This window comes from Nocardioides luteus (assembly GCF_014648595.1).
Lineage (GTDB): Bacteria > Actinomycetota > Actinomycetes > Propionibacteriales > Nocardioidaceae > Nocardioides > Nocardioides luteus.
Genome location: NZ_BMRK01000014.1, coordinates 27,196 through 83,654, shown reverse-complemented (window position 1 = coordinate 83,654; position 56,459 = coordinate 27,196). Strand labels below are relative to the sequence as shown.

The 56,459-nt window shown below is 68.7% G+C and carries 51 protein-coding genes and 1 pseudogene (1 of these 52 running past the window's edge); 29 read left to right on the top strand and 23 right to left on the bottom strand.

The genetic code is table 11. The features are described 5' to 3' along the window. Both IEY81_RS17110 and IEY81_RS17105 read right to left on the bottom strand, forming a co-directional pair. Window positions 1–1,710: the 5' portion of a DUF429 domain-containing protein gene (locus IEY81_RS17110; RefSeq protein ID WP_189119699.1), read on the bottom strand. Its footprint begins 48 nt before the window's first position; only the first 1,710 of its 1,758 coding nucleotides appear in the window; its start codon is at window positions 1,708–1,710; its stop codon lies beyond the left edge, outside the window. A 47-nt stretch (window positions 1,711–1,757) separates the two neighbouring features. Then, window positions 1,758–2,471, bottom strand: a complete 714-nt coding sequence (locus tag IEY81_RS17105; protein ID WP_189119698.1) for a class I SAM-dependent methyltransferase — start codon at window positions 2,469–2,471, stop codon at window positions 1,758–1,760. A gap of 86 nt (window positions 2,472–2,557) precedes the next feature. Between IEY81_RS17105 and IEY81_RS17100 the strand changes: the two genes are divergently transcribed. Continuing rightward, entirely contained in the window at window positions 2,558–3,445 is an 888-nt protein-coding gene (locus IEY81_RS17100; RefSeq protein ID WP_229787943.1) for an AraC family transcriptional regulator, read from the top strand. A 9-nt stretch (window positions 3,446–3,454) separates the two neighbouring features. Here the strand turns inward: IEY81_RS17100 and IEY81_RS17095 are convergent, their stop codons facing one another. From IEY81_RS17095 to IEY81_RS17055, 10 genes are all read right to left on the bottom strand, one after another. Continuing rightward, a complete protein-coding gene (locus tag IEY81_RS17095) occupies window positions 3,455–4,432 on the bottom strand; it encodes a hypothetical protein (RefSeq protein WP_189119696.1) in 978 nt (325 codons plus the stop codon). After that, window positions 4,429–5,493, bottom strand: a complete 1,065-nt coding sequence (locus tag IEY81_RS17090) for a hypothetical protein (protein ID WP_189119695.1) — start codon at window positions 5,491–5,493, stop codon at window positions 4,429–4,431. The genes IEY81_RS17095 and IEY81_RS17090 overlap by 4 nt, the downstream gene beginning before the upstream one ends. Further along, on the bottom strand, window positions 5,490–5,876 hold the full coding sequence (locus IEY81_RS17085) for a hypothetical protein (RefSeq protein ID WP_189119694.1): 387 nt from the start codon (window positions 5,874–5,876) through the stop codon (window positions 5,490–5,492). Before IEY81_RS17085 ends, IEY81_RS17090 begins: the two co-directional genes overlap by 4 nt. 44 nt (window positions 5,877–5,920) lie before the next feature. Beyond that, window positions 5,921–6,718 (bottom strand): FAD-binding oxidoreductase, encoded by a 798-nt coding sequence (locus tag IEY81_RS17080; protein WP_189119693.1) that lies wholly within the window; start codon window positions 6,716–6,718, stop codon window positions 5,921–5,923. A gap of 703 nt (window positions 6,719–7,421) precedes the next feature. After that, entirely contained in the window at window positions 7,422–7,838 is a 417-nt protein-coding gene (locus IEY81_RS17075; RefSeq protein WP_229787942.1) for an agglutinin cell wall attachment protein, read from the bottom strand. A 314-nt stretch (window positions 7,839–8,152) separates the two neighbouring features. Next, window positions 8,153–8,575, bottom strand: a complete 423-nt coding sequence (locus IEY81_RS17070) for a hypothetical protein (protein ID WP_189119691.1) — start codon at window positions 8,573–8,575, stop codon at window positions 8,153–8,155. After that, window positions 8,556–10,625 (bottom strand): hypothetical protein, encoded by a 2,070-nt coding sequence (locus tag IEY81_RS17065; protein WP_189119690.1) that lies wholly within the window; start codon window positions 10,623–10,625, stop codon window positions 8,556–8,558. Before IEY81_RS17065 ends, IEY81_RS17070 begins: the two co-directional genes overlap by 20 nt. 147 nt (window positions 10,626–10,772) lie before the next feature. Continuing rightward, on the bottom strand, window positions 10,773–10,952 hold the full coding sequence (locus tag IEY81_RS24270; RefSeq protein WP_229787947.1) for an inositol monophosphatase family protein: 180 nt from the start codon (window positions 10,950–10,952) through the stop codon (window positions 10,773–10,775). Beyond that, window positions 10,952–11,587, bottom strand: coding sequence for a hypothetical protein (locus IEY81_RS24265; RefSeq protein WP_229787941.1), 636 nt, complete (start codon window positions 11,585–11,587; stop codon window positions 10,952–10,954). The genes IEY81_RS24270 and IEY81_RS24265 overlap by 1 nt, the downstream gene beginning before the upstream one ends. Window positions 11,588–11,731: 144 nt before the next feature. Continuing rightward, window positions 11,732–14,836 (bottom strand): DEAD/DEAH box helicase, encoded by a 3,105-nt coding sequence (locus IEY81_RS17055; RefSeq protein ID WP_268244506.1) that lies wholly within the window; start codon window positions 14,834–14,836, stop codon window positions 11,732–11,734. Between the two features lie 106 nt (window positions 14,837–14,942). Here IEY81_RS17055 and IEY81_RS17050 point away from each other — a divergent pair, with 106 nt between their 5' ends. Next, on the top strand, window positions 14,943–15,584 hold the full coding sequence (locus IEY81_RS17050) for a nucleoside/nucleotide kinase family protein (RefSeq protein WP_189119687.1): 642 nt from the start codon (window positions 14,943–14,945) through the stop codon (window positions 15,582–15,584). A gap of 3 nt (window positions 15,585–15,587) precedes the next feature. Here IEY81_RS17050 and IEY81_RS24260 read toward each other — a convergent pair. After that, window positions 15,588–16,430: pseudogene (locus tag IEY81_RS24260) on the bottom strand (helix-turn-helix domain-containing protein). 153 nt (window positions 16,431–16,583) lie between these two features. Here IEY81_RS24260 and IEY81_RS17035 point away from each other — a divergent pair. After that, window positions 16,584–17,093: a cupin domain-containing protein gene (locus IEY81_RS17035; protein ID WP_189119685.1), complete on the top strand. Its 510-nt coding sequence runs from the start codon at window positions 16,584–16,586 to the stop codon at window positions 17,091–17,093. Between the two features lie 16 nt (window positions 17,094–17,109). Here IEY81_RS17035 and IEY81_RS17030 read toward each other — a convergent pair whose 3' ends face one another. Together IEY81_RS17030 and IEY81_RS17025 are read right to left on the bottom strand one after the other, a co-directional pair. Next, entirely contained in the window at window positions 17,110–17,886 is a 777-nt protein-coding gene (locus tag IEY81_RS17030) for a hypothetical protein (RefSeq protein WP_189119684.1), read from the bottom strand. Then, window positions 17,880–18,629, bottom strand: coding sequence for a helix-turn-helix domain-containing protein (locus tag IEY81_RS17025; RefSeq protein ID WP_189119683.1), 750 nt, complete (start codon window positions 18,627–18,629; stop codon window positions 17,880–17,882). Before IEY81_RS17025 ends, IEY81_RS17030 begins: the two co-directional genes overlap by 7 nt. 76 nt (window positions 18,630–18,705) lie before the next feature. On the opposite strand from IEY81_RS17025, the gene IEY81_RS17020 reads away from it, so the two are divergent. Next, window positions 18,706–19,245 carry a TOPRIM nucleotidyl transferase/hydrolase domain-containing protein gene (locus IEY81_RS17020; protein ID WP_189119682.1) on the top strand — a complete coding sequence of 180 codons (540 nt, stop codon included), beginning with the start codon at window positions 18,706–18,708 and terminating at the stop codon, window positions 19,243–19,245. Between the two features lie 116 nt (window positions 19,246–19,361). Here IEY81_RS17020 and IEY81_RS17015 read toward each other — a convergent pair whose 3' ends face one another. After that, complete coding sequence (locus IEY81_RS17015; protein ID WP_189119681.1) at window positions 19,362–21,164, bottom strand: hypothetical protein; 1,803 nt, start codon at window positions 21,162–21,164, stop codon at window positions 19,362–19,364. 409 nt (window positions 21,165–21,573) lie between these two features. On the opposite strand from IEY81_RS17015, the gene IEY81_RS17010 reads away from it, so the two are divergent. Both IEY81_RS17010 and IEY81_RS17005 read left to right on the top strand, forming a co-directional pair. Continuing rightward, a complete protein-coding gene (locus IEY81_RS17010; RefSeq protein WP_189119680.1) occupies window positions 21,574–25,557 on the top strand; it encodes a carboxypeptidase regulatory-like domain-containing protein in 3,984 nt (1,327 codons plus the stop codon). Window positions 25,558–25,695: 138 nt separating this feature from the next. Continuing rightward, window positions 25,696–26,886: a hypothetical protein gene (locus tag IEY81_RS17005; RefSeq protein ID WP_189119679.1), complete on the top strand. Its 1,191-nt coding sequence runs from the start codon at window positions 25,696–25,698 to the stop codon at window positions 26,884–26,886. 317 nt (window positions 26,887–27,203) lie between these two features. On the opposite strand, the gene IEY81_RS17000 is transcribed toward IEY81_RS17005, so the two are convergent. Further along, entirely contained in the window at window positions 27,204–27,779 is a 576-nt protein-coding gene (locus IEY81_RS17000) for a mismatch-specific DNA-glycosylase (protein WP_189119678.1), read from the bottom strand. A gap of 303 nt (window positions 27,780–28,082) precedes the next feature. Here IEY81_RS17000 and IEY81_RS16995 point away from each other — a divergent pair, with 303 nt between their 5' ends. From IEY81_RS16995 to IEY81_RS16980, 4 genes are read left to right on the top strand one after another with little or no spacing between them, the layout of a single operon-like run. Then, window positions 28,083–28,436, top strand: a complete 354-nt coding sequence (locus IEY81_RS16995) for a hypothetical protein (RefSeq protein WP_189119677.1) — start codon at window positions 28,083–28,085, stop codon at window positions 28,434–28,436. Window positions 28,437–28,446: 10 nt separating this feature from the next. Further along, the gene (locus IEY81_RS16990; protein ID WP_189119676.1) at window positions 28,447–29,694 is read left to right on the top strand and encodes a site-specific DNA-methyltransferase; all 1,248 of its coding nucleotides are present in this window, start codon (window positions 28,447–28,449) and stop codon (window positions 29,692–29,694) included. 50 nt (window positions 29,695–29,744) lie between these two features. Continuing rightward, on the top strand, window positions 29,745–30,395 hold the full coding sequence (locus IEY81_RS16985) for an HNH endonuclease family protein (protein WP_189119675.1): 651 nt from the start codon (window positions 29,745–29,747) through the stop codon (window positions 30,393–30,395). 33 nt (window positions 30,396–30,428) lie between these two features. Beyond that, a complete protein-coding gene (locus IEY81_RS16980) occupies window positions 30,429–31,568 on the top strand; it encodes an FUSC family protein (protein ID WP_189119674.1) in 1,140 nt (379 codons plus the stop codon). Here IEY81_RS16980 and IEY81_RS16975 read toward each other — a convergent pair. Beyond that, window positions 31,565–32,692, bottom strand: coding sequence for a glutamate--cysteine ligase (locus IEY81_RS16975; RefSeq protein ID WP_189119673.1), 1,128 nt, complete (start codon window positions 32,690–32,692; stop codon window positions 31,565–31,567). The genes IEY81_RS16980 and IEY81_RS16975 overlap by 4 nt on opposite strands. A gap of 82 nt (window positions 32,693–32,774) precedes the next feature. On the opposite strand from IEY81_RS16975, the gene IEY81_RS16970 reads away from it, so the two are divergent. Beyond that, on the top strand, window positions 32,775–34,097 hold the full coding sequence (locus IEY81_RS16970) for a threonine/serine exporter family protein (RefSeq protein WP_229787940.1): 1,323 nt from the start codon (window positions 32,775–32,777) through the stop codon (window positions 34,095–34,097). A gap of 7 nt (window positions 34,098–34,104) precedes the next feature. Here IEY81_RS16970 and IEY81_RS16965 read toward each other — a convergent pair whose 3' ends face one another. From IEY81_RS16965 to IEY81_RS16955, 3 genes are all read right to left on the bottom strand, one after another. Further along, complete coding sequence (locus IEY81_RS16965) at window positions 34,105–34,635, bottom strand: DUF402 domain-containing protein (protein ID WP_189119671.1); 531 nt, start codon at window positions 34,633–34,635, stop codon at window positions 34,105–34,107. Between the two features lie 265 nt (window positions 34,636–34,900). Continuing rightward, on the bottom strand, window positions 34,901–35,737 hold the full coding sequence (locus IEY81_RS16960) for an SDR family NAD(P)-dependent oxidoreductase (protein WP_189119670.1): 837 nt from the start codon (window positions 35,735–35,737) through the stop codon (window positions 34,901–34,903). Then, window positions 35,734–37,260: a flavin-containing monooxygenase gene (locus IEY81_RS16955; RefSeq protein WP_189119669.1), complete on the bottom strand. Its 1,527-nt coding sequence runs from the start codon at window positions 37,258–37,260 to the stop codon at window positions 35,734–35,736. Before IEY81_RS16955 ends, IEY81_RS16960 begins: the two co-directional genes overlap by 4 nt. 48 nt (window positions 37,261–37,308) lie before the next feature. Here IEY81_RS16955 and IEY81_RS16950 point away from each other — a divergent pair, with 48 nt between their 5' ends. The 3 genes from IEY81_RS16950 (at window position 37,309) to IEY81_RS16940 (ending at window position 39,533) form a co-directional block, all read left to right on the top strand. Beyond that, a complete protein-coding gene (locus tag IEY81_RS16950) occupies window positions 37,309–37,890 on the top strand; it encodes a TetR/AcrR family transcriptional regulator (RefSeq protein ID WP_229787939.1) in 582 nt (193 codons plus the stop codon). Window positions 37,891–37,965: 75 nt separating this feature from the next. Then, entirely contained in the window at window positions 37,966–38,466 is a 501-nt protein-coding gene (locus tag IEY81_RS16945) for a SigE family RNA polymerase sigma factor (RefSeq protein WP_189119668.1), read from the top strand. After that, window positions 38,463–39,533 carry a nitrate- and nitrite sensing domain-containing protein gene (locus IEY81_RS16940; RefSeq protein ID WP_189119667.1) on the top strand — a complete coding sequence of 357 codons (1,071 nt, stop codon included), beginning with the start codon at window positions 38,463–38,465 and terminating at the stop codon, window positions 39,531–39,533. Before IEY81_RS16945 ends, IEY81_RS16940 begins: the two co-directional genes overlap by 4 nt. 114 nt (window positions 39,534–39,647) lie before the next feature. On the opposite strand, the gene rocD is transcribed toward IEY81_RS16940, so the two are convergent. After that, entirely contained in the window at window positions 39,648–40,886 is a 1,239-nt protein-coding gene (rocD, locus tag IEY81_RS16935) for an ornithine--oxo-acid transaminase (RefSeq protein ID WP_229787938.1), read from the bottom strand. Window positions 40,887–41,149: 263 nt separating this feature from the next. Here rocD and IEY81_RS16930 point away from each other — a divergent pair, with 263 nt between their 5' ends. The 5 genes from IEY81_RS16930 (at window position 41,150) to glmM (ending at window position 45,566) form a co-directional block, all read left to right on the top strand. Continuing rightward, window positions 41,150–42,631 carry a hypothetical protein gene (locus tag IEY81_RS16930; protein ID WP_189119666.1) on the top strand — a complete coding sequence of 494 codons (1,482 nt, stop codon included), beginning with the start codon at window positions 41,150–41,152 and terminating at the stop codon, window positions 42,629–42,631. Continuing rightward, a complete protein-coding gene (locus tag IEY81_RS16925; protein WP_189119665.1) occupies window positions 42,628–42,855 on the top strand; it encodes a hypothetical protein in 228 nt (75 codons plus the stop codon). Before IEY81_RS16930 ends, IEY81_RS16925 begins: the two co-directional genes overlap by 4 nt. A 293-nt stretch (window positions 42,856–43,148) precedes the next feature. Then, window positions 43,149–43,592, top strand: a complete 444-nt coding sequence (gene rplM, locus IEY81_RS16920; protein WP_008362447.1) for a 50S ribosomal protein L13 — start codon at window positions 43,149–43,151, stop codon at window positions 43,590–43,592. Window positions 43,593–43,606: 14 nt separating this feature from the next. Further along, entirely contained in the window at window positions 43,607–44,107 is a 501-nt protein-coding gene (gene rpsI, locus IEY81_RS16915; RefSeq protein WP_189119664.1) for a 30S ribosomal protein S9, read from the top strand. A 103-nt stretch (window positions 44,108–44,210) separates the two neighbouring features. Next, window positions 44,211–45,566, top strand: a complete 1,356-nt coding sequence (glmM, locus tag IEY81_RS16910; protein WP_189119663.1) for a phosphoglucosamine mutase — start codon at window positions 44,211–44,213, stop codon at window positions 45,564–45,566. A 62-nt stretch (window positions 45,567–45,628) separates the two neighbouring features. Here the strand turns inward: glmM and coaA are convergent, their stop codons facing one another. Further along, on the bottom strand, window positions 45,629–46,594 hold the full coding sequence (gene coaA, locus IEY81_RS16905) for a type I pantothenate kinase (RefSeq protein WP_189119662.1): 966 nt from the start codon (window positions 46,592–46,594) through the stop codon (window positions 45,629–45,631). A gap of 70 nt (window positions 46,595–46,664) precedes the next feature. Here coaA and glmS point away from each other — a divergent pair, with 70 nt between their 5' ends. The 10 genes from glmS to tsaD all read left to right on the top strand — a co-directional run bounded on the left by glmS (window position 46,665) and on the right by tsaD (window position 56,351). Beyond that, window positions 46,665–48,509 (top strand): glutamine--fructose-6-phosphate transaminase (isomerizing), encoded by a 1,845-nt coding sequence (gene glmS, locus IEY81_RS16900; RefSeq protein ID WP_189119661.1) that lies wholly within the window; start codon window positions 46,665–46,667, stop codon window positions 48,507–48,509. After that, window positions 48,509–48,862 (top strand): holo-ACP synthase, encoded by a 354-nt coding sequence (locus IEY81_RS16895; RefSeq protein ID WP_189119660.1) that lies wholly within the window; start codon window positions 48,509–48,511, stop codon window positions 48,860–48,862. The genes glmS and IEY81_RS16895 overlap by 1 nt, the downstream gene beginning before the upstream one ends. A 21-nt stretch (window positions 48,863–48,883) precedes the next feature. Next, window positions 48,884–50,311 carry a bifunctional ADP-dependent NAD(P)H-hydrate dehydratase/NAD(P)H-hydrate epimerase gene (locus IEY81_RS16890; RefSeq protein WP_189119659.1) on the top strand — a complete coding sequence of 476 codons (1,428 nt, stop codon included), beginning with the start codon at window positions 48,884–48,886 and terminating at the stop codon, window positions 50,309–50,311. Between the two features lie 29 nt (window positions 50,312–50,340). Then, window positions 50,341–51,519: an alanine racemase gene (gene alr / locus IEY81_RS16885; protein WP_189119658.1), complete on the top strand. Its 1,179-nt coding sequence runs from the start codon at window positions 50,341–50,343 to the stop codon at window positions 51,517–51,519. Further along, entirely contained in the window at window positions 51,516–52,610 is a 1,095-nt protein-coding gene (locus tag IEY81_RS16880; protein WP_189119657.1) for an alpha/beta fold hydrolase, read from the top strand. The genes alr and IEY81_RS16880 overlap by 4 nt, the downstream gene beginning before the upstream one ends. Beyond that, a complete protein-coding gene (gene tsaE, locus IEY81_RS16875; protein WP_189119656.1) occupies window positions 52,607–53,551 on the top strand; it encodes a tRNA (adenosine(37)-N6)-threonylcarbamoyltransferase complex ATPase subunit type 1 TsaE in 945 nt (314 codons plus the stop codon). Before IEY81_RS16880 ends, tsaE begins: the two co-directional genes overlap by 4 nt. A gap of 22 nt (window positions 53,552–53,573) precedes the next feature. Beyond that, a complete protein-coding gene (tsaB, locus tag IEY81_RS16870) occupies window positions 53,574–54,260 on the top strand; it encodes a tRNA (adenosine(37)-N6)-threonylcarbamoyltransferase complex dimerization subunit type 1 TsaB (protein WP_189119655.1) in 687 nt (228 codons plus the stop codon). After that, the gene (gene rimI, locus IEY81_RS16865; protein ID WP_189119654.1) at window positions 54,257–54,709 is read left to right on the top strand and encodes a ribosomal protein S18-alanine N-acetyltransferase; all 453 of its coding nucleotides are present in this window, start codon (window positions 54,257–54,259) and stop codon (window positions 54,707–54,709) included. The genes tsaB and rimI overlap by 4 nt, the downstream gene beginning before the upstream one ends. Window positions 54,710–54,730: 21 nt before the next feature. Continuing rightward, window positions 54,731–55,123, top strand: coding sequence for a hypothetical protein (locus IEY81_RS16860; protein ID WP_189119653.1), 393 nt, complete (start codon window positions 54,731–54,733; stop codon window positions 55,121–55,123). Between the two features lie 166 nt (window positions 55,124–55,289). Continuing rightward, the gene (gene tsaD, locus IEY81_RS16855) at window positions 55,290–56,351 is read left to right on the top strand and encodes a tRNA (adenosine(37)-N6)-threonylcarbamoyltransferase complex transferase subunit TsaD (protein ID WP_189119652.1); all 1,062 of its coding nucleotides are present in this window, start codon (window positions 55,290–55,292) and stop codon (window positions 56,349–56,351) included. Window positions 56,352–56,459: the final 108 nt, after the last annotated feature.

The window sequence follows — 56,459 nt, the reverse complement described above, 5'->3', positions numbered from 1 at the left end:
CCGGTGCGCGTTGGCACGCAGCTCGACGTACGCCTCGCCGTAGACCCAGAGCAGCGCGTCATCGAGCCGCCGCACCGCACCCGGCGGATAGCGGTAGTCCATCCGCGCCATGAGGGTCTCCTCGTCGACCGATCGCAGCGCCTCGCCGAGCTCGGTCAGGGAGGCGATGCCGAGCTCGAGGATGACCCCGGAGATCCACCCGTAGTGGTCGGTTCGCGACCAGCCGGCGTCGGCGTACTGCCCGGCCAGGAACGCCGCCAGCTCACGGGGGCTGATCCGTGGGTCGTCGTCGAGGGCCTCGGTCCTGGCAGCGGTCATGCCTTGCCGGAGCCGGTCCCTGATCGTGGAGAACTCCCGGTCGGCGAGCTCGAGCAGGCCGGCGGCGAGCGTGAACCGGCGGTCGAAGTCGGGGACGTGCTCGCTCGGGATGGTGCCCTTGTAACGGATGTCGTGCTCGAACTCGGCCCACGCGTGCTGCAGCACCGTGCGGATCTGGATCTGCGCCTGGCGACCGCGCAGGAGCTCGTACGCCGCCTGCCCCTCGCGCGCGGGATCGAGGCTGACCAGCAGGTGGCGGCTGGCGTACCCGAACCGGCCTTCGCTGGCGGTCTCCTCACCCATGTCGCGGTCGTCGTGGACCACCACCTGGTCGTCGAGGAGATCGGCGACGGCCTGGACGTCGCTGTGGACATAGGTGATCACCCGCAGCCCGATCTGGTCGGTGATGTCGCGGAGCGGATCGGGATAGACCGGCCGGCCGTCGACGGTGCGAGCCGCCTTGGCCGCGAACGACGCGACCGACTTCGCCCGCGAGCCCACGGTGAGGTAGTTGATGCCGGCCTCGTCGAGGATTGAGGTCACCAGCCGTACGTACTGCTCGGCCGCCTCCTGCAGCGTCGGCTGGAGCGCGGCGTACTCCCGCACCGCGGCCCCGGGGTCGTTGATCTCGGCCACCACCTGTCCGCGCGGGGTGGGGCGGAGGTCGTCGGGCAGCGTCGGCGTGACGATGTAGCCGGTGGCGAAGTCGCCGTACGTCGTGGTCCGGTCGGGCGCGCGGGTCGAGAACAGGCCGATGTAGGCGCACAGCACCGCGTCGACCTGGTCCTCGACCGTGCGCAGCTCGCTCTTGCGCTCCGCGTTCTCGGTGGCCGTCCGGAGGGCGAGCCAGGACGGGTTGTCGAGCAGCAGCGGCGGGTCGGCGCTGACGAGCCCCTCGAGCAGCCCGAGAAGCACGAGCAGCTCGGCGCGGAGCTGGTCGACGTCACGCCCGGTCTTGTGCTTGTACTTCAGCGTCCGGCCCAGGTGGAACAGTGCGACCGTCGCGGGGTGCGGATAGACCTCGATCGCCCGCCGCCGGCGACCCGACCGCGGGTTCATGTCGAGCCCCAGCCGGGCCGCGATCCGGGCTCCTCGAGGCTGCTCGCGGAACTCTGCCTTGCTGGTGTTGGCGGGGTGCGCGCCCGCGTCGAAGCGGGCGAAGTCCTTGTTGAGCGCTGCCTCGGCGGGACGGTTCCCGGTGGGGTTGGTGACGATCAGGGGAGCGTCGATCGCGACCAGGCAGTCGCCCTCGGCGTACGGCTCCAGGGCGGCGACGATCTCGTCGTCGGTCTTGGCGGCCGATACGTGGACGAGGCGGCCCTCCTCGTCCAGGACGGCCAGGCCGGTGGGTCTGCGCACGCCCCAGGCGAGGTCGACTCCGATGAAGTGCATGGGGCCAGACTGCCGGTCCGCGAGGTCTTCGCCTAGCCCCGGGGTCGTCAGCGCGTCGCCTGCACGATCGTGATCGGGCCGAACCGGTGCTCGATGTGGTCGATCTCGCGGGCGTCGGCGAACCCGGCATCGGTGAGAAGGTCTACGATCCCGGCCGCCCGCGGTCGACCCTGTCGAGACCCCTCGTGCCGGTGCTCGTGCCGGTGTCCGTGCCGGTGTCCGTGCCGGTGTCCGTGCTCGTGCTCGTGGCCTGGCCCGTGGTCCGGTGCGCCGAAGTCGACGATGGTCACCCGCCCACCGGGCTTCAGCACCCGATAGGCCTCGCGCCCGAACCCTCCCCGCCCGGCGTCGTCGACATGGTGGAGCGCGAGCGAGGAGACGACGTGGTCGATGCTGCCGTCCTCCGGCAGCAACCGGTCCGCGTACCCCTGCACCAGCGAGAGACGTACGCCCCGCCGACCCGCCTTCCGCGCCGCGATCCGCAGCGCGCCCGCGTCGGGGTCGTGCGCGGTGACGGAGACTCCCGGCACCGCGCGGAGCACGGCGAAGGCGAGGTTGCCGGTGCCGGAGCCGACGTCGAGCACGCTCTGGCCGGGCTGGATGCCGGCGAGCTCGACCGTCCGGTCGTGGAGCGCGCCGACGCGGGCGAAGCGGGTGAAGAGGTCGTAGACGGGGAGGAGCCAGTTGCGGCCCATGGCGGGAAGGAAGGTGCGGCCCTGATCGCCCTCGGCGCGGCCGTCGATGATCTGTATTGTGGTCATATCCCCACGATGGGACATTCTGCGGATCAACGGTGGGAGGGTAGTCGGTCGCCATGGGACGTTCTTCGGATTCACCACTGCAGCGCGTGCGTTCCGTACGCACCGTGCGCGCCGACGGCACGCCCGTCTACCGCTGGGAGCAGAGCGCCGGCATGCCGCCGGTCCAGGTCGTACCGCTCGATCCCGACTGCGAAGGCGAGCACCTCCCGCCCGACCACCGCCACGCCCACGACTTCTGGGTGCTGGCGTATGTCGCGCGGGGTGGAGGTGCTGTCGGCCTCGACGGGGAGACGGTGGAGCTGCGTGAGGGCGAGGTGCACGCCGTCGCCCCCGGCGAGGTCGTCGCCGCCGAGTCGCTCGCCGAGCTCGACCACGCGCGCGCCTGGTCGGTCGCCTTCACCCCTGACGCCATTCCCTCGCTGGCCTCCATCTCCCCACTGACCTGGGCCCACCACCCCCTGCTCGCCCTCTTCGCCGCCGAAGGCCGACGCGCGGTGGTCCCGGTGGCGGAGCGGCCCCGTTGGGAGGCCTGGCTCGCCGAGCTCACCGACGAGCTACGCCACCCCGACCGCCTCGGCGCCCGCGACGCCGTCACCGCGACGCTGACCAACATCCTGGTCGCCACAGCCCGCCTCGCCCCGGCTACTCCCATCGCCCCGGACCCGCTGGTCACCCGCGTCTTCGACGAGATCGAGAGGACGTACGCCACCAAGGCCTCAGCCGGCGACATCGCCCGCTCCCTGGGCTACACCCCCGGCCACCTCACCACCGTCATCCGCCAACGCACCGGCCGCACCCTCCTCGACTGGCTCACCGAGCGCCGCCTCACCGAAGCCCGCCGCCTCCTCCGCGAAACGGACCTCCCGCTCTCGGTCATCTCCGTGCGTGCGGGTCTCGGCGACCCCGGCTATCTGGTACGCCGCTTCAAGGCTCGCTACGGCATCACGCCTGATCGGTGGCGGCGAGACGGGTGAACTGACGGGTCAGCGCACCTCGAGGAGGGGCGCGAGATCGACACCCTCCGGGGCCGGAGACTGCCACCGTGCGACCACGTCGGGCATCAGGTTCTTGAGGCGCTCACAGTCTTGGGATCGCAACGTGGCGACGAGCCACTCGTGGGAGACCCCTGGCCGGCTGGGCGCATCGAACCGAACGCGACCCTCGCACGTGCCGGTCAGCGTCGTATACACGACATCGTGGCCGCCCACACTATCTGCGGTTCCCAGGTCGGGGTCCTGCGTCACGTCGGGCCACGCGTCGTCGTATGTCATCGACAAGCTCGTGTAGAGCTCCGTTGTCGGAGGTGTCGACATCATGAGGCTGCATTCCGCGCCAGATGTCCCCGGCTCTGCGACCACCTCCGTGTCCGGCACGGTGGGCGAACCCAAGAGTTCGCACGCCGTGTGGCTTTCGTGGACGTCAGAGTCTCTCGTCGCATCGGATGCCCCGGCGGACAGCACGTTGACGATATTTGTCTCGACCTTGGCGTGTGCGTCGCACGGGCGGTTCGTACCGACTCTGATGCCGGTGTGTTCGCCGACCGGGATGATGCTCGTGCAGCCGCCCCCGCTCGGTCCGTCGACCTCTTGGAACACGCTGACTCCCCGGGGCTCAACGACCACGGCTTCAGAGTCGGTCGTCATCGACTCGCGTGCGTCTGTCCCGAAGCCGGCCCCCACGTCCAGCTGCGTCTTGTTCGTGCCTGTCTGGGCCGAGCAGGCGTGAGGATTCGGAGCGTCGAGTTTCGCCTCTTTCTGATCGAGCACGGTTGTGAGAAGCCTGCACGGATCAAGGCGTCCGAGGGTGGCCCACTCCTCGGAGGCAGCATCGGGTGATGGCGATGGGCGCGGGCTAGCGGTCGTCGGTCGCTCCTCCTTGGGTTCGGTGGAGCATCCGGCTGTGCCGACGAGTATGAATCCAACAATCCACAGGCATGCAAGACCACAACGCTTGCCGCTCACAGTGAGAACTCGCCTCCAGGCGCCGATGGGTGAGGTAGGCGCTCCAAGCGTAGGAGCCCCCAATATGTGTTGAGGTCGCTGAGCACGCGATCGAGGTCTGCGCCAGCAGCGTCGAGTTCTGCATCTGCAGCTTCAGCGGTCGATCGCAACATGTATTCCAACCGATCGACGACTGACTGCGCGTCGGGTTGCGTGCTCTCCACAGGGTTCCTGGCGTCAAGAGCGCTCGTGACAGCCTTGGTTGCTTCCCAGTACTTGATCGCCTTGCCCGCCTTCTCGACAGCCTTCCCCGCAAGGTAGTCGCCGAGGACTGGAACCTCGCCGACCAGATGCTTCACCGATCCTTCCACATCGTTCATCGATTCGGAGATGGGAACATCGGAGCCAGGAGGGAAAGGAAAGTTGTCCGCTGCGGATCGCCAGTGGAGGAGGCTCGTCTTGAGACCCTCGCAGGCACCGGTGACCTGCGATAACATCGTCTGTTGGGTGTTCTTGATCACCAGCGCGCTCGCTCCGACCACCGCGTGCGCATAGCCCGCGAGCGTCAATGTCGCATCCACGGACGGGTGCACTTGCTCTGACCAGATCACGAACTCGTCTGACGCTCCGCCAGTCCAGTGGCGGGTGGTCAGGACACGGACGTTGACCTCGTGTTCAATACCTACAACGTCGGCGATGCTGCCAAGCTTGGCCTGCTGGTGGTTTGCAGATGAGATCAGCGCAGAAGGATCAACGTCCTTGTACCTGTCGACGAGAATCTGGAACCAGACCGCCAAACCCGTAGCGACCTTGCGGCCGGCTTGGTAAGCCTCGTTGATCAACTGCTGCCAGGACTGGTCGATGAGCATCGGCAGCATCGGCGTCACGCTGTACGGCTTGGCCGCGGGGATCGTCAGACGTTCCAGCCCGACAGGGCCAGCGTCCGTTCCCCCGTCTGGTGTGAGATTTGCGCGTACGAGTCGCGCGGCTGCCTCGATGCCCATCAGGTCGCCGACATGTTCCTCGATTTGCTCAGCGACATTCGCGAAGGCTTCGGGCGAATATTCGCCGACGATCATCATCGGGTCCCGACCCCCTTACTGCGGGGGATGGCCACGGGCTCGAACGGCCGTGCTAATTCTGGGCACTCACGTTGAAGTGAGGCGGCTTCTACCGCCGCCTGCTCATCTGTTGCGACGAAGTCATCCGTAATCGCGACCACCGTCTCGGCGGCATCGTTCCACGTCTGCACGGCGTAGGTGAGCAGTTGAGTGATCCTGTCGTTCAACTCGATGGCCTTCGTCAGTGCGGGAGGCGACTGCGCCTTGGCAGCCTCGCTTGCCCATACCGGGGTCTGAGCCGCGACTGTTGTCGCGACTTCGCTCAAGCGCCCGGCGTACGCCGGAAACTCGATCTTGCCGGCGCGGTACATCGCCTCGATGTCTGCTCTGATCTCCATAGTCACTCCCGAGTCCTGACACTAGGGCGCCCCCAGACGGCCCTTTACGTTTACCTTCTACCCGGTTTCAGCGGTTCTAAACGCGCAAGTTGAAGAAAATTCTCCGCCGTCACTTGTTCGGCGCTTGAGTCAACCAGGGGAACGTGGAGATACAGCAGATCGGCGCCCGCTGTCGAGTCTTGCTTGGCGGATCGTGTTGAGTCCGTTGACGGAGGAGGTGAGCTGCACGCCGACACGAAGACGCTCGCCGGTCGCAGTGAGCATGAGGCTGGGAACTGCTGCAAGGCGTGGTTCGACAGCGATGCAGCGTTCGAGGATCGCTCGGCGGCCCCGGGGCCTGGAGTCGTGTCGGAGGATCCGTCGATTGCGGTTCCTCCGAGAACTACAACTTCACCTTGGGGGTAGATGCGGAGAAGGTCGCTCGACGCGCCGGTGTCCTCCGAGATAGCGTCGGTCAGCCCGGGGTTCGCCACGATCACATGCTGTCCGCGAATCGAGCGTAGGTCACTGTCGTCGGCTAGTACGGCGGCTCTCACACCGGAGCAATTGACGATCACACCGGCGTCGTCGAGCGAAGTCAGCGTCGGCACGTGCCGCTCAACGATGATGCCGCCAGCAACTCGAAGGCGTTCCAGAACGTAGGAGAGGGTCGTCGGCATGTCTATGAGTGGCACGCTGAACCGATAACCAGAGCGGAATCCGTTGGGAAGCTCATTCGCGTTGACAGGCTCGAAGCCTGGCAAGGAACGCGCCCAGTCGGGCGCGTCCTCGCGGTGTCTAGTTGCCTCGATGCCGCCACCCGCCCGGACGCCGGCCGGCGTCTGACGCCAGATCGCAGAGGAGCTCAAGCGAGCGCTGACTCCATGCGCCGACAACGGTCACGCGCTCGTCAGGATCTGTGACGGATTCTGGTGTCGTTCCGCTCACCGCGTGCCGCAACGCCTTCGTCAGGCTGACGCAGCGCGGGCTGCCTCGACGAGCTGATTCCGCAGCGAGGCTGGAACGCTGCTGTCGTCTCGTGCAAAGTCGCGAACGTCGATGGCGCAGCCGAACGGGCAGACCGGCATGTCCCATCCGGGCTCGTCGTCGTAGATGAACGTCGAGCGAGCATCGGCGTGGCCATCGCCAAGGTCTCCTCGTCCCCCAACGCGGCGACGAGTGGGTCCACGATTCGATCACGGCACGGATCGCTGCGTCTGCCACCTCTCCCGTGAAGGTCCGCGGGATGACCTCCTTTGATCTCCACGGTGAGCGAGTTGCTCGGTGCGCTGGCGTCCGGACGCCAGCGCACCAGCATCGAGCTGCACGTCGAACGGAGTCTCTCACCGGCCGCCGTGAGCATGAGGCTGTAACCGCTCTCGGGCTCGGCGTCGCCGAGGTCGTCCCGGACAACCTTGCGGGCGACGAGGTCTGTGCGGCGCTCAGGTTCCTCGGGCCACGGCTCGTTTGCGGGTTGTCAGCCACTGGGCATGCTCGACCCAGCGAGCGTAAGCGGTGATGAGAAAGAAGGACCGGAGATGCCGTCGGCGTCACGGCTTTGGAGATCACGGGCTACTTCGCCTGACGACGCGCTTCGTCCAACCGCTGCTGCATCCACAACGGGATGTTCTGTGGATCGCGCGGAAAGGCCTCGAGGTCGATCCCATACATGCCGGGATCGAGCGGCTCATGCCAGGTGGGTTCGTCGTCGTAGTTGAAGGTGGTGCGCCCGGACCAATCACCGACGTTGTTCTCGATCGTCCACTCCAGTGACAACCAGGTGGCGCCACCCGGCGTGTACATCACTTTCCGGAGTTCCTTGAGCAGTCTGGAGACAGTTCTGGGGGCGAGGGCCTTGTCAGTTGCGCCGTTCGGACGATGCACGATGAGTTCCTGTTCTGCATACATCGAAACCGCGCGTCGCCGGAGAACAACGGAAGTCCACTCGCCCTCAACTCGCTCCGGAATCATCGGGCCGATCTGGGACATGAGCTCTCCCCGGCGCTCGAGCCCTGACCGTTCAGAGCCGGGGTGGTCTGTCATTCTCGAACTCCTCGATCAACTCGCCCTGTCTGTCCTGCTTCGAGTCCGTCACTCTGGGATTCGGCGTTCCATGCGGCGTCGATGTCGTCAAGGGGGTCATGCCTGGACGCAGGTAGGCGGCAACGGAAGCATCCTTGTTGAGAGGCACGAGACGCGACCCTCCGTTGTCTCGTACGCCGCTTCAAGGCCCGCTACGCCCCCCGGACCGCTGGAGCCGGGAGGCGTGAACAGGGTTTCTGACGCTGAAGAAGGACCTGTCCTCAGGTCTCGTCGACTACATCCACGTCGGCGTCACCGAGGTTGAAGCGGTTGAACACCTCCATCGCGCGAGCGCTCACGCGGAGGTCGACTCGATCGTGGAGATAGATGTCGCTGTTGGCATCGCCGACAAATACCAGCTGGAGCAGATCGGGCTCGCCCCACTCCGGGCTCAAGGATCCCTGCTCGGAGATAGAGACTCGTGCAGGCGCGAACTCGACGCCCGAGAGACCAGCGGTCCTGATCTCATCAGCGAGCTTGCTGGTGACGAAGAAGTACGGGTGGGTTGTCACCAAGTCCTCGCCCGCCCACGAGTCGATCACGTAGTGGAACGGGCCAACCAGCTGCGGAGTTCGGTGAGCGTCGTAGTCCATCTGGTCGCCCCACTCGCCAACCACATCTGGCTCAATCTGAAACAGTGTCATCGGGCACCTCCGGCGGGATGAACTGGTCACCAAGTTCCTGATCGATCTTGGTCGCGAAGTCTAGTAGGTCTTGTTGGGTCGGAGTCGCGCCACGACGTGCGAAGTCCTTGTAAAAGCGGTTCCAGTGCTTCCGGATCTGCCGGAGATGGACGTCACTGTTGACCTCTTTGGGGATGCCTCGGAGGTTGTCGATTGAGTGCATCTCTTCCTCGGACACCACGCCCGGGTATTTGCGCAGGACAGATTGCTCGACGGCGTGATGAATGACCTTCTCGGTCTCGTGGTACTCGGGATAGTGCTCGTCAAAGGTCGCCCGGTAGTCCTTGCGCGTCGATGTGCCAAACCGCGCAGGATCGCCAGGTCGGCGTACCCCCGGTGGCGGTGATGATCGTGCTTCAACCGTCGAACCTGGCCGCGGATCCGTCGCAGCGGCCGTGGGCGGCGACACCGGAGGTTGTTCGCCTGGCCCGACTTCTCGGGGTGGGGGCGCGTACGGGATGAAGTCAGCGGCATCCGGGTTGGCGTAGGCGGACGCGATCGGCGGCAAGAAGACCACCGCCGCCGCTCGAGCCTGCGTGCCCGTCGTGTCCGCAGGCCCGTTGGTCTCAGGCACCAATGCACCAGCAACCGCCGATGGTCCAGTGGTCCTCTGGCTCAGAAGATGTTTGAGCGGCGCGAAAGCACGATTCAACACAGGCGCGACCGTGTAGGCCTGCGGCCGGACCAGCTTCCAGGCGACGTACGTCAGCACGCCGATGAGACCGAGCTTGAGGACGAACCAGATGGCGTCGGTCGCAAGGATGGCGGCGAAGAATCGCAACAGCAGAAGTCCTACGAAGAAACAGACCGGGCCCATCACCAGCGGCCCGGCAATGCGCTTGAGCATCGCGACTGCCGCGTCGCGGGTGCGATCGATCATGAACAGCACGCCCAGCGCTGGGGAGAAGGGGACGACAAGCCGAACGAGGGCGAACGCAAGAAGGGTCGCGAGAGCGGCGAGAAGCAAGAAACCGCAGGCCACCAGGATCATGGCGAAGTTCACGAGCGATGTCGTTACTCGCTGTGACCAGTGGCCGCCTTTGAAGTGGTCGTACGCGAGCGCATCGGTCTCCTTGATCTGCTCGGCGTACCTCTTGAAGTCGTCGGACTTCTTCTCGACGATCTTCGCTCCGGCGCCCTCCGGATCGTCGCGATAGGCCTCGTATTCCTCCCAGGAGAAGTGTGTCGCGGCGAAGACCTTCGGTCCGTACTCTCCGGCGGTCGCCGAGTCGGGATTGCCGAAGACTCCCGTGGCCCACGTGCGGTACTGCGTTGTTCGGACGATCTGATCGAACTGAACGTCGACCGCGACGACCGCCGACTCGTCGCCGAGATCTTCGGTGTCTTCCGGGAGAGCCGTGTCGTCGTTGAACGACGTGGCGATCAGCTCGGTCGCGCCACGCACTCCGTCATCGACGAGGTGGACTGCCTCCAACGGATAGTTGATCAACCAGGACGAGAGGCCGAGGACGAGAAGAGCCCACGCCGCTGCGGTGGCTGCGCCTGCGAATCGACCGGCTCGCGACCGCAAAATGATGATCACGACGACGAGAAGCAGGACGATCGGCAGCCACGGCGACCACACTCCCTGCGCGGTCGCGGTCGTGGCGTTCACGACGGGTTCTTCGAGCGCGATGAGCCATGAGCTGGGGGAGAGCACCGAGTGGAGCAGCGCGTGGGACCAGTTCGGCAGCAGGCCGGAGAGCTCGAGCAGGATGTTGCCGAGCGCTGTCCCGGCATCGGCTACGAACTGCCCGGTGCAGCCATTGTCGTAGGTGAACCATTGCGGTGACGTCCCGTAGACCGATTCGATCGACGCCGGATGCTCGGCGGCGAACGGATCTGCCGACCGCCCCGCCCGGTCGATGTCGAGCTCGACGACGAACGATCCGAACCCATGAGGTGAAGCTGGAATCGGTGCGTCGAGGTTGTTGCACGCATCCTCTCCTGGGATCGGCAACGGGTCGAACGGTATGTCGATCGCTGCTGCCGGGAGTGCGGTGGGCAGCACGAGCAGGAGGGTTGCCAAGGCCAGCAGACGGCCAAACCCCCGCCTACCTGCCAAATCCCTCGATGCCGCTCGAGCAGCCTTCACGTGAAGTGTTCTACCCGCGACCACCGACACCTAAACCGAATCAAACAAAGAAATCTCGTGCAGTCAGGGAAGGCCGTCTTCGCTCAGCGCGTCGAGAAGCTGGTCGCCGACCCCTGGCGCAAACGCGATCGTGGCGGTCGACGTCAGGTCGTGGTCGCGGCCATCGAGGTCGGTTACCCGCGCGCCGGCTTCGCGAGCGATGAGTACGCCGGCGGCAGTGTCCCAGGGTTTGTTGGAGAGCATCACCGAGGCATCGAGTTTGTCGGCGTGACCGCGTTGCGTATGCCGTCGTCGACCAGACGGACCGACTCGGCCGGGTAGGAGATCAGCAAGGTCGTCCCGACCAGTACGACCCCGGCCCATGCGACGGCGGTCGCAGATCCGGCGATGTGGCCGGTGCGGGCGCGCCAGATCGCGGTCGCTGCGACGAGGAGTACGGCGATGGTGATCCACGGGCGCCAGACGCCGTCGGTGACTGCGTGGGTGGCATCGACGACAGGATTGTCGAGAGCCTGCACCGGAGACTCTGGGTCGATGACGGCGTCCAACAGCGCGTGGGTCCAGTTCGGGATCGTGCCGGAGATCTGGAGCAGGATGTTGCCGATCGCCGTTCCGGCTCCGGAGACGAACTGGCCGGTGCAGCCGTTGTCATAGGTCCACAGCTGCGGCGTTGTGCCGTAGGTCGACTCGAGGGTCACATCGTCGTCGAACGGGTCGCCGTTCTTCGGGCTCTCGCCGAGCTGGACGATCCAGGACCCTGACCCGTGTGGGGAGGCTGGGATGGGCGCATCGTCGTTGTTGCACGCGAGATCGACCGCGCCAGCCGGCGAGCCGGCGACGAACGCTCCGAGGGTGAAGGTCAGGGCGAGAAGCGCCACGAGCAGACGTGACCGTCCGTTCTGCTGGCGTACTCGACGCAGCGCCCGACCGCCCAAACCGACATCCCCGATGCTCCCGAAACCAAACATCAGTTTCACCCGCGGCGACGGCGGTCGCCACCGTTTACCAACCGGGTCGGCTGATTAGTTCGCCGCGACGGACGCCGCGGTGAAGAAGTCGGTAGGCATCGGATGTTCGAGTCGCCAGGTGATAGCGATAGGGCGGTCACCGGTATGGGAGACGTACTTGGCCGGACCGAGGAACAGATAGGGAGAGGTGCCAAAGAGCGCGTCTGCTTGCTCGCGGGCGAAGAGCAGGACGGTGCTGGCAGAGGAGAGATAGCGCTGCCCGGTCTTGCTGGTGACGGAGGTGGTGGACTGCGTCTCCCAGTGGAACAAGGTCGGACTGATGGGGTAGTCGCGGTACATCGTCGTGGGGGAGAAGTCGGCTTCTGACTTCTTGAGGTTGACGAAAAAGGCATCCACATTGAGTTCGGGGATGTACTTGACGCCTTCGCGCATGGAATTCGGCTTTCGATCCAGGCTGGCGTAGCCGAGCGCTGCCAGGATCTCCTCGCGCTGATACCTGGCATGAACCATGAGCGGGACCTCGGACATGGCGCCGTCGAGGCCGGCTACGCGGTGACGTGCCGAATCGAAGGCGAGGTCGATCACCTCGCGAAGCTCGGATCGGGTTGCGCGCTCGGCGCGGAGCACCGCGAAGCCGGCTTCGAGAGTCTGGAAGCCTCCGCCGTCGGGCCATAGCGAGAAGAAGAGCATCTCGGCCAGGCGCCGTTCGCTGGGCGACAGAGACGAGTACGACGGTGCGTCGTCTGCGAGCAATCTGGAGAAAGCGGCTGCCCGCCGCGGGTCGTCGACATGCGCGAAGGCGCGTACGCGGCGCAGCAGCTTGGTCTCGGCAGCAGCGCCGTCTGGGACCAGCAGACCTGCCGTTCGGCGAAGCTCGGTCCACGACCGCTGCCCTTTGCGCAGGATGTCGGGCAGCTCCGTCCCAGACTCCTGGATGTACTCGGGCAGGGAGAGGTCACCGTAGGAGCGGAGCTCCTGAACCATGGAAGGCCAACGGTTCGAAATCTGCGACTTCAGGTTGTCGACGATGAGCGCCTGGGCCTCGCGGTCCATGACGATCTGACAACCTGCTGGCAGGAACGGGAAGCCCCGCTCGACCTCGCGGCGCAGAGCGGCGCGGGTCAGGCCGGTCATCGCACGCAGCTTTCGATCCCACGAGAACTGCTTGTTCTGGTGACCAACAAAGTCGAGCACCGTGAGAACGGCCTTGTCACGAGTGCGGCGGAGGCCACGACCGAGCTGTTGCAGGAAGACCGTCGCTGAGTCGGTGGGACGAAGGAAGAGAACCGTGTCGACGTCCGGAATGTCGAGACCCTCGTTGAAGACGTCAACCGAGAAGAGCACGTTGAGACGGCGTTCGCGCAGTGCGGCGATGGCCTCGCGGCGTACGGCGGACGGGGTGCTGCCGGTGACGACTCCGGCGGGGATCCCGGCGTCGTTGAAGACCTTCGCCATGTAGGTGGCATGGTCGACGTCGACGCAGAATCCGAGCGCGCGCATCGACGAGACGTCAGGCATCTTGTTGCGGAGCTCCTTGAGGATGATCCGCGCCCGAGCGTCGTTGCCGGTGTAGACCGAGGAAAGCGCGGTCTCCTCGTACTTCCCACGGCTCCACTTCACCGTGCGAAGGTCGGTGTTGTCCGAGATGGCGAAGTAGTGGAACGGGCAGAGGAGATCCGCTCCTAGCGCATCCCAGAGCCGAAGCTGAGTAGCGATGCGGTGGTCGAAGAACGAAGCGACATTGACACCGTCGGCTCGCTCCGGAGTCGCGGTCAGACCGACCAGCTCGGCAGGCTCCAGATGTTCGATGAGCTCGCGATAGGACTTCGCCTCAGCATGGTGAAACTCGTCGATGACGACCACTTCGTAGGTGTCCGCCGGGATCTGCGCCACGCCGTACGACTTGAGGGACTGCACGCTTGCGAAGACGTGTTCCCAGCGCTCGGGGCGAGTGCCATCGACGTACAGCTCGCCGAAAGTCGCGTCGGAGAGAACCTCGCGGTAGGTCCGCAGGGACTGCTGCAGGATCTCTTTGCGGTGAGCCACGAATAGGAGTTTCGGGCGGGTCCCGTCCGGGCTGTTCTCGGCAAGGCGCCGGTAGTCGAGTGCGGCCACGACCGTCTTCCCGGTGCCGGTGGCGGCCACGACGAGATTGCGATGCCGGTCATGCAGCGTACGTTCCGCATCGAGGTCGTCGAGCATCTTCTGCTGGTAGGGATACGGCCTGACCTCGAGACCGGAGAGCGAGATCGTGACGCGGTCTCCGCGACTCCGCCCAGATGCTTCAGCCAACGCGTCATCTAGACGGTCTCGGTCCCGATCGGGGTCGTAGAGCTCGAAGTCACCGTGGTTCCAGTAGGTGTCGAAGGTTGCGGTGAACTTGTCGAAGAGCGAAGGCGTGCCCTTGCGGGACAAGCGCACGTTCCACTCCACGCCCTCGACCATGGCGGTCCGAGTGAGGTTCGACGAGCCGACGTACGCGGTGTCGAACTCGGTGTTGCGGCGAAACATCCAGGCCTTGGCGTGCAGCCGGGTGCGCTGGGCGTCGTACTGCACCTTCACCTGAGCGCCGAAGTCGCGGACCAGGCGATCGAGCGCCTCGCGCTCGGTGGAGCCGGTGTAGGTGGTCGTGATGACGCGAAGCCGGGCACCGCGCTCGCGAAGACGTTTGAGCTCGGGTTCGACGAGGCGAAGCCCGTACCAACGTACGAAGGCGCAGAGCAGATCGACCTCGTCGGAGGTGTCGATCTCGGCGCGGAGCTCGGCGGCGAGGCTGGGCTCTTCCTTGGAGTTGGTCAGCAACGCCGCCTCGGTGAGCGGGGTCTTCGGGCGGGTGTCGCGGTAGGTCAGGGTGCTTGGGCCTTGCGGTGGGCTGATCCGGCGAAGCTCGGTCGGCGGAGCCATGACGTGGTCAGCCTCGCCGGTCTCAAGCTGGGCGATGAGCTGGTTGGCGGCCTTCACCCGAAGCTCGGGGTCTTTGACAGCCTCGAGGCTGCGTACGGCTGCCGCGTAGATGTGGCGCGCCAGCACGTGTGGCTGGTCGGCCGGATCTACATGCGCGGTCTCGACTTTCCGATCTGCTACTCGGTCGAGGTGGTCTTGAAGGTCGTTCGTGACGAGCAGCTCATAGAGGCCGTCACGCGATCCGAGGTCTGACACCTGTCCAGCTTCCCTAACCGGGTCGCTGGCGCGTTGGAACTTGGCAGATGTCATCCCCAATTGTGAGGAGGATGGCGGCGCCGTCCGACGCCGTAACCTGAGGATCATGACCGCGAACCTTCTCGACCAGGCTCTTGATGACCTGCTGAAACGCGTTCATGCGAGCGGATCGGGGAGATTTGTCCTGGGTATCGTCGGGCCGCCGGGTGCCGGGAAGTCGACGTTGGCAGAGCGCGCGTGCGACCGGCTCACCGCGGACGGTCACCGTGCGGCGGTCGCGCCGATGGATGGGTTTCATCGCAGCAATGCGGAACTGGAAGCGATGGGCGCCAGGGGCCGCAAGGGCGACCCGGACACGTTCGACGCCGAGGCCTATGCGGCCATGCTGCGACACGTCCGCGAGGGGGAGCAGCGGGTGGAGTGGCCGACTTTCAGTCGGGTCACCGACGAGCCCGTGCCGGGTGGCGTAGTGATCACCGACGAGCCGATCGTGATCACCGAGGGGAACTACCTGCTCCTGGAGGGCGAGCCGTGGAAGGACGTACGCGGGCTGCTGGACGAGGCATGGTTCCTCGATGTCCCGGAGGACGTTCTGGTGCCGAGGCTGCTCGAGCGGTTTCTCGCGGGCGGACGGTCGCGGGAGGAGGCTGAGGCGAAGATCGCGGGCAGCGATCTGCCCAACGCTCGGCTGGTGAGGGGGACGCGGGGGCGGGCGGACCTGGTGCTCGATGTTGGGGTCGTGCTGTGACGGTCAGCGGTTCGTCAGAGCGGTGGCCGCGAGGTCACGTAGGGCGACGTCGGTCGGTGAGCCGGGGATCGCGGTGTAGCCGGCGAAGGCCACGTCGGCGTCGCCGTCCGGGCGCAGGACCTCCAGGTTCAGCTCCAGCGGGCCGGCGAGCTCGTGCTGGAGGCGCACGTGCTTCTGCGGCCAGTTGTGGATGAGGTGCTCGTCCCAGAACCGGCGGAAGTCGTCGTTGCGCAGAAGATCGGTGATGGTCCGCGGGATCTCCGGGGCGTCGGGGAAGCGGCTCCAGCACAGCCTCAGATAGTCGACCTGGAAGCGCGCTGCTCGGTCCCACTCGCGGGCATCGCGCAGCCTCGTACGCAGGAGCGTGTCGTCGAAGAGGGCGTGGGTCTAGGTGCGGCGGCCCGGGGCTACGGCGTCGAAGTCGCAGAGCACGAGCGCGGTCATCCGGTTCCAGGCGAGTGCGTTGCCGTAGCGGCCGGTGATGTACGCGGGGGCGGCGGTCATGCTGTCGACCAGATGCCGCAGAGTCCGCAGCTCGGCTCCGCTCCGCGTCCTGCTGGCGGTGCTCGGTGGGCGGACGAGGTTGTGCAGGTACTCGCGTTCTTCGGCGCGCAGCCGCAGGACACGTCCGACGGCGTCGATGACCTCGATGGAGATGTTGGCGTACTGCCCCTGCCCCAGCCGGGTGTAGTGGCTGATGCTGACGCCGGCGAGCTGCGCCAGCTCCTCGCGGCGCAGGCCGGGCACGCGGCGCCGGTCGCCGTACAGCGGCAGACCGACGTCTTCGGGGTGCAATCCGGCGCGACGTGATCGCAGGAATCCGCTCAGCTCTCTTCGTCGATCCACGCGCGGAACTACGTACCCCCTTAGCGGGTGTCAACGGATGAGTCGAGGGGCCAACCTGCTCACAAGCTGAGTACGCAGCGCTCGGGTCTGGCTGGCAACCGCGGCCCACCGGAGGCTGGTGTCCGTTCCGCACGCTCCACCGAGAGGAAACCGATGTCCTACCCCGCTCCCCGCTACGTCGGCGATCACGGCGAAGTCTCCGCGACGTTCCGGCCGATGACCGCACCGCCGGACTTCGTCGCCCGGCCAGCCGACACCGACGGGAGCGGCCGCGCCACGGGCACCGCGTTCCACTACCTCTCCACGACCGACTCCACCGGCGGCGAGTACGGCCTCTACCGGGTGGACATGGGGCCGGAGGAGTCGGGCCCCAGCACGCACTTCCACAAGGCAATGTCGGAGTCGTTCTTCATCCTCTCCGGCACCATGCGCCTCTTCGACGGCGACCGCTGGATCGACGCCACCTCCGGCGACTACCTGTACGTCCCGGTCGGCGGCCTGCACGCCTTCCGCAACGAGTCCGGCGAGCCTGCCTCCATGCTCATGCTCTTCGCGCCCGGCGCACCCCGCGAGGACTACTTCGAGGGCGTGACCGAGCTGGCCGGCCTCAGCGAGGAGGAGCGTGCCGACTTCTTCCGCCGCCACGACAGCTTCTTCGTCTGACCGGGGCGACGTCACCTCAGCGGGCGCAGTCGACGAGGAACCTCATCAGCTCGGTGGCGTCGTCGGTGGTGGTGAGGGTGTCGAGGGCGTGGTCGAGCTCGAGGCGGCGGGGGCCGGGGATGGTGATGGCGTCGCAGCCGTTCGAGATCAGGATGCCGTTGGTCATCAATAGGGCGGTGCGGATGTTGCCGGCTCCGTAGAAGCGGGTGCGGGCGGCGGCGCAGAAGTAGATCAGCGCCAGGAGCCGGGCGTCGTCGGTCTCGGCTAGATGCTCGCGCAACACCGCGAAGCGGGAGCGGAGGTGGTCGCTGCCGTTGCGGCGCAGGGTGCCCTCGCCGCGGAACCGGCCGGCGTCGGGCGTCTCGTGGCGGGCGATGATCCGGTTGAGGTGGTCGGACGTCGATTTGTCGACTCCGAAGGTGCCGTAGCCGACCAGGTCGCGAAGCGTTGCGTACGCCTGGGCGAGCGCCAGCATGCGCAGCTCGTCCGTGGTCGGGTGGCCGCCGACGGTGTGGCCTTCGAGGAGGGTCTGCACCTCTGCGAGCGTGAACGCCATGCCTTCGAGCCGGGCGGCGTTCCAGACCTGCTCGGGCAGGTTCGCGCGGAAGCGTCGCCAGGCGCCGTCGGTGTCGTTCGCGACGATGGGGGACGTGTCGACCTCGGTCCACCAGATGCCGGTCTCGCGCAGGTGGTCCTCCCGGTCGGCGACCTCGCGATAGGCGTCGCTCCTCGGCGGCTTGCGGGCTGCGTACGTCTCGGGATCGGGGGCCCAACGGGGGCGTTTTGTCACCATGTCCGGATCTCCTCGCGGGCTCGGGCGGCGGCGTCGCCGCCGACGGAGATGGCGTCGAGGGCGATCTGGATCGGGGCGGCGTAGCGGATCCGGTCGCGTTCGAAGGTGCCGCGGAACAGGTCGGGGTCGGCTGCTGCGACGACGACGGAGGCACGATGCGCGGACGAGGTCTGGCGCAACGAGCCGCCGACGACGTGGGGGAGCACTGCGTTCGGGTCCTCGCACCAGAGCACCGAGATCCGAGCGACCGCCTCGTCGAAGGCGGGGAGGTCGAGGCCGGCTGCTCCGGAGAGCGCCCACTGCTTGCCCGAGGCCTCCCCGGCGGAGGCGAGGCGGCCGGCGGTGGTCTCGCCGGCGAGCAGAACGGCGTCCGCCCGGTGGAGCACACCGGAAGCCCTGGCGGCCTCCTCGATGATCTGGACCGGGTCGTTCTCGGCCCACGCCTCGAGCCGGGTGGCCCACAGCTCGATGTCGGGGGCGACCTCGGCGGGGTAGTTTTCGTCGAGGATGGCCCTCGCCGCGGCGGCGGCTTCAGCAGAGGAGAGCACCGGGGTGCTCATCGCCAGGTCGAGGCCGCAGGCGGCGGTGATGTTGTGCAGCGTCGCGACGGACGGACTGACCTGTCCGTTGAGGATCCGGTGGACGGTCGACGCGGAGACGCCGGCGCGTACGGCCACCTGGCGTGCGGTGAGCCCCGAGCTCTCGATGCACTCGGCCACCAAGCGGCCGACCTGCTGTTCCATATATGCAACCCTATGGAGGCGCGTTCCGGATATGGAAAATGCGGGCGAAGGAGACATTTCTTCTAGGGTGAGCGCCATGACGCGACCGATCACGCTGCTCGTCGAGGGGGAGTCGGACAAGGCTCTGGTGGAGGCGCTCGCACCGCGCTACGGCGTCGACCTGGAGGAGCTCGGGATCGAGGTCGTCTCGATGAACGGGGCCGGCAACGCGGGCCGGTACATCCGGGAGAAGACGGCTGCCGGCCACCGGGTCGGCGGGCTCTACGACGAGGCGGAGGAGCACTTCGTCACCAACGCGCTCAACCGGCAGCCCGGCGAGGACCTCTCCGGCCAGGGCTTCTTCGCCTGCCGCCGCGACCTCGAGGACGAGATGATCCGCGCGATCGGAGCCGCACGGATCGTCGAGATCCTCGAGGCCCATGGTGAGGGCGGCAAGTTCCGTACGCTCCAGAACCAGCCCGAGCACCGCGGCGAGGAGGTCGCCGACCAGCTGCACCGCTTCTTCGGTACGGCGTCGGGCCGGAAGATCCGCTACGGCACGATCCTCGGCGAGGCGGTCGAGATCGAGGCGATCCCGGAGCCGCTGGTCGGGCTGCTGATGTGGTGCTGGGGTTAGGACGTCGGGCTGTTTCCCTGGCGGGGCCTCGACAAGCTCGACCTCCGGTGGGCTGTGGTGCTGGGGGTAGGGGCTCTTTCGTCGAGGGGGTCTCGACAGGCTCGACCTCCGGTGGCTCAAGGCTCCATGTCGTCGTGGACGACGACGCGGGAGAGCTCGATGGTGCCGTCGGGGCACTTCCAGAAGTGCAGGCGGCGGGCGCCGGGGGTGTGGATCTGCATCGAGGCGCGGTAGCAGACCGCGCCGTCGGGGCGGGACTGTGGCGCGGCGTTGCCGCCGGCAGAGGTACGCAGCTGGTGCAGCTCGCGGCCCGTCGACTGCTCCGCGAGGCCGGTGAGCACCTCCATCACCACATCGGCGATCTTGTCGATGGTGATGCCCTCGAGGGCTTCGACGCTGTCGAGGAACCGCTCGCCGATGGAGTAGTCGGGCAGCGGGCGAGTGGGCTGCTCGCCGACCGGGATCCGGCGGGCCCAGGCGGCCTCGACCAGATGACGGAAGCCGCGCTCGCGGTCGGCGAAGACCGGCGGGGCGGCCTCGGGCGGGGCGTTGCGCTGCTTGGCGCGGCGCAGCTGTGAGCGCATCTTGGCCAGCTCGGCGTCGCGGGTCTCGAGCTGACGGGCAGCTCGGGCGAGGTCCTTGGCGAACTGAACGCGCTCGTTGCGCAGGCCGGAGACCTGGTCACGGAGGTCGGCCAGCTCGGCCTCGAGGCGGGCATTCTCGGCCTTGATCGCGGTGACCTGCAACGACATCGACTGCACTGCGGCCTTCTTCGGCGGGGCGGGGGCTGCCGTAGCAGGGGTGGGCGCAGGGGAGGGCGGCGGTGTCGGGCGAACCGCGCGGACCGGCTCGCCCTTGCGGCGGGGCATCATCGCGGGGGTGATCGAGGGGCGGGACGGGGCTGGGGTGTCCGGTGGTGGGAGCTCGACCTCCGGAGGGCGCGGGGTCTCGACAGGCTCGACCACCGACGCTGCAGGCTCGGCCTCGGGGGCGGGCGGCGGCGCATCAGGATCGAGCCACGGCGGCCCACCTGCGTACAACGACAGCGCCTCCCGGGCGCTGTCGTTCTCGCGGACCTCACGCAGCGAGAGCCGCCACTTGGGGCTGGTGGCGACGACGCGGGCGAGGACGACCTCGCCGGGGGTGAGCAGGGCCTGGAGGTCGTCGTCTGGGTCGCCGGTGACCTCGGAGCGGAAGACCTCGACGGTGAGGTCGGGGTGGAGGCGCAGGTCGGCGGAGCCGGGGAGGACCGAGCGCACGGCGGCCGGGACGATGTCGCCGACGGCGTAGGTCTTGAGCGCCTCCTCGGCGGTCGGGCGGCTCTCCCGGATGTCGAGCCAGCGGGACTTCTTCTCCAGGACGCCCTCGACGTGCATGCCGGGGGCGAGGACGCGCTCGATCGGCACCCCTGCCTGGGCGAGCTGGGGCGGCACCGAGGCCAGGTCGCCGGAGCCGAGGTCGACCAGCGCGCGCTCGCTCATGATCGAGACGACTCTGCCGCCGCGGCGCTCGCGGGTGGAGGCGGTGCGCTCGCTGTCGAAGAGACCGGCGGCCGCGGCCATGTCGAGGGCGTCGTCGATCAGCTGCGCGGTGAGCTTCTTGCCCTCCGACCGGTTCCAGGCGAACCGCAGCGGGGCGAGCTTGAGGTCGATGTTCCAGGCCACGCCGATCGGGTAGACCCGTCCGGCGCCGCCGTAGACCTGGGTGCCGGGCGTCATCTTGTTGGAGAAGGCCCAGGTGTGGCCGCCGGTGGTCACCAGGTAGAGGTCGGCGAGGTCACCGATCTCGGCAGCGATCCTCTCCACGTCGGCGTAGGGCTCGCTGTGTCCTGACGCGACCGTCACCACAACGGTCGGCTTCGTGCGGGAGTCGCCGTTGAGCAGCGCCGCCAGGGCCTCGGCCTCGGACGTGTTCGTCACGCGTTTGATCGCAGACATTCCCCTCCTTTCGACCAACGTACAGCCGGCCGAAAGCAGAGCCGGACCAGCGACCCGCGGCCTCACCAGCACTTTTGCCGATGCCGATACCGGGGTCGGTGTCAATGATCCACTCGTGTCATATTTGCCACGCCAACCGGATCATGACTGATGTCGTCTTTACGACAATGGCAGATATCTGCCGTCTCTCTGCGCTCAGAACGCCTGCGGCCGTAACAATTTCGGCCAACGATTCTCGTGGCAATAATCGATCCGTCCGCATCACCCGGGAAACGCGCACGATCTGGTCACGGGTTTTGCCGACGGTTTCCGCAAGGAGACCACGTTGAGATATCCACGCCTCGGCCGTTCGGCCGTAGCAGCCACGGGCATACTCGCCGTCGCGGCTGCAATGTTTGCCACTCCTGCATTCGCCGGCACCCCTACAGCCGACGACAAGGCCCCTGCGGCCAAGCTCTCGTCCACTCTCGAGTCGAAGTTCGAGAAGTCGGGTTCGACCGACTTCTGGCTCCGTTTCTCCGACAAGGCCAATCTCGGGCCCGCCTCATCCATCAAGGACTGGACCAAGCGTGGCCAGTACGTGGTGGACGCTCTGGAGAAGACCGCTGAAGCATCGCAGGCCGGCGCCGTAGCCGAGCTCGATGCCGCCAAGGTCAAGTACAAGACGTACGCGATCTCCAACGCCATCCTGATCAAGGACGGCTCCGAGAAGCTGGCTCTCGAGCTGGCCGCCGACCCCGAGGTCAAGCTCGTCCACGAGCGGGCCAAGCTCTCGATGGTGGAGCCGGTCAAGAAGGAGAAGGCCACCAAGGCGCCGCAGGGCACCGAGTGGGGCATCGACTTCATCAACGCTCCCGAGGCGTGGGAGCAGGGTGCGACCGGCGCCGGCATCGTGGTCTCCAGCGTGGACTCCGGCACCGACTACACCCACCCCGCCCTGGTCGACCACTACCGCGGCAACAACGGGGACGGCACCTTCACCCACGACTACAACTGGTTCGACGCCTACAACGACTGCACCAGCGGTCCGTGCGACCTCGACGGCCACGGCACCCACACCATGGGCACCATGGTCGGTGACGACGGCGCCGGCAACCAGATCGGTGTCGCCCCCGACGCCGAGTGGATCGAGACCAACGGCTGCTGCGGCACCGACGCCGGTCTCCTCGACTCGGGTTGGTGGCTGCTGGAGCCGACGGACTCCGAGGGCGAGAACCCCGACGTGTCCAAGCGCCCGCACGTCATCAACAACTCCTGGGGCTGGAACGGGGTCGGCTACATCGACTCCTTCTTCGACGATGTGAACGCCGCCTGGAACGCAGCCGGCCAGTTCGCCTCGTGGGCCTCGGGCAACCCGGGCTCGATGTGCCAGGGGACCTCCTCGCCGGGCGCGAACACGCTCACCTACTCGGTGGGCGCGGTCGACTCCTCCGGCAACGTCGCCTCCTTCTCGGGTCGTGGCCCGGGTCAGGACGGGCTGGTCAAGCCCAACATCGCGGCGCCGGGCGTCAACGTACGCTCGTCGGTCCCCGGTGGTGGGTACGCCAACTACAACGGCACCTCGATGGCAGCACCCCACCTGGCTGGTGCCGTCGCCGCGCTGTGGAGCTACAACCCCGCCCTGATCGGTAACGTCGACGAGACCCGCCGCCTGCTCAACGAGGCGGCGACCGACGTCGACGACACCACCTGCGGCGGTACCGCCGAGAACAACAACGTCTACGGCGAGGGCTACCTCGACCTGGCCCGGCTGATCGCTCTGGCTCCGGCCGAGGGCGGCACCGTCGCCGGCACCGTGTCCAGCGGTGGCGAGCCGATCGCGGGCGCGACCGTCGAGCTCGACGGCACGGCGCTCGACCGCACCCTCACCACCGACGCCGAGGGTCACTTCTCGGCCGACGTCTACGTCGGTGACTACGAGCTGACCGCCTCGGCGTTCGGCTTCGTCACCGAGACCGGCACCGCGTCGGTCACCGAGGACGCCACCACGACCGTCGACTTCGACCTCGCCGAGGCCACGAAGTACACGGTCAGCGGTGCCGTCACCAACGCCAGCACCAACGCTCCCGTCGCAGGCACCACCGTCCGGCTCTCGCCGGGCAACCTGTCCGCGACCTCGGGGGCGGACGGCAAGTACTCGTTCGCGGGCGTCCCGGAGGGTACGTACACGATCTCCACCGACGGGTCCGGCTGTGCCGAGCCGACGAGCGCCGAGCTCGTGGTCTCGGGCAACAAGACCCACAACGTGAAGGTCGTCTTCTCCTACGACGACTACGGCTACTTCTGCGCAGAGGGCTCGAACGGCGTACGTGCCGGGGAGACCGCGGTGGGACTCGAGGGTGACGACGCCGCCGCTTCGGTGGACCTGCCGTTCAGCTTCCCGTTCTACGGCGAGAGCTACAGCAAGGCGTACGTCGCCTCCAACGGCCACCTGAACTTCCTGGCCTCCAGCACCGCCTACAGCAACGGGGCGATCCCGTCGACCGGTGTGCCGAACGCCGCGATCTACCCGTTCTGGGACGACCTCGACGCTCGTGGTGACGGCGACGTCTTCACCGCGGCGACGACCGTCGACGGCGTGGACGCGTTCGTCCTCGAGTGGCGCGACGTGTTCCCGCTGAGCAACGCCGACCAGCTGCTCGACTTCTCGGTCACCCTCTTCGAGGACGGCCGGGTCGAGCTCGGGTACGGCGACATGCCCGAGACCGACCGCGGCCGCGGCAACTCGGCCACGATCGGCATCGAGAACGCTGCGGGCACCATCGCCACGCAGTACTCCCTCAACACCGCGTCGCTGAGCGACGACAAGTCGGTCACCTTCGACCTGGCCCCGATGGGCACGATCGAGGGTGTCGTCAAGGACTACAACACCAAGGACGGCATCGAGGGCGCCGAGGTCACCCTGACCCCGGCGGCAGGCGGCAACGCCAAGACGGTGACCACCGGCACCGACGGCTCCTACAGCGTCGACACGGTGACCGGTAAGTACGGCGTGAGCTTCGAGGCGCCGGACTACGAGACGATCAGCCGCAACCTCACCGTCGCCGAGGACGCCACGCTCACCTCCAACGCTCAGCTCAAGGCCGGTCGCCTCGAGGTCAAGCAGACGGAGCTGAACGCCAACCTCGCCATGGGCGGCTCCGCCTCCCGCAACCTCAGGATCACCAACACCGGGTCCGCGCCCGCCGAGGTGAACCTGGGCGCTGCCGGCGAGGAGGTCGTCATCCTGGGTCAGAAGTCCGAGTCGGCCGGTGTCACCAAGGGTGCCACCAAGAAGGCCACCCCGGTGAAGACCAAGCCGAGCAAGGGCACGTCGAAGTCGAAGGACCTGACCTCGTCGAAGCCGGGCAGCAAGCTCGGCAAGACCGGCCAGCCCTCGGTGACCGCCCTCGCCCCGACACCTGCCGGGGAGACCACCCTGTCCCACTCGACCTCCCACGAGGTCGAGCAGGCCAGCTCGGTCGCGTGCCCCTCGGGGACCACGACGATCCTGCGCACCTACACGCCGGGTGACTTCGGGGTCACCGGGAGATTCACGCCCACCAGCGTGAGCTTCGCGGTCCAGGAGACGGCCAACGGGAACACGCCGGTGACGGCGACGCTCTACACGCTGCCGGAAGGCGCTGCGTTCACCTTCGCGAACCTGACCCCGATCGGCTCGGGTACGACGACGGTGACCAGCGACTTCGGGTCGACCTACACCGTGCCGATCGAGGCGTCGACGCAGATCGCTGCGGACGACATCCTGGTGGTGGCGGTCGCGGGTGGCGCGGTCTACTTCGGTGGCAACTCCGCCGCGGAGACCTCGCCGACCTACCTGGCCTCCGACGCGTGCGGTACGCCGGAGCCGACCGACGCCGCGGACCTCGGGTTCCCCGACTCCAACATCATCCTCGATGTGACCGGTGAGACCGGCGGCGCCGGCGGTGGGATCGCGTGGCTGGACGTCCAGCCGCCGTCGTTCACCCTGGCGCCGGGCAAGTCGGTCGTCGCGGTCGCGACCTTCAACGCGACGGTCGACCAGCCGGGCACCTACACGGCTGACGTGGTCATCGGGAACGACACCCCCTACACCGTGGCGCCGGTCCCGGCGACCATGACCGTGAAGGCGCCCTCCGGCTGGGGCAAGATCACGGGCACGGTGACGGGCTCGGGGGCGCCGCTCGAGGGTGCTGTGGTGGCCCTCGACGGTGTGTCCTACGACGTGACGCTGCGGACGGACGCCGACGGTAGGTACTCCTACTGGATGCAGAAGTCCAACGCGCCGCTCCAGGTGATCGTCGCGGCCGACGGGTTCGTCCCGGCGACGAAGAAGGCGCAGATCGTGGCTGGTCAGACGACCGTCTACGACTTCGACCTGAAGCCGTTGAACTAGCTCGGTGACGAGGCCCCGGACACCGCCCGGTGTCCGGGGCCTCGGCATGTCCGCACGCAACTGCCAGGCGGAGCAGGATTGTCGGTGCCGCGGTGTACGATCGCCGCGCCTGCGAGAACGATCCCCTAACCAGCCCTTATGCCACATTCCTCCATGCCGGCCGTCGCCGAGATCCTGCGCCTGCGGGCTCCCTTGAGCCTGCCGGTCCTGCGCGCCGCGCTGAAGGGCAAGCGGGTGCTGCTGACCGAGGACGAGCTGCTCTCCGTGCTGACCTCGGGAGGCTTCGTCGAGGGACCTCCGGGGCAGTGGAGTCTCGCGCCTGCTGCGCCTGCTGTGCCAGTTGTGCCTGCATCGGCACCGGTGCCGGCCCCGATGCCCGCTCGGTTCAACCAGGCGTCGCTGGCGGCGCGTGCGGGGGTCGAGGGTGACGTACTCCTGAAGGTGCTGGACGCCCTGGTCACCGACCACCCCGAGGTCAACTGGGGTGCGCTGCGCGACCGGCTGGAGTCCGGTGCCGACGTCGCCGTCTCCGACCGCACCCTCGGCCTGCTCGAGGAGGGCGTACGCCGCTTCGAGGTCGCCCGGCTGAAGGCGGAGAAGCTCGCGGCCGAGGAGCGTGCCCGGGAGGCCGAGCGGCGCCGCGAGCTGCAGCAGCTGGCCGAGAGCGAGGTCGCGATGCTGCGCGCCGAGCTCGACGACGAGCGGCGGCGGGCCCACGACGCGGCGCTCGAGCGCGACCGGCTGCGGCAGGAGGCCGAGAAGCTGAAGGCGCTCAAGGAGGAGGAGACCGCCTCCTGGACTGCCACCGCCGCAGGCGGTTGGATGCTCGACCTCGGCGCACCGGAGACCTTCGGTGAGGAGAAGCTCCGTCAGGCGCTGGGACAGCTCGAGTCGGCGCTGGTCGTGCTCAACGTGCCGGTCGCCGGCCGCGAGATCGAGGCCGTCGTGGTCCACCCCGGCGGGGTCGCGGTGATCGAGCAGTACGACATCCCCTCGACCGCCGCCGTGGTCTCGGTGCCGGCGGGCGGCGACGCGGAGCTCGACGGGCGCCCGCTGGAGGTCGCCGACCCGCGCGGCGAGGTGCTCGCCTCGGTCAAGGTGCTGCAGAAGACCGCCTCGCTCGACCTGGCCTACCTGCCGGTCGTGTCGTTCCAAGGACCGGCCGACGCCGAGGGCGAGGACGTGCTCGTCTGCCTCACCGCCGAGGTCGACCTCGCCGTCGACGACATGCTCCACTCCCAGTCCGCCCGCGTCTCGGCCGACGACGCGGTGGCGCTGCTCGCGAAGCTCGGCGTACCCGAGCTTCCCCAGCCACCCGCCGGCTTCTGACCTTCGGTCCTGCCGAGGCGTCGGGTTGGTCGGTCGAGACGTCGGCTAGGTCGGTCGAGACGTCGGCTAGGTCGGTCGAGACGTCAGTTCGGTCGGTCGAGACGTCAGTTCGGTCAGACGAATGGTCACAGCCGTGCCCACTCGTCCGACGCTACTGACGTCTCGTCCGGCGGAACTGACGTCTCGTTCGGCTGACCTCTCGTTCGACGGGGCTGACGTCTCGGCCGTCGCGGCTGACGTCTCGGCCGGCGGGGGTGACGCTTCGGCCGACCTGACTGACGCTTCGGCCTGCGGGGGTGACGCTTCGGCAGGGTGGGTCAGAGGATGCCCGCGGCGCGGGCGGGCTCGGCGTACGCAGCGGAGAGCGACGGCACGGTCTCGTGGGCGTTGAGCCCGGACGGGTTGGGTACGACCCAGAGCTCGGCGCCGGCGAGCGGCTCGGGCTGGAGGCCCTGCTTGGCCTTCGGGCGGTTGAAGGCGGTGCGGTAGGCGGTGATCCCGGCGATCGCGACCACAGCCGGTTTCCGGCGCGCGACCAGGGAGAACAGCTGTGCGCCGCCTTCCTTGAGCTCGTCGTTGGTGAGCTCGGAGGCCTTCGCGGTCGCGCGGTGGACGATGTTGGAGATGCCGATGCCGAGCGAGCGGAAGTAGTCGCGGTCGGCATCGGTCATCCCGGAGGCGGCATCGACGGGCCGGGTGATGATCCCGGCGCGGTAGAGCGCGGGGTAGAAGCGGTTGACCGGGTGCGCGAAGTGGGTCTGCGTCGCCGCCGTCCACAGGCCGGGGTTGATGCCGACGAAGAGGAGGCGCAGCGGCTGGTCGTCTGCGGGGAGGAGGTCGGGGACCGAGACTCCGTAGTAGGTCTGGAGCTCGGCCTGGGTGAAGCGGGCCACGGCGTGATCCTTCCATCTGCGTAACGACACGGGTCGACACGGGGGCCGGAGGTGCAACGGCTGGGTGCCGTGGGGAGTATGTGAGGTATGTACCCCAAGCGTCTTCTCCCACTCGCAGTCGCTGCGACGGCGCTCCTGGTCACGGCCTGCGGCACCTCGTCGGAAGATGCCAGCGACCCGGGCTCGAGCACGTCTCCTTCGGCCTCCGCATCGGAGTCGGCTTCGCCGTCGCCGTCCGGAACGCCCAAGCCCAAACCCAAGCCTCAGCCGGAGCCGTCCCGGCCGCCGAGCTCGGAGAAGCCGGTGCGCGGCCTGGTCTCCGCCGGCGGCGCAGCCAAGGGTGCCCTGGAGAAGACCGCGACCGAGCTGACGGACCAGGCCGCGATCGAGAAGTATGCAGCCGGCCTCGGCGACTCGCTCCGCGCGCCGTTCACCACCGAGGCGACCACGCTGCTGCGCCACGTACCTGCTGGTGAGCGGCTCTACGCGCAGACCGTCTACGACGGCTGCGACCAACCGGACGAGTCGACCATCACCGCCACCAGCAGCGGCGGCGAGGTCGTGCTGAAGGTCGCGCCGCCGAAGAGCACCAAGATCCAGTGCCTCGTGGCCGAGCGCTCGGTCGCGTTGCTGAGCGTCGAGGTGCCGGTCGGCTAACGTTCGCGGCGTGGAGGAAGCGTGGAACACGTTCGTCGAGGGCGACAACCTCGACGTGCTCCAGGCGCTCGCGGCCGCAGGTGAGACCTTCGACCTGATCTACATCGACCCGCCCTACAACACCGGCAGCCTCTTCGCCTACCACGACGACCGTCGCGGCGAGGACGGTCGCCGGGCCGGGCGCCACGAGGCGTGGGTCGCGATGATGCGGCCGCGGCTGGAGGCGGCGCGCGCCGTCATGTCGGAGCGCGCCGCGATCTACGTCTCGATCGACGACAACGAGGCGGCCCATCTCAAGGTGCTGATGGACGAGGTCTTCGAGGAGCGCAACCAGCTCGCGCAGATCGTGGTCAACCTCAACCCCAAGGGCCGCCAGCTCGGCAACGGCTTCGCGACCTCCCACGAATACCTGCTGGTGTACGCCAAGGACGCCCGCACCTGTGCGCTCGAGTCGAGCATCCCCGAGGCCGTCAACGAGCAGGACTTCCCGCTGGTCACCGACGACGGCCGCCACTACCGGCGGCTACCGCTGCGCAACACCAACAAGAAGTTCAACCCGGCCACGGCCAAGACGCTCCACTTCCCGGTGTGGGGCGACCCCGACTCGGGCCGGGTCAGCGTCGAGCCGTTCGACGGCGGCCAGGAGATCTGGCCGGTCTTCGGCGACGGCCGCCCGGCGGTCTGGCGGTGGAGCGCGCCGCTGATCGCGGCGCGTCCCGACGACCTGATGTGCCGTCGCGTACGCGGGAAGCTGGGGGAGCGCGTCGACGTCTACCAGCGCGACTGGCTCTCCCGCGACGCCACCGGCAACGCCCGCCGCAAGAAGCTCACCACCATCTGGCTGGCCGAGGAGATCGGCTCCACCGACTCCGCCGTCGCCGAGCTGAAGTCGCTGGTGGGGCCGCTGTTCGAGTCTCCCAAGCCGACAGGTCTGATCCGGCGGATCCTGGCCACGATGCCGACCGACGCCCGGGTCCTCGACTTCTTCGCCGGCTCCGGCACCACCGGCCACGCGGTCGCGCTCGCCAACGTGGAGGACGGGGCGCGGCGTACGTGCTGGTCGGTGCAGATCGCCGAGCCGACCCGGCCCGGGTCCAACGCGGCCAAGGCCGAGATGGCCCACGTCTCCGACATCACCCGCGCCCGGCTGCGGGCGGTCGTGGCGGCTCACGGGAACGGTGACGTGGCCGACCTGGTCGAGCGTGACGTGGGTGAACTTCTTGCAACTTCTGGTAACCCCGTTACACGAGGTGCGTAAAACGCGGCATCGTGTGGTCTCCCCCATCCCCACCCCCTCGGGAGACCCCCATGAAGATGCGTGGCCTGTTCATCCTTGCCTGCGGCGCCCTCGTGCCCCTCACGACCCCGGCGGCAGCGCACGCCGAGTCCTACTCCCAGCCGCTCTCCACCGCCATCGGTGACCTCACCGTCGCGGCCGAGAACCGCACCGGCTACAGCCGAGACCTCTTCCAGCACTGGATCGACGCCGACGGCGACGGCTGCAACACCCGCAACGAGGTACTGCTCGAGGAGGCCGACGATGCCCCGACCGTCGGCTCCGGGTGCTCGCTGTCCGGGGGTCGCTGGTACTCCTACTACGACGGCGTCTCCTGGACCGCGACCAGCGACATCGACATCGACCACATGGTCCCGCTCGCCGAGGCCTGGGACTCCGGGGCGCGCACCTGGAGCTCGACCGAGCGGCGCGACTACGCCAACGACCTCGGCTTCTACGGATCGCTCGTCGGCGTCACCGACAACGTGAACCAGTCGAAGTCCGACGCCGACCCGGCCGAGTGGATGCCCGAGAAGCAGAAGTGCCGCTACCTGAAGGAGTACGTCTCGGTGAAGATCCGCTGGGGCCTCTCCGTGGACAGCACCGAGAAGTCGGCGCTCACGAACCTGACCTCGACCAACGGCTGCGGCAGCCAGACCGTCTCGGTGACGCTCGCTCGCTGACCCCGGCCGCGCCGCTGCCCTTAAGATCTGCGCATGGCGTTCACTGCTTCACGGGTCTCACGTGAGCAGGTGCGCTCCGACGTACGCAGGCGGTTGGCGCGGCTGAGGTCGAAGCGGTGGCACGTGCTGCAGGCCGCAGGCGCGGCCGGGGTGGCGTGGTTCATCGCGGCCGGCCTGCTCGGCCACGTGCAGCCGGTCTTCGCGCCGATCGCCGCGGTCGTCAGCCTCGGCACCTCCTACGGGCAGCGGCTGCGGCGGGTCACCGAGGTGACGATCGGGGTCGCCCTCGGCGTCTTCCTCGGCGACATCGTCGTGCAGATCATCGGCGAGGGCGCCTGGCAGATGACCCTGGTCGTCGCGATGGCCATGGTCGTCGGCATCTTCATCTCCTCCGGTCAGGTCTTCCGCAACCAGGCCGCGGTGCAGTCGATCTTCGTGATGGGGCTGCTGCCGACGCCCGGCGCGGCCTTCACCCGCTGGACCGACGCGCTGATCGGCGGTGCGGTCGCGCTGGTCGCCGCCTCCATCGTGCCCGCCGCGCCGCTGCGGCGACCGGGCGAGCAGGCGGCGGTCGTGGCCAAGAAGATCGCCTCGCTGCTGCGGGCCGGCGGCCAGGTGATGCTCGACGCCGACGCCGTCTACGGGCTCAAGGTCCTCGCCGACGCCCGCGCCACCGACCCGTTGATCCGCGAGCTGCAGGACGCCGCCGAGGAGGGCATGTCCGTGCTCACCTCCTCGCCGTTCCGGTTCCGACATCGCAGCCACGTCCACCGGGTCGCCGAGCTCGTCGAACCGCTCGACCGCGCCCTGCGGAGCACCCGCGTGATGGTGCGAAGGGCAGCCGTCTCGGCCTACCGCGGCGACATCGTGCCTGAGGAGTACTACCGGCTGGCCTTCGGCATCGCCGACGCCGTCGACGTCGTCGAGGCCGAGCTCGCTGCCGGGCGCAGCCCCGACGGGCTCAGCGAGGAGGCCAGGGCCGTGCTGCTCCACATCGGTGAGCAGACGGGCCTGGTGCAGCGCTCCGACTCGCTCAACGCCGAGGTGATCCTCGTCCAGCTCCGCTCGATCATCGTCGACCTGCTCGGGGTCACCGGGATGGGGCAGTTCGAGGCGACCGACGCCCTGCCGCCGCTGCCGCCACGCGGCTCCGAGGGCTCCGACGGCTCCTAGAGCGACCCGCGCAGGTCACGTACGACCGAGTCGACGACCGCGACCAGATCGCCCTCGGTGGAGGCCGCGATCGCACGCTGGCGCTGGTAAGAGGCGCCTTGGCGGATGATGTCGTGCACGCCGGCCAGCTCCTTCTCACAGCCCAGCCGCGCGGCCACCGGCTCGAGCCGGGTCAGCAGGTCGGCGAGGTCGTCGGTGACCAGCCGCTCCTCGGAGGCGTCGTTGAGGATCACGATGGCGTCCAGGCCGTAACGGGCCGCCCGCCACTTGTTCTCCTGGACGTGCCACGGCGGCATCGTCGCCACCGGCTCCCCGGCGGCCACCCGCTGGTCGAGGTCGACGCAGAGACAGTGGGCGAGCGCGGCGATCGCGGCCAGCTCGTCGACCTTGGCGATCCCGTCGCAGATCCGGTTCTCGATCGTGCCGAGCTTCGGCGAGGGCCGGATGTCCCAGCGCACCTCGCTGATGTCCTCGATCACGCCGGTGACCGTCTGGTCCGAGACGTACGCCTCGAACTCCTGCCACGTCGAGAACTGGAACGGCAGCCCGGCGGTCGGCAACTGCTGGAACATCAGCGCCCGGTTGGACGCGTAACCGGTGTCGACGCCGGCCCAGATCGGCGAGGAGGCGCTCAGCGCCTGGAAGTGCGGGTAGTAGGTGAGCAGGCCGTTGAGCACGGGCAGCACCCGATCGCGCTCGGGGAGGCCGACATGTACGTGCACGCCCCAGATGAGCATCTGCCGGCCCCACCACTGGGTGCGGTCGATGAGCTCCTGGTAACGATGGCCGGCGGAGAGCTCCTGCGTCGTCCAGGACGCGAACGGGTGGGTGCCGGCGCCGAAGAGGTCGACCCCGAGATCGTCTCCGGCCTCGGCCACCCCGGCGGTCGTCGCCCGGATCTGGTCGACGGCCTCCTCGACCGTCTCACAGATGCCGGTGACGATCTCGACGGTGTTGCGCAGCAGCTCCTTGTGGATGCGTTCGGGGCTCGGGACCCGGGCCTTGGCCCGCGCGAAGAGGTGGTCGGCGACGTTGACCAGGTCACGTGTCTCACGGTCGACGAGCGCGAGCTCCCACTCGACGCCGAGGGTCGGCCGAGGGGAGGGATGGAAGTCGATCCGCATGTTCTGAGCGTCCCTTGCGAACGTCCGTTTGTCGAGCATCGTGAATGCCTGTCGTTCGCCTTTGCAATGGCACCATTTGACGGTGGACGCGCGCGAGGTGAACCTGACTCTGGACTTCTGCCTACGCGTCGGTGAGCTCCTGATGTCGACCGGTGCCGGGGCTGCTGACGTGACCGCGACGATGAGGTCGCTCTCCCAGCATCTGGGCTTGCGCGGGGCCGAGGTCGACGTCACCTACACGAGCCTCGCGATGAGCTATCAGGCCGACCCCGAGGCGATCCCGATCCACACCACCCGCCAGGTGAAGAACCGGACCACCGACTACGACCACCTGACCGCCGTCGACCACCTGGTCCGCAAGATCGTCAGCAACGAGATCGACCTCCAGGGTGCGCGGATCGAGCTCGGCCGCATCGTCTCGGGCGGCCACCGGCGTCCGCGATGGGCGGTCACGCTCGGCATCGCCATGATGGCGGGCACGATCACGATCTATCTCGGTGGTGACCTTCGCGTCGCCACCCTGGCCCTCATCTCCGGTGCCGCGATCGACCAGCTCCAGTACTTCATGTCACGCCGCTGGGAGCTGCCGTTGTTCTACCTGCAGGTCGCCGGCGCCGGGCTGGCCACCTTGATCGCGGTCGTCGCCGCGACCCTGCCCCTGAACCTCGACGTCTCCAGCTCGATCACGGCCAACATCACCGTGATGCTGGCGGGCATCGCGTTCATGGGTGCGTTGCAGGATGCCTTGACAGGTTTCCACGTCACCGCCAGTGCCCGGATCATGGAGGCGCTGGTCTCCACCGCGGGCATCATCGCCGGTGTCACGGGTGGTCTCGTGTTCGCGGGAGCGATCGGCGTGGACATCGTGGCCTCGGTGTCGACCGGCGCCAGCTCGCTCCAGTCGATCACCGTCTCCGTCCTGGGCGGCGCTGCCGCCGCGGCCTCCTTCGCGTACGCCGCTTACGCTCCTCCCCGCACCCTGATCCCGATCGCGTTCGTGGCCGCCGGTGCCGTGGCCCTCTCGGTGGCGGTGCCCGGCGACGTGGGGCGCACCTGGCGGGTCGCCGTCGCGTCCCTGTTCGTCGGTCTGGTGGCCTACTCGGTCGCATCCCGGCTGAAGGTGCCGCCGCTGGTCATCGTCGTCTCCGGAGCCGTGCCGTTCCTGCCCGGCTACTCCATCTACCGAGGTCTCTCCATGCTCGCGCAGGAGACCCCGGCGACCACCTCGGTCGGCCTGGTGGCGCTCTTCACCGCCGCCTCGGTCGCGCTGGCGCTGGCCTCCGGCGTGATCCTGGGTGAATACATCGCCCAGCCGCTACAGCGGCGGGCCTGGCGCATCGAGACGCGGCTCTCGGGCCCGCGCCTGGTTGGACCGCTGCGACGTTCCACGAAGTCGGGCGGGTGAGCGACGGTCATCGATGGCGGCCCAGCGCCTCGAACCAGCGCTCAGGGGTGGTGTCGTACGGCGCCCGGCCCTCCTTGACCGCCAGGAAGACGCGCTCGGCGGAGTCCTCGGCCATCGAGATGATCTCGGGCGGGTAGCCGTACTCGAGCTGGTGCTGCTCGAACTCGTCCTCGTCGACGATGTAGGCGTTGCCGTCGAACTTCCTGACCACGTCGAGGTCGAGGTCGATGCAGGTCAGCGTGGAGTCCTGCCACACCGGCGGGGTGCACATGTCGACGTAGATCTCCGAGCTGACCTTGTCGTTGGGCCGGTTGAACGCCGCGTAGTGGGCGGCGTCGCGGTGCGGCACCACGCTCACCGAAGCCCAGTCGGCCACCCAGCCCCGGCCCGGCCGGGCGAACGCGGTGCCGACCGGGTGACCCAGCCACTCGCCGTGCTCGTCCTCACCGAGATAGATCCCGTCGAAGCCCCAGTGAGGCTTGTTGCCCCACTTCGTCATCTCGACCCGGACCTGAGTGCCTGCCTCGAAGCGTGCCATGGGGCCAATCTGCCACGACCGGCTACGGTCGCGCGCCCGGAATCCGGTGGTCTCCCCGGCGGTCGAGCTCAGGTATCGGTGGTCGAGCCTGTCGAGACCCACGCGGTCGAACGAAGCGCTAACGAGCCGTGTTGGTCTCGACACGCTCGCTGGCGCTCGCGGCTCGACCGACGGCGGACGGGAATCCGCGCTGGTCGAGCCGCCGGAGCCGCTAGGCGAAGGCGTGTCGAGACCAACACAGCCGGCTCGAACGCGACGTCCAGCCTCAGTGATTCTTCTTGGGCATCACGTACTTCGCGCCGAAGGCGATCAGGTCCTGGTAGCGCGAGCCGGTGAACTTGCCGAAGTTGTGGATGACGTGGGCGTCGAGGCCGACGAGCACGCGGGCCTGCTTCTTCTCGATGCCCTTGATGATGATCTCGGCGGCGCGCTCGGGCTCCATCTTGGCGAGCTTCTCGTCGAAGAACTTCGCGGTCGCGGCCTGGTCGTCCTTGGCCGAGACGCGGGCGGAGCGGGCCACGGCCGTCTTGATGCCGCCGGGGTGGACCGAGGTGACGCCGACGTTGTGGCCGTCGATGAGCATCTCCTCGCGCAGGGCCTCGGTGAAGCCGCGGACGGCGTACTTCGCGGCGTTGTAGAACGCCTGGTCGGGCATCGAGACGAGACCGAACAGCGAGGAGATGTTGATGATGTGGGCGTCGCCGGACTCGATCAGGGCGGGGAGGAAGAACTTCGTGCCGTGCACGACGCCCCACCAGTCGATGCCGATGATCCAGTCGATGTCCTCCCAGTCGAGGTCGTTGATGCGGCCCGAGAGCGCGACGCCGGCGTTGTTGATCACCAGGTTGACGGTGCCGAAGTGGTCGATGACCGTCTGGGCGTACGTCCGGAAGGCCTCGCGGTCGGCGACGTCGAGCCGGTCCGACCTGATCTCCCGGGCGCCGGCCTGCTTGGCCAGGTCGACGGTCTCGGCCAAGCCTGCCTCGTTGACGTCGGAGAGGGCGAGCCGGGCGCCACGGCCGGCGAGGTCGACCGCGAGGGCGCGGCCGATGCCGGAGCCGGCTCCGGTGAGTACGACTACCTTGTCGTCGAAGGACTTCATGCGGGGACACTCTCCTCATCGGTGGTCGAGACCGTCGAGGCTGCGGTCACGACGTACTTGTCGACATCGAACTTGCTGGTCAGGTGGCGGAACAGGAAGGTGAAGCTCGGCCACAGGGTGGTGTTGCGGCCGTGCTCGTCGAGATACCACGACGCGCAGCCGCCGTCGGACCAGACCGTGTCGGCCATCTTGCGCTGCAGGTCGTCGTTCCAGGCCGAGGTGGCGTCCTCGGTGGGCTCGACGGTGGCGTACGCATTGGTACGCATCGTGCGGATCGCGTCGCGGATGTAGGCCACCTGCGACTCGATGATGAAGACCATCGAGGAGTGGCCCAGGCCGGTGTTGGGGCCGACCACGAAGAAGAGGTTGGGGAACTCGGGGACGGTGGTGCCCTTGTAGGCGCTCATCCCGACCTCGGCGAACCGCTCGGCCATGGTGCGGCCCTTGCTGCCGGTGATCGCGTGCGCGATGGGCAGGTCGGTGGTGTAGAAGCCGGTCGCCACGACCAGGACGTCGATCTCTCGGCTGGTGCCGTCCTTGGCGACGACCGCGTTCTCGCTGACCCGCTCGATGCCGTCGGTGATGAGGTCGACGTTGTCGGAGTCCAGCGCGGGGTAGTAGGCGTTGGAGATCAGCGTGCGCTTGCAGCCGAGGGTGTAGTCGGGGGTCACCTTGCGGCGCAGCTCGGGGTCCTTGATGCCGCGGCGGATGTTGTTGCGGGCCATCAGCTCGTGGGCCTTGGTGAGCTTCGGCTGCACGGCGAGGCCGAGGACACGGACCTCGAGGCCCCAGTAGACCGCCGCGCGTGCGGCGCGCTGGAGGCCGGGCACGTGACGGAAGGCGGCCTTCTCGAGCTTGGAGTAGCGGTGCTCGTTGCGGGGGAGGACCCAGGGTGGGGTGCGCTGGTAGACGTCGAGGTGCGCGGCCTTCTTCTGGATCTCCGGGACGATCTGGATCGCGCTCGCACCCGTGCCGATCACCGCGACGCGCTTGCCGGTGAGGTCGACGTCGTGGTTCCACTTCGCGGAGTGGAAGATCTCGCCCTGGAAGTCGCCGATGCCCTCGATGTCGGGCAGCCGCGGCTCGCTGAGCGCGCCGGGGCCGGCGATGAGGGTGGTCGCTGCGTACGTCTTCGCGCCGGTCGGGCCCTCGGTCTCGACGAGCCAGCGCTGGCGGGTCTCGTCCCAGGTCGCGGCGGTCATCGCGGTGTCGAAGACGAAACGGTCCAGCGTGCCCGACTCGTCGGCGACCTTGTTGATGTAGGCCTCGATCTCCGGCTGGGGAGAGAAGCTCATCGACCAGTCGGGGTTGAGCGCGAAGGAGTAGCTGTAGAGCTGGCTGGGCACGTCGCAGGCGGCGCCGGGGTAGGTGTTGTCGCGCCAGGTCCCGCCGACGCCGGACCCCTTCTCGATGACGACGAAGTCGCGCTCGCCGTCCTCCTCGAGCTTGATCGCCGCGCACAGGCCTCCGAAGCCGGCACCGACGATCAGGTGGTCGACATGGGTGAGGTCAGCAGTGGTCATACCGAGAGTATTCTTGCCTATTGAACGTCTGTCAATAGACTGGTCGACATGAGCCAACGGACGAGACTGACGCCCGAGCAGCGCCGCGAGCAGCTGCTCGACCTGGGCATTCGCCTCTTCGCCCACCACTCGCTGGACGAGATGTCCATCGACCTGGTGGCGCGCGAGGCCGGCATCTCGCGCGGGCTGCTCTACCACTACTTCGGCGACAAGACGGCCTTCCGCGAGGCGGTCGTGAGGCGTGCGGCCGAGGCCCTCGTCGCCCAGACCGAGCCGCCGGCGACCGGGGAACCGGTCGAGCGGCTGCTGCACTCGATGGCCGCCTATGTCGACTTCGTCGACGCCAACTACGAGGGCTACGTCTCCATGGTCCGGGGCGCGGCCAGCGACCCGGTGCTGCGCGAGATCTACGACGACGCCTTCGGGGCGCTCGGGGGTCGCATCTTCGAGGCAGCCCCCGACTTCGTACCCGACACTCCCGCCGCTCGCCTGGTCGTCCGCGGCTGGCTGGCGATGTCGGAGGAGCTGGTGCTCTCCTGGAAGAAGGACCCCGCGGGTCTGTCGCGTGAGGATCTCCTCGGTCTCCTGGCCGGATCCCTCCCGATGCTGCTCGACTCGCTGGAGACCTGAGTGCATCCGTCCCAACCGATCGAGAGCCGGCTACGTCAGTAGGGCGTCGGGGGTAGGAACCGGAGGAGGAGACCTTTGAGTCGGGACGAGGAGTTCACTGCCTACGTCAGGGAGAGACGCGCGCATCTGTTTCGCGCGGCCTACCTGCTGTGCGGTGACGAGCACCGCGCCGAGGACATCGTGCAGCTGACGCTGTCGAAGGTGTACGCGGCGTGGCGGAAGGTGCGGAAGGCCGACAGCGTCGACGCCTACGTACGCAGGGTGCTGGTCAACAGCCATCTCGACGAGGGTCGTCGACCGTGGCGGCGTGAGCGGGTGGGCGAGATCGCCGACCGCCCGGCTCCGAGCGGCCCGGCGACCGAGGACGTCGACGAGCTCTGGGCCGCGCTGCGCGCCATTCCTGCAGGTCAGCGCCGCGTCGTGGTGCTGCGCCACTACTGGGGTCTGTCGGTCGAGGAGACCGCTGCGGACCTCGGCATCAGCACCGGCACGGTCAAGAGCCAGACGTCGGCCGCCCTGACCAACCTCCGCCACGCCCTCCGCCCCCACCACGCTCCCCAGGGAGGCCCGCGATGAACACATCCGATGACGTCCTGCTCGGTGAGGGTCTCTACCGCCTCGGCGCCACCGCGCCGGTGCCGCCCTCCGATCCTGCCGACGATCTCCGTCGAGGACGCCGCCGCGCCCTCCGGGGCCGGGTCGTCGCAGCTGCCGGGACCGCCCTGGCAGTCGCGGTCCTCGGCGTCGCCGGTGCTGCGCTGGGGCCGCTGGCCTCCGACCGCGCCGCCGACCCGGCAGGCTCCCCGACCGCACCGTCGAGCACGTCGGTGCGTCAGGCCGAGTCTGTCGTGAAAGCCCTGCCCAGCACGTTCGACCTGGCGATCAACCTGTTGCTCGAGCGCGACGCCGCCGAAGCAGGCGTCCCCGACGTGATCATGAGGCCGCTGCAGGAGCAGACCGATGAGTCCGTCACGACCTGGACCGCGAAGGCGGAGCAGATCGACGTCGAAGCGGACCAGCCGCTCGCGGATGCCATCTCGGTGGCCCGGCGGTCGTTGGATGCCCTGCCGAAGACGCGTACCGACGTCCGCATGCAGGAGACTCTGGTGGAGGGGCTGCTGGCCTACTCGTCGCTCTCCGACAACCTCCTCACGATCTCGACGCTGGTGCCGGTGGTCGGTGATGCCAAGATCGACGCCGAGATCGAGGCGCTGGGTCACTTGCGCCCGGCCTACGAGTCGTTCGGCGCGGAGCGGATCATCATGAGGCGGGCGCTCGCCGAGCGCGAGGTCGCGCAGGCGAATGGCCTCGCGGGCGAGATGCCTCTCAACAAGACACAGCTCGCCGAGCTCAGGGCGGCCGAGGCCACCTGGCGGCGATCGCTCGCGGACTTCTACACCGCGACCTCGGAGGGTCAGCGCAAGGCCCTCGACGAGATCACTCTCGACACCGCGAGCGATGGAGCCATCGGGGTACCCGCCCACCGGGCGGTCAACATCCTGCTGTCGAACGGCAGCCTGGACGGTGTCACGCTCACACCTGACATGTACACGGAGTCCTGCACCGAACTGATCCGCGGGCTGCAGGAGGTCTCCGTCGCGGCAGCGGACGAGGTCGCCGCGGACCTGGCCGCGGTCGACTGATTCGCGCTTCGGCGAGGTGTAACACGCTGTTCGTAAGACTATCCGGTCGTTCTGAACGACCGGATAGTCCGTGTAACAGCGTGTTACACCTCCGCGCTACCTCTGGACGGCGGGTCAGGCCGAGACGGCCGCCTCGAGCTGGTCGAGGGCCCAGTGGAGGTCCTCCTCGGCGATGACCAGCGGCGGCGCGAGGCGGATGGTGGAGCCGTGGGTGTCCTTGGCGAGCACTCCGCGGGCGAGCAGGCGCTCGCAGATCTCACGACCCGTACCGATCGCGGGGTCGATGTCGACGCCGGCCCACAGGCCGCGGGCGCGGAAGCCGACGATGCCCTTGCCGACCATGGCAAGGAGGCGGTCGCTGAGGATGTGGCCGAGCTTCTCGGCGCGGGCCTGGAACTCGCCGGTCTCGAGCAGGTCGATGACCGCGGTGCCGACGGCGCAGGCGAGCGGGTTGCCGCCGAAGGTGGAGCCGTGCTGGCCCGGCCCGATGACGCCGAGCACGTCGCGGTCGGCGACGACCGCCGAGACCGGGACGATGCCGCCGCCGAGGGCCTTGCCGAGGATGTACATGTCCGGCTTCACGCCGGCGTGGTCGCAGGCGAACGTGTAACCGGTACGTCCCAGGCCGGCCTGGATCTCGTCGGCGGCGAAGAGCACGTTCTCTCGGGTGCACAGCTCGCGCAGGCCGGTCAGGAAGTCGTCGGCGGGGATGACGACCCCGGACTCGCCCTGGATCGGCTCGACCAGGACGGCCACGGTGTTGGGGGTGATGGCCGCCTCGATCGCGGCCAGGTCGGCGTAGGGGACCATCACGAAGCCGGGGGCGAACGGGCCGAAGCCGTCGCGTGCGTCGGCGTCGTCGGAGAACCCGACGATGGTGGTGGTGCGGCCGTGGAAGTTGCCGCCCATCACGATGATCTCGGCCTTGTCGGCTGGAACGCCCTTGACGTCGTAGCCCCATTTGCGGGCGACCTTGATCGCGGTCTCGACCGCCTCGGCGCCGGTGTTCATCGGCAGCACCATGTCCTTGCCGCACATCGCGGCCAGGCGGCCGGTGAACTCGGCGAACTGGTCGTGCACGAACGCACGCGAGGTCAGGGTGACCTTGTCGAGCTGCTCACGGGCCGCCGCGAGGAGCGCCGGGTGCCCGTGACCGAAGTTCAGGGCGCTGTAACCGGCCAGCATGTCCAGGCAGCGGCGACCGTCCACGTCGGTGACCCAGGCACCCTCGGCGTGGCTGATGACCACCTCGAGGGGGTGGTAGTTGTGCGCGGAGTGCGCCTCGGCGGCCGCGAAGGCGGCGGGGGTCAGGCTGGTCGCAGCGGTGTCCTGGGCCTCGTTGAGCAGGGTCATCGCACTCCTCCATCTCGTGGGGCGTCTCGGGGTCACAGTCAGAATCATCTGATTGTCAGACAATCCTACGATCAGGCTACGCCACAAGTCCCATCCCCGTCACCGGCTCGTCCTCGGGTCGGTGACACTGCGGTGAATGCGGCCCTCACAGGTGCATCCGGAGGTATAGGTTTCGCTCAGCCATCTCGGTCTCGCCTCGCGTTCTCTGGCAGCGACGGCGACCCGTCGCCATCTCGGGTGAACGAATTTCGGAGGAACCACAGATGCGCATCCGCGCACTGGTGGCGGCTGCTGCCGTCGCCCTGATCGTGCCGGCGGTGCCGGCCTTCGCGACGGAGATCCCGTCGCCCGCCTCGTATCCGGCGTCGACGGCGACGGCCGAACCGGAGACTGTTCCGGAGCCGACTGTTCCGGAACCGACTGTTTCTGAATCGACTGTTCCGGAGCAGACGATCCCGGGGCCGACCGAATCGGAGCCGACCGAATCGGAGCCGGCCGAATCAGAGTCGACCGATCCGGAGCCGTCCGAGACCACCCCGCTGACCGCGACGGAGACCGGGCCGCTGCTCAACGTCGGCGTCTACATCGACGACGCCCCGCGCCGTAGCGGGGTGTCCCTCTCGGCTCGGATCAACCTCTTCGACCGCCCGTCGGCGGCGGTCGAGGTCGTCTGGCAGTGGGTGGACGAGTCGTCGACGGCGGTCGGCGAGCCGTCCGCCCCGGTGGCGCTGGTGACGGATGAGCAGGGCCAGGCACGCATGACTGTCGTGGCGCCCACCGCCGCCGACGGCTACTACCGCCTCCGCGTCCAGGCGACCGCGACCGCGGACGGCGCGACCGGCTCCGACATCTCCTCGAGCGTCATCGCGCTCGACAACACCCGCCCGTCGTTCACATGGAGCCGCAACCTGACCACCTTCTACCCCTCCAAGGACGGTTACCGAGACACGTTCGCGGTGACCATCAAGGGCGGTTGGGAGCAGTACGGCTACACCGTGCAGGTCCTGAACAGCGCCGGGACGGCGATCCGGACCATCGGCTCCGGCGAGCTGACCTGGAGCGGCTCCGAGGACCTTCTCCACTACGCGCAGCCGAGGTGGAACGGCCTCAACAAGTCGGGCTCCCGGGTCTCAACCGGGACGTACACGATCCGGGCCGTGCTGTCCGACGGTGCCGGGAACAAGACCACGAAGATCACCTCCGTCACGGTCTCCTGGAAGAAGCTGGTCTGGAAGACCTTCTACAAGAAGATCACCCCCAAGGCCGCGCTCGACGCCAAGTACGTCGGCTCCTGCTCCAGCCTCAAGGCGCCCGCACGCAAGGACTGGGCGGGCTCGCGCGGATTCCGGTCCAACGTCAAGTGCCGAGGCGGCAACACCGCGAAGTCGCGGGTGATCACCGACAGCGTGACGTGCCTGCCGAGGTCGTTCGACGGCAACTACCGCAACCTGACGGTGAAGCACTACGGCGGACGGCCGAAGGGCTATTCCAAGGACGTCTACCTGGTGACCCATCTCTACAAGCCGCGCACCTCGGGTGACTGGACGCTGGCGCAGCGCCACCAGTTCGGCAACTCGGTGAAGTGGAAGACGATGGCCTCGGTCGCCAGCCCGAACGCGCTGATCGCCGACCGCAGGTCGACGAAGTACTGCGCCTCGGTCTGGTGGGTCTCCGGCTTGCAGTCGGGTTCGCGCTACGACGTGAAGAAGTACTCGGTCGGCGTGCAGTACCGGGTGCTGGTGTGAGGCTCAGCCGTAAGCTCGTGGCCGTCGTCGCAGCCGTCGTCGCCGCCGGCGTCGTGCTGCTGGCGCTCGTCGGAGGGGTCCTCGGCGCAGTCGTCCTCGGTGGCGACGACGCGCCGGTGAAGGAACCTGCGCAGGAGCTGCCCGCGGTGCCGCGCGAGGGCCCGGCGGTGGCCGAGGTCGACGAGGACGCCTTCGCTCCCGTGGGCGAGGTCGGCGCCGACTGACGGCTGCCGGTCATCGGGAAGCATCGAGACGTACGTCGCCGGGCGCGGTCCTGGCGGCGTACGTCTTGATTTGTCTCGGCTGCGCGGAGACTCGTAACCTAGATCGGTCGTGACTCCTGCCGCGTCCTGATCAGGTTCGATGAGAACCGTCGCACGGTCAGGGGCGCAGATCCGGATGACTGTCGCTGGGACCTCCCGGGGACAGGGCAAGCCGGGCCGTGTTCGTCAGAAGCCACGAAGCACCATCTCGCCCTGCATCCGCTGGGCGGGCACTACGAACTAAGAAGGCACACGTGCGTACTTACGCTCCCAAGCCGGGCGACATCGAGCGCGCCTGGCTCGTGATCGACGCGACCGACGTCCGTCTCGGCCGCCTCGCTGTCCAGGTCGCCGAGCTCCTCCGCGGCAAGCACAAGGCGATCTTCGCGCCCAACGCGGACACCGGCGACTTCGTCATCGTGATCAACGCCGAGAAGGTCTCCCTCTCCGGCAACAAGAAGACCACCAAGCTGGCTTACCGTCACTCGGGCTACCCGGGCGGTCTGACGGCGACCCCGATCGGTGAGGTGCTCGACAAGGACGCTCGCAAGGCGATCGAGAAGGCGGTGTGGGGCATGCTGCCGAAGAACAAGCTCGGCCGTCAGATGCTCAAGAAGCTGAAGGTCTACTCCGGCCCTGAGCACCCGCACGCCGCGCAGCAGGCCGTTCCGTTCGAGATCAAGCAGATCGCCCAGTGAGCCAGGACCAGAACATGACTGAGAACACCGCAGAGGTCGAGGAGACCTTCGAGACCGACGAGCAGGGCCTCGCCTACACCTCCGAGAGCGCCCCGGGCGCCGACGCTCCTGAGCGTCCGGCGACCATCGCTCCGGCTGCCGCCACCGGCCGCCGCAAGGAGTCCGTGGCCCGCGTCCGGATCGTCCCGGGCACCGGCTCGTGGACCATCAACGGTCGCACCATCGAGGACTACTTCCCCAACAAGCTGCACCAGCAGATCGCGAACGAGCCGTTCGCCGCGCTGCAGCTCGAGGGTCGCTTCGACGTGATCGCCCGTATCGACGGCGGCGGCATCGCCGGCCAGGCCGGCGCGCTGCGTCTCGGTGTGGCCCGTGCCCTGAACGACGTCGACGTCGAGGCCAACCGCCCGACGCTGAAGAAGGCCGGTCTGCTGACGCGCGACGCCCGCGTCGTGGAGCGCAAGAAGGCGGGTCTCAAGAAGGCCCGCAAGGCCTCGCAGTTCAGCAAGCGCTGATCGACCACACGATCGCCTAGCATTGTTGGGGTGCCTCGGCTCGCCGAGGCACCCCAACTCTTTTTCGGGCGGGGGCCGACGTACGAAAGAAGGTCACACGGACGTGGCACGCCTTTTCGGCACTGACGGGGTTCGCGGTCTCGCGAACGGCGAGATCCTGACCGCCTCGCTCGCCCAGAACCTGGCGACCTCCGCGGCGCTGGTCCTGACCGAGGAGCTCCGGGGCTCCGGCAGCGGACGCAAACCGCTGGCGGTCGTCGGCAACGACTCACGCATCTCCGGGCAGTTCCTGCAGGCCACCGTCGCCGGTGGCCTGGCCTCGGCGGGCTGCGACGTCATCGACGTCGGCGTGCTGCCGACGCCCGGGGTCGCCTACCTCACCGCGGCCCTGCAAGCCGACCTCGGTGTGGTCATCTCGGCCTCCCACAACCCGATGCCCGACAACGGCATCAAGTTCCTCCAGCGCGGCGGGCACAAGCTCGACGACGAGCTCGAGGACCGGATCGAGGCCCATCTCGAGGAGCCCTGGGACCGCCCGACCGGCGCGTCGGTGGGGCGGATCTCCGCCCACGAGAACCCGGTGGAGACGTACGCAGCCCACCTGGTCTCCACGCTCGAGCAGCGCCTCGACGGCCTCACCGTCGTCGTCGACTGCGCGAACGGCGCAGCGGCGGCGGCGGGCCCGCTCGCCCTGGACCAGGCGGGCGCCAAGGTGATCGCGATCAACGACGCCAACGACGGCCTCTCGATCAACGACGGTGTCGGCTCGACCCACCCGGAGATGCTGCAGAAGGCGGTCGTCGAGCACGGCGCCGACGTCGGATTCGCCTGGGACGGCGACGCCGACCGCTGCCTCGCCGTCGACGGCGACGGCAACCTCGTCGACGGCGACCAGCTGATCGCGATCCTCGCCCTCGGTCTCCACGACTCCGGCCGGCTCCCCGACGACACCGTGGTCGTCACGGTGATGAGCAACCTCGGCTTCGTCAAGGCGATGGACGCGGCGGGCGTCCACGTGAAGCAGACCGCCGTGGGCGACCGCTACGTGCTCGAGGAGATGCGCCGCGGCAGCTACGCCATCGGTGGCGAGCAGTCCGGCCACATCATCATGAGCGAGCACGCCACCACCGGCGACGGCATCCTCACCGCCCTCCACGTGCTGCAGCGGATGACCTCCACCGGCCGCACCCTCGCCGACCTCGCCTCCGTCGTCACCCGCCTCCCGCAGGTCCTGCTCAACGTCAAGGGCGTCGACAAGACCCGCTCCAAGACCGATGACGGACTCCTCGAGGCCATCGCCACCGAGGAGAAGACCCTCGCCGGCTCCGGCCGCATCCTGCTGCGCCCCTCCGGCACCGAGAACCTCGTACGCGTCATGGTCGAGGCCCCTACGCACCACGAGGCCGAGGCGTGCGCCGAGCGGCTCGCTGATGTCGTGCGGGTGCGGCTCGCTTTGTGATCATCCGTCACTCTGGCCCCATGAATACCCGGTCGACCGGGTATCCCTGGAAGACCCGCCCCCTAGATCTTCCGCAACCTCACATACCGCACCGAGTGGTCGCGGTCCTTGCGCAGCACGAGCGTGGCGCGGGAGCGGGTGGGAAGGACGTTCTGGCGGAGGTTGGGGCCGTTGATCTCGTTCCAGATCTCGGTAGCGCGGGTGACGGCCTCGTCGTGGGAGAGCGCGGCGTACTTGGTGAAGTAGGAGGACGGGTCGCGGAAGGCGGTCTCGCGCAGGCGCAGGAAGCGCTCGACGTACCACTGCTTGATGTCGCGGGAGTCGGCGTCGACGAAGACGGAGAAGTCGAAGAAGTCGGAGAGGCCGAGCGAGATGGTGCCGTCGGCGCGGACCCGGGAGGGCTGCAGGACGTTGAGCCCCTCGAGGATGACGATGTCGGGCTTCTTGACGGTGACGGTCTGGTCGGTGACGTCGTAGGTCAGGTGTGAGTAGATCGGCGCGCGCACCTCGTCCTCGCCGGACTTCAGGTCGACGAGGAAGCGGAGCAGCGCTTTGCGGTCGTACGACTCGGGGAAGCCCTTGCGGTCCATCAGGCCGCGGCGCTCGAGCTCGGCGTTGGGGTAGAGGAAGCCGTCGGTGGTGACCAGGGCGACGTTGGGGTGCTCGGGCCAGTGGGCGAGCATCTGCTGGAGCACGCGGGCGGTGGTCGACTTGCCGACCGCGACGGACCCGGCGACCCCGATCACGAACGGCGTACGCTCCGGCATCGTCTTGCCGAGGAACAGCTCCTGCTGGTCGTGGAGCCGGTCCGAGGCGCTGACGTAGAGGCTGAGCAGGCGGCTCAGCGGCAGGTAGACCTCCTCGACCTCGTTGAGGTCGATCTGGTCGCCGAGGCCACGCAGCGACTCGATCTCCGCCTCGGTCAGCGGACTCTCGGTCTCCGTCGCGAGCTCGGCCCATGCGCTGCGGTCGAGCTCCACGTAGGGCGAGGAGACGCGGTCATCGCCGTGTGGCCCGGGGTGTGACATGGCAACGATTGTTACGCACTGTGGCCGCCGCTTCCTGCTGGGGTCCACGAGAGCCGTAGGATCATCGGCCATGTGCGGCATCGTTGGGTACGTCGGAGACCGGTCGGCGCAGGGCGTCGTGATCGATGGCCTGCGGCGTCTGGAGTACCGCGGCTACGACTCGGCCGGGATCGCGCTGATCGCTGACCGGAGGCTGGCCGTCGACAAGCGGGCCGGCAAGCTCGCCAACCTCGAGAAGGCGATCTCCGACACCCCGCTGCCCGCGGCCACCACCGGCATCGGCCACACCCGCTGGGCGACCCACGGCGGCCCGACCGACGACAACGCCCACCCCCACGTCGGCCGCACCGCGCGGGTCGCGGTCGTCCACAACGGCATCATCGAGAACTTCGCGGAGCTGCGCGCGTCCTTGGAGTCCGAGGGCCACGAGTTCGCCTCGCAGACCGACACCGAGGTCGCCGCTCACCTGCTCGAGCGCGAGGTCGTCGGCGGGGCCGACCTGACCGTCGCGATGCAGAAGGTCTGCTCGATCCTCGAGGGTGCCTTCACCTTCGTCGCGATCGACGCCGAGGACCCCTCGCGCGTCGTCGCCGCCCGCCGCAACAGCCCGCTCGTGGTCGGCCTGGGCGAGGGCGAGTCGTTCCTCGGCTCCGACGTCGCCGCCTTCATCGAGCACACCCGCGAGGCGCTGGAGCTCGACCAGGACCAGGTCGTCACGATCTCCCGCGAGGGCGCCACCGTCACCAACTTCGACGGCACCCCGGCCGAGGGCCGCCGCTTCCACGTCGACTGGGACCTCGCCGCCGCCGAGAAGGACGGCCACGACTGGTTCATGCGCAAGGAGATCCTGGAGCAGCCGCGGGCCGTGGCCGACTCGCTGCTGGGGCGGCGTACGGCCTCGGGGTCGCTCCACCTCGACGAGATGCGCCTGGCCGACGACGAGCTGCGCGAGGTCACCAAGATCATCATCATCGCCGCGGGGACGTCTTTCTACGCGGGCATGGTGGCGAAGTACGCCATCGAGCACTGGTGCCGCATCTCGGTCGAGGTCGAGCTGGCCTCGGAGTTCCGCTACCGCGACCCGATCCTCGACAACTCCACCCTCGTCGTCGCCATCTCGCAGTCCGGCGAGACCGCCGACACCCTGCAGGCGATCCGCCACGCGCGCTCGCAGCGCTCCAAGGTGCTGGCGATCTGCAACACCAACGGCTCCACGATCCCGCGCGAGTCCGACGCGGTCATCTACACCCACGCCGGCCCGGAGATCGGCGTCGCGTCCACCAAGGGGTACGTCACCCAGCTGGTCGCCTGCTACCTGCTCGCGCTCTACCTGGCGCAGGTCAAGGGCACCATGTACGGCGACGAGATCGACGGCGTGATGACCCAGCTCGAGGCGATGCCCGCCGCGGTCGAGCAGGTGCTGGAGACGGCGCCGGAGGTCTACGAGCTCGCCAAGGAGTACGCCGACCGCCGGGCGTTCCTGTTCCTGGGCCGTCACGCCGGCTACCCGGTCGCGCTCGAGGGTGCGCTCAAGCTCAAGGAGCTCGCCTACCTGCACGCAGAGGGGTTCGCCGCCGGTGAGCTCAAGCACGGCCCGATCGCGCTGGTCGACGAGGGCCTGCCGATCTGGTGCATCGTGCCCCCGCGCGGCCGCGACTTCCTCCACGACAAGATGCGCTCCGGGATCATGGAGGTGCGGGCTCGTGGCGCGCGGACCATCGCGCTGGTCGAGGAGGGCGACGACTCGGTCGACGCGGTCTCCGACACGATCATCCGGCTGCCGAAGGTGCCGGTGCTCCTGCAGCCGCTGGTCGCGGTCGTACCTCTCCAGCTCTTCGCCTGCCAGCTCGCCACCGAGCTCGGCTACGACGTCGATCAGCCGCGCAACCTCGCGAAGTCCGTTACGGTCGAGTGATGGCCGTCCTCGGAGTCGGGATCGACGTCTGCGACCTCGCGCGGTTCGAGGAGTCGCTGGAGCGTACGCCGCGGTTGCGGGCGCGGCTCTTCACCGAGGCCGAGGCGACGAAGCCGATGGCCTCGCTGGCCGCCCGGTTCGCCGCCAAGGAGGCGCTCGCCAAGGCGCTCGGCGCGCCGCAGGGGATGGAGTGGCATGACGCCGAGGTGATCTCGGAGGCGTCGGGGCAGCCGCGGTTCGAGCTGCGCGGCACGGTGCTGGAGCAGGCGAGGAAGCTCGGTGTGGCCACCGTCCACCTCTCGCTGTCCCACGACGCCGGCATCGCCTCGGCCATGGTCGTCCTGGAGGACTGAGCGGCCGCGTACGCTGGGGCCATGCGGCGTGCGCACTCGGTCGAGCAGGTCAGAGCGGCAGAGAAGGCCTTGATGGCCGACCTGCCAGAAGGCGCGCTGATGCAGCGCGCGGCGGCCGGTCTGGCGTACGCCATCATCGATTTCCTCCGCGAGCGGGGTCGCGGTGGCGCCTACGGCAGCCGGGTCGCTCTGCTCGTCGGTAGCGGCGACAACGGCGGAGACGCGTTGTACGCCGGGGCGATCCTGGCGCGGCGTGGGGCGCGGGTCGAGGCGGTTCTGCTGTCGGATCGGGCGCACGAGGGTGGGGTTGCTGCTCTGCGTGCTGCTGGGGGGACGGTGGCCTCTGGAGGGGTCTCGACAGGATCGACCTCCGGGGGGACCGATGTTGTTGTCGACGGGATCGTCGGGATCGGCGGGAAGCCAGGGCTGAGGGCGGAGGCCGAGGCGGCGCTGGCGATGTTCGAAGGGGCCCCGGTGGTCTCCGTCGACACCCCGAGCGGGGTCTGCGTCGACACCGGAGAGGTCGACGGGTCGCACGTCAGCGCCGACCTGACGGTCACCTTCGGCACCTACAAGCCGTGTCATCTGCTCGATCCGGCCGCCTCGGCGAGCGGCCGGGTGGAGCTGGTCGACATCGGGCTCGACCTGCCGGCACCGTCCGTGGAGAGCCTGGAGGCCGAGGACGTCGCGGCGCTGGTGCCGCGGCCCGCGCCCGACGGCCACAAGTACACCCGCGGCGTGGTCGGCCTCCGGGTCGGCAGCGCCACCTACCCCGGAGCCGCGCTGCTGGCGGTCTCCGGAGCGAACACCGGCCTGGCCGGGATGGTCCGCTACGTCGGCACCGCCGCGGAGTGGGTCAAGCGCCACAACCCGGAGGTCGTCGGCGACGGCCAGGCACAGGCCTGGGTGGTCGGCTCGGGCAGCGCCGACGGCGCCAACAGCGCGCTCGCGTTCGCGCGGGCCAGCGGCGTACCCCTGGTGATCGACGCCGACAGCCTGCGCGCGCTGACCGGGCCGCTCGGCGTGCCCGCGATCCTGACGCCGCACGCGGGCGAGCTCGCCGCGCTGATCCGGGAGGACCGGGCCGACGTCGAGGCTCGACCGCTGCACTACGCACGGCTCGCGGCCAAGCGCTACCACGCCGTGGTGCTGCTCAAAGGGCGCCGCACGACGATCGCCTCGCCCGACCCCGCCACGCCGGTGCGGGTCAACACCACCGGCACCTCGTGGCTGGCCACCGCCGGCTCGGGCGACGTGCTCGGCGGGCTGATCGGCTCACTGCTCGCCGCCGGGCTCGCGCCGATCGACGCCGCCTCGGCGGGTGCCTGGCTGCACGGCGCGGCGGCGACGCTGGCGAGCGCGGGCGGCCCGGTCACCGCGAGCGGGGTGGCCTCGGCCATCCCGGCGGTGATCCGGTCGCTTCCCGCAGTCTCGCCCCGTTCCCGGTGAACAGCGGTTCGCCAACTACCCTTGACACCATGTCACCGAGCCCAACGACTCGGGCTCCGCTTCGGCGAGCCGAGATCGTCATCGACCTCGCTGCGATCCGCAACAACGTCGCGCGGCTGAGGGAGCACGTGCGTACGCCGTTGATGGCGGTGGTCAAGGCCGACGGCTACGGGCACGGTCTGGTCGAGGCCGGGCGGGCCGCTCGCGAGGGCGGTGCCGAGTGGCTCGGCGTGGCATCGGCCGACGAGGCCCTCGCGCTGCGCGCGGCCGGCGACACCGGCCGTCTGCTCGCCTGGTTGATCATGCCGAGCGAGCCCGCCGAGGAGCTCATCGCCGCCGACATCGACGTCACCGCCTACACGATCGCCGACCTGGAGAAGTTCGCCGCGGCCGGCGACGCACTGGGCAGCATCCCGCGGGTGCAGCTGAAGATCGACACCGGCCTCTCCCGTGGCGGCTCCTCCTTCGCCGAGTGGACCAACATGGTCGCGCGGGCGCGCATCCTGGAGGCCGAGGGGGCGATCCGGGTCACCGGCATCTGGTCCCACTTCGCGTCCAGCGAGGACCCCGACGACCCGGCCAACGAGTCGCAGGAGAAGGTCTTCGCCGAGGCGCTCGCCATCGCCGCCGACGCCGGGCTGCGGCCCGAGGTGCGTCACCTGGCCAACTCCGCGGGCGCCCTGCTGCGCCCCGGCGCCAGATTCGACCTGGTGCGGGTCGGGATCGCGACGTACGGCATCGACCCGGCGCCCGGTGTCGGGGGCTCACCGTGGCCGGAGCTCGGGCTCGTCCCGGCGATGACCGTCCGCGCCGAGCTGGCGATGGTCAAGCAGATCGAGGCCGGTGCGGGCGTCTCCTACAACCACACCTGGGTCGCCGAGGAGCCGACGACGGTCGGGGTCGTCCCGGCCGGCTACGCCGAGGGGATCCAGCGCAGCGCCGGGAACCGTGCCGAGGTGTGGGTCGACGGAGCCCGCCGGCCCGTGCGCGGCACCGTCTGCATGGACCAGGTCGTGATCGACCTCGGGTCCGACGAGGTCGAACCCGGCTCCGAGGTGGTCCTGTGGGGTACTGGTGCCGACGGCGAGCCGACCGCCCAGGACTGGGCGGAGGCGAGCGGGACGATCGCGTACGAGGTCGTCACCCGGATCGGAGGACGGATGAAGCGGCGACACGTCGACACCGAGCAGGAAGGCGCCGACAGATGAGCATCGCAGGACGGATCGGTTCGATCGCGGCCGGCACGTTGGGGGCGGCAGCGGTCGCCGCCGCGGCCCGTGGCGCCGTGGTGGTCAAGAAGCGCCGCCGTGCCATAGAGGAGCGGCCCGAGGACCGGACCCCGCTCGGTACGCTGCGGTCGGCTCCGGTCACCGTGGTCACCTCCGACGGCGTACCTCTCCATGTCGAGGTCGACGAGGTCGACCCCGCCCACGCCCACAAGGGCGGAGCGAGCGGGGTGACGCTGGTCTTCGTGCACGGCTACTGCCTCAACCTCGACTGCTGGCACTTCCAGCGCGCCGCCTACCGCGGCCTGGTGCGGTCGGTCTTCTACGACCAGCGCAGCCACGGCCGCAGCGGCCGGTCCTCCCTCGGCAACGCCACCATCGACCAGCTCGGTGACGACCTGCTCCGCGTGCTGGACGCGGTCGTGCCGGAAGGCCCGGTCATCCTGGTCGGCCACTCGATGGGCGGGATGACGATCGCGGCGCTCGCCGAGGAGCACCCTGAGCTGTTCGCCCCGCGCAGCGAGGACGGCCGGATCATCGGTGTCGCGCTGATCTCCACCACCGCCGGCGGGCTCGACCCGAGCCGGCTGCTCATCCCCGTGCTGCCGGCCAAGCTGGCCGGCGGCATCGCCAACCGCACCGTGCGCACGCTGGCCCGGGGACACTCGGTCGTCGACCGGGTCCGCGCGATGGGTGCCTCGGTGGCGACGGTCTTCACCGACCAGTTCGCCTTCGGAGACGAGGTGCCCGAGGCGTACGTCCGGTTCGTCGACAGCCTGCTCTCGCAGACGCCGTTCGAGGTGGTCGCCGAGTTCTTCCCGGCCTTCCGCTCGCTCGACAAGTTCTCGAGCGTCACCGCGATGGGGCGCGTCCCGACCACGGTCATCTGCGGCACCGCCGACCGGCTCACCGCGATCGGCCACAGCCGCAAGCTGCACTCCTACATCCCGGGGTCGCGGCTCGTCGAGTGCGAGAAGGCCGGCCACATGGTCATCCTCGAACGCCACGGCCAGGTCAACGCCGAGCTCGACCAGCTGCTCGCCGCAGCCACCCGGGATGCGGCCTCGGCATGACGCTCGTCTTCGAGCGGGTCGGACCGGAGGCCGCCGCCGAGGTCCTCGGTGTCGTCCGGGTCGCCTTCTCCGCCCGTCCGCCGCTGGACCCGCCTGCCGACGCCCTGGCCGAGACCGAAGGGTCGATGAAGGAGCGTCTCGCCGGCTTCGGTGGCCTGTTGGCCCGCCTGGACGGGGCCGCTGTCGGCGCGGTCGTCATGGATCCCGTCGACGCGACCATGTGGTTGCGCCGATTCGCCGTCCTGCCTGATCAGCAGGGTCATGGGGTGGCGCACAAGATGGTGACGTACGCCGCCGGCATCGCCCGCGCGCAGGGGCTGGACGACCTCGCCGTGATCGCCCGCGAGGAGCTTCCGGAGACGCTGCGGTTCTGGGAGCGGCAGGGTTTCCGGGAGATCTCCCGCGAGTCCCCGGCGGTGCGGCTCCACCGGCCGCTCAACGAGCACGTCGTCGAGGCGCTCGACGCCGAGGCGATGTTCGAGCTCGGTCACCGGCTGGCCGTGCACGTGACCAACGGCGACGTACTCGTCCTCTCCGGCGGCCTCGGCGCCGGCAAGACCACCTTCACCAAGGGCCTCGGGGCCGGTCTCGGGGTGCGCGGCGAGATCACCTCGCCGACCTTCGTGATCGCCCGGGTGCACCCCTCGACCGTCGGCGGACCGGAGCTCGTTCACGTCGACGCCTACCGGCTCGGTGGGATCGACGAGCTCGACGACCTCGACCTCGACACCGATCTCGACGACGCGGTCACCGTCGTCGAGTGGGGCGAGGGCCTGGCCGAGGGGCTCTCCGAGTCGCGACTGGAGATCCGGATCGTACGTGCCGAGGCCGACGAGGCTCCGTTGGATCTGGTCGAGGCGCCGGACGGTGCGGACCCGCGGCGGGTGGAGATCGTGCCCGTCGGGCCGCGCTGGCACGGCGTGGATCTCAGTGCGCTCTGAGGCGCGCTCTAGGGTGTGAGTTGTGCTTCTCGCCTTTGACACTGCCACGCCGCAGGTGACCGTGGCGCTCCACGACGGTGACGACGTCGTCGCCGAGGTCGTCTCCGATCGCACCATGAAGCACGGTGAGCAGCTCGCGCCGTTGATCTCTGAGGTGCTGGGCACGGCTGGGATCGTGCGGCAGGATCTGACGGCTGTTGCGGTCGGTGCTGGGCCGGGGCCGTTCACCGGGTTGCGGGTCGGGCTGGTCACGGCGCGGACGCTGGGGTTCGCGCTGGAGATTCCGATCTACGCGGCTTGTTCGTTGGATGTGTTGGCCGTGGAGGCTGTTGCTTCTGGGGTGGTCTCGACAAGCTCGACCACCGGTGTGTCGTCGTTCTTCGTGGCTACCGATGCTCGGCGCAAGGAGGTCTATCTGGCCTCGTACGACGAGGATGGGGCGCGGCTGGAGGGGCCTGTGGTCGCTCGGCCGGCGGAGGTCGCGACCTCTGCGCCGGTGGTGGGTGAGGGGGCGCGGCTGTATCCCGATGCGTTCCCGACGCCGGTCGGTCCGCAACGGCCCTCGGCCGGATGGCTGGCGCGGGCTGTTGCCGAGGAGCGGGTCGAGCTGATGGATCCGGAGCCGCTCTACCTGCGCCGCCCCGACGCCATCGAGCAGGCGGCGCTGAAGAAGCAGAAGGCGCCGACGAAGCCGGTGAACCCCAGGTGACCGTACGCCCGGCCGAGCCGGAGGACGTCGAGGTCATCGCCGCGCTGGAGTTCGAGGCGTTCCCCGACGACGCCTGGACGGTCGACTACCTGCAGGTGGCGATCGGGGGGAAGATGCCGACCGTACGGATCCTGGTCGCGGACGGCGAGCAGGACACCGTGGTGGGCCACGCCCTGGTGAGCGTGGTCTACGAGATCGCCGAGCTGCAGCGGATCGCCATCGCCGAGGAGCATCGCCGGCGAGGCATCGGCCGGCTGCTCCTGACCTCGGCGATCGACCTCGCGCGGCGGGAAGGTGCCGACCGGCTCCTGCTCGAGGTGCGCGAGGACAACGCCGGGGCGATCGAGTTCTACGACCGGGCCGGCTTCGTCGAGATCGACCGTCGCGAGCGCTACTACCGCGACGGCGCGACGGGGATCGTGCTGGCGCTGGAGCTGGCGTCGGACTGAACTGTCGGCGGCCAGCAGAGCATGCTGCCTTACGCGGCGGCAGGGTTTGCGGGCATCTACTGGACTCAGGTCGCTCAACGGGTGAACGCCCGAGGTTGGGATGGGTACCTTGCCGTGAGCGAGGACGACCTCTTCTTCCTTCGAGCGTGGTTGGGATTCGAGGAGCTCGCTCGAACGAACGACGACGTCGGTGAAGCGGTCCGGGATCTGTGGCATGACGTCAGGTTCTGGTTCCGCTGCTCGATCGGTCGCGAGCTCACCGACGTCGAGTCGGGTCGCCTCACGGTCCTGCTCGCCGGGCTGTGGGATCGCTTGGCCTCCAGCGATCCGATCGATGCTGACCTCGCGCAACACATCTGGGCCGGTGCCTACTCAGCGCTGCGAGAGGAACAGAGCGACGGCGCGGCTGCCTAGGACCGACCAGCCTGTTCACGCGCTCGTGATCAGACCGGGGTCGCCTCGGGCGAACGAAAATTCGTTCGCCTGCTGACCCACGAACGAATTTTCGTTCGCCTGCGACCGGGCATGTCGCGCCAGGCGGATGCGGGGTCGGACATGGGGGTGAAGGCAGAATGGGGGCATGACTACTGGTGCCCTCGTCGATGAACCCCTGGTCCTCGGCATCGAGACCTCCTGCGACGAGACCGGCGTCGGGATCGTGCGAGGTCGTACGCTGCTCGCCGACGCGATCGCGAGCAGCGTCGAGGAGCACGCTCGCTTCGGAGGGGTCGTCCCCGAGGTCGCGAGCCGGGCGCACCTCGAGGCGATGGTGCCGACCATCGAGCGCGCCTGCGACGAGTCGGGGATCAAGCTCCACGACGTCGACGCGATCGCCGTCACCGCAGGCCCCGGCCTCGCCGGTGCCCTGCTCGTCGGGGTGGCTGCGGCGAAGGCGCTCGCGCTCGGGCTCGACAAGCCGATCTACGGGGTCAACCACCTGGCCTCCCACGTGGCCGTCGACCAGCTCCAGCACGGGCCGCTGCCCGAGCCCTGCGTCGCGATGCTCGTCTCCGGTGGCCACTCCAGCCTGCTCAAGGTCACCGACATCACCGAAGGCGTCGACCCGATGGGTGCCACCATCGACGACGCAGCAGGGGAGGCCTTCGACAAGGTCGCCCGCCTGCTCGGCCTCGGCTTTCCCGGTGGCCCGGTGATCGACCGGACCGCCACCTCCGGCAGCTCGGTCGCCATCGACTTCCCGCGCGGGCTGACCGGCCGCCGCGACCTGGAGCGCCACCGCTTCGACTTCTCCTTCTCCGGCCTCAAGACCGCGGTCGCCCGCTGGATCGAGGCCAAGGAGCGCAGCGGTGAGGCGGTCCCGGTCGCCGACGTCGCCGCCAGCTTCCAGGAGGCGGTGGTCGACGTCCTGGTCAGGAAGGCCCTGGACGCTGCCTCCTCCGAGGGCATCGAGGACATCATCATCGGCGGCGGAGTCGCCGCCAACAGCCGCCTGCGCGTCCTCGCGGAGGAGCGGGCCACCAAGCTCGGCATCCGCGTCCGCGTCCCCCGCCCCGCCCTCTGCACCGACAACGGCGCGATGGTCGCGGCCCTCGGCGCAGAGATGGTCGCACGAGGCCGCACCCCCTCCGCCCTGGACCTCCCCGCCGACTCCTCCCAACCGATCACCTCGGTCCTAGCCTGACCCACAGCCCGGGCGTCTAGCCCCGTCGAGACCTGGTCCGTCGGTGGTCGAGCTTGTCGAGACCTCCCCACAGCGACCGGGTCTCGACAAGCTCGACCTCCGGGTCCA

What these genes read in the sequence shown, in the direction of transcription:
- IEY81_RS17105 (WP_189119698.1), bottom strand. Translation starts at nt 2,471, where the DNA reads ATGACCACAATACAGATCATCGACGGCCGCGCCGAGGGCGATCAGGGC.
- IEY81_RS17090 (WP_189119695.1), bottom strand. Translation starts at nt 5,493, where the DNA reads ATGATGATCGTCGGCGAATATTCGCCCGAAGCCTTCGCGAATGTCGCT.
- IEY81_RS17075 (WP_229787942.1), bottom strand. Translation starts at nt 7,838, where the DNA reads ATGTCCCAGATCGGCCCGATGATTCCGGAGCGAGTTGAGGGCGAGTGG.
- IEY81_RS17070 (WP_189119691.1), bottom strand. Translation starts at nt 8,575, where the DNA reads ATGACACTGTTTCAGATTGAGCCAGATGTGGTTGGCGAGTGGGGCGAC.
- IEY81_RS24270 (WP_229787947.1), bottom strand. Translation starts at nt 10,952, where the DNA reads ATGCTCTCCAACAAACCCTGGGACACTGCCGCCGGCGTACTCATCGCT.
- IEY81_RS17050 (WP_189119687.1), top strand. Translation starts at nt 14,943, where the DNA reads ATGACCGCGAACCTTCTCGACCAGGCTCTTGATGACCTGCTGAAACGC.
- IEY81_RS17035 (WP_189119685.1), top strand. Translation starts at nt 16,584, where the DNA reads ATGTCCTACCCCGCTCCCCGCTACGTCGGCGATCACGGCGAAGTCTCC.
- IEY81_RS17030 (WP_189119684.1), bottom strand. Translation starts at nt 17,886, where the DNA reads ATGGTGACAAAACGCCCCCGTTGGGCCCCCGATCCCGAGACGTACGCA.
- IEY81_RS17025 (WP_189119683.1), bottom strand. Translation starts at nt 18,629, where the DNA reads ATGGAACAGCAGGTCGGCCGCTTGGTGGCCGAGTGCATCGAGAGCTCG.
- IEY81_RS17020 (WP_189119682.1), top strand. Translation starts at nt 18,706, where the DNA reads ATGACGCGACCGATCACGCTGCTCGTCGAGGGGGAGTCGGACAAGGCT.
- IEY81_RS17010 (WP_189119680.1), top strand. Translation starts at nt 21,574, where the DNA reads ATGTTTGCCACTCCTGCATTCGCCGGCACCCCTACAGCCGACGACAAG.
- IEY81_RS17005 (WP_189119679.1), top strand. Translation starts at nt 25,696, where the DNA reads ATGCCACATTCCTCCATGCCGGCCGTCGCCGAGATCCTGCGCCTGCGG.
- IEY81_RS16985 (WP_189119675.1), top strand. Translation starts at nt 29,745, where the DNA reads ATGAAGATGCGTGGCCTGTTCATCCTTGCCTGCGGCGCCCTCGTGCCC.
- IEY81_RS16980 (WP_189119674.1), top strand. Translation starts at nt 30,429, where the DNA reads ATGGCGTTCACTGCTTCACGGGTCTCACGTGAGCAGGTGCGCTCCGAC.
- IEY81_RS16975 (WP_189119673.1), bottom strand. Translation starts at nt 32,692, where the DNA reads ATGCGGATCGACTTCCATCCCTCCCCTCGGCCGACCCTCGGCGTCGAG.
- IEY81_RS16965 (WP_189119671.1), bottom strand. Translation starts at nt 34,635, where the DNA reads ATGGCACGCTTCGAGGCAGGCACTCAGGTCCGGGTCGAGATGACGAAG.
- IEY81_RS16960 (WP_189119670.1), bottom strand. Translation starts at nt 35,737, where the DNA reads ATGAAGTCCTTCGACGACAAGGTAGTCGTACTCACCGGAGCCGGCTCC.
- IEY81_RS16955 (WP_189119669.1), bottom strand. Translation starts at nt 37,260, where the DNA reads ATGACCACTGCTGACCTCACCCATGTCGACCACCTGATCGTCGGTGCC.
- IEY81_RS16950 (WP_229787939.1), top strand. Translation starts at nt 37,309, where the DNA reads ATGAGCCAACGGACGAGACTGACGCCCGAGCAGCGCCGCGAGCAGCTG.
- IEY81_RS16940 (WP_189119667.1), top strand. Translation starts at nt 38,463, where the DNA reads ATGAACACATCCGATGACGTCCTGCTCGGTGAGGGTCTCTACCGCCTC.
- rocD (WP_229787938.1), bottom strand. Translation starts at nt 40,886, where the DNA reads ATGACCCTGCTCAACGAGGCCCAGGACACCGCTGCGACCAGCCTGACC.
- IEY81_RS16930 (WP_189119666.1), top strand. Translation starts at nt 41,150, where the DNA reads ATGCGCATCCGCGCACTGGTGGCGGCTGCTGCCGTCGCCCTGATCGTG.
- rpsI (WP_189119664.1), top strand. Translation starts at nt 43,607, where the DNA reads ATGACTGAGAACACCGCAGAGGTCGAGGAGACCTTCGAGACCGACGAG.
- coaA (WP_189119662.1), bottom strand. Translation starts at nt 46,594, where the DNA reads ATGTCACACCCCGGGCCACACGGCGATGACCGCGTCTCCTCGCCCTAC.
- glmS (WP_189119661.1), top strand. Translation starts at nt 46,665, where the DNA reads ATGTGCGGCATCGTTGGGTACGTCGGAGACCGGTCGGCGCAGGGCGTC.
- IEY81_RS16895 (WP_189119660.1), top strand. Translation starts at nt 48,509, where the DNA reads ATGGCCGTCCTCGGAGTCGGGATCGACGTCTGCGACCTCGCGCGGTTC.
- IEY81_RS16890 (WP_189119659.1), top strand. Translation starts at nt 48,884, where the DNA reads ATGCGGCGTGCGCACTCGGTCGAGCAGGTCAGAGCGGCAGAGAAGGCC.
- alr (WP_189119658.1), top strand. Translation starts at nt 50,341, where the DNA reads ATGTCACCGAGCCCAACGACTCGGGCTCCGCTTCGGCGAGCCGAGATC.
- IEY81_RS16880 (WP_189119657.1), top strand. Translation starts at nt 51,516, where the DNA reads ATGAGCATCGCAGGACGGATCGGTTCGATCGCGGCCGGCACGTTGGGG.
- tsaE (WP_189119656.1), top strand. Translation starts at nt 52,607, where the DNA reads ATGACGCTCGTCTTCGAGCGGGTCGGACCGGAGGCCGCCGCCGAGGTC.
- IEY81_RS16860 (WP_189119653.1), top strand. Translation starts at nt 54,731, where the DNA reads ATGCTGCCTTACGCGGCGGCAGGGTTTGCGGGCATCTACTGGACTCAG.
- tsaD (WP_189119652.1), top strand. Translation starts at nt 55,290, where the DNA reads ATGACTACTGGTGCCCTCGTCGATGAACCCCTGGTCCTCGGCATCGAG.